Raw genomic sequence first — 57,671 nt, 5'->3', positions numbered from 1 at the left:
CCATGGCCGATGGCCCCGTGATTCAGCAGGCCACAGCACGCGCCATTGCTCGGGGCGTGGGCTTGCGCGATGTGCTGGACATGGTCGCCGTGTTTCGCAAGATGGACCAAAGCACGCCAGTCGTCTTAATGGGCTATGCCAATCCGATTGAAGCCATGGGTCAGCAACAGTTTGCAGCCCAGGCAGGCAAATCGGGCGTGGACGGGATATTGATTGTAGACTGTCCGCCAGAAGAATATGATGATTTTGCCGGCGATCTTCGCGCCCAGGGGATTTCGCCTATTTTTCTACTGTCGCCCACCTCTACGGAGGCGCGGATCCAGGCAGTGGCAAAACGGGCCGAAGGGTATCTTTACTACGTGTCCCTCAAAGGCACTACCGGGTCATCGGCCATTGATATCAGCCAGGTGCGCGAACGAGTCGCAAGCATCAAAAAACATGTATCCATTCCGGTTGGTGTCGGTTTCGGCATTCGCGATGCAGCCAGTGCTGTGCAGGTTGCCGAAGCCGCCGACGCAGTCGTTATCGGCAGTCGCCTGATCGAAACCATGACACAAGCGATCGCCCAACATCCATCGGCCAACCCGTCCGACGTGGCAGTAACCGCTGCCGGGGACTGGCTGCGCGAGATCCGGCAGGCGCTGGATCAGAACAGAAAATAAGCATTCAGAAATAAGGATTGACAATGAGTTGGCTAGACAAGATTCTTCCACCGCGCATCAACAAAAAGACAGAGCAGCAGGGGCGACGTGTGCCCGAGGGCCTGTGGGTCAAATGCCCGTCCTGCGAGTCGGTGCTGTATAACGACGACCTGGTCGAGACGGTCCATGTATGTCCAAAATGCAGCCACCATATGCGATTGAACGCGCGTGCGCGGATTGACGCGCTGCTGGACACAGACGGTCGTGTAGAAATCGGCGAAGGCATTCGCTCTACTGACCCCCTCAAGTTCAAGGATAGCCGCAAGTATCCCGAAAGGCTGGCCGAAGCCACGCAAAAATCAGGCGAATCTGATGCGCTGGTTGTCATGAGCGGCAGCATCTGTACCGTTCCCGTTGTGCTTGCCTGCTTTGAATTCGATTTTATGGGTGGGTCCATGGGCTCGGTCGTGGGCGAGCGCTTCGTGCGGGGCGTTCGCGCGGCTATCCAGAACAAGACACCGTTTATCTGTGTGGCTGCCTCTGGCGGTGCCCGCATGCAGGAAAGCCTGTTCTCGCTGATGCAAATGGCAAAAACCAATGCCATGCTGACCCGCCTGTCCCAGGAAGGACTGCCGTTTGTCAGTGTGCTGACCGACCCGACAATGGGCGGCGTTTCTGCAAGCTTCGCGTTCATGGGCGATGTCGTCATTGCCGAGCCTAAGGCGCTTATCGGTTTTGCCGGTCCGCGCGTGATCGAGCAGACCGTTCGCGAACAGTTGCCTGAAGGGTTTCAGCGTGCCGAATTCCTGCTTGAAAAAGGCGCGGTGGACATGGTGATTGACAGACGCGAACTGCGTACGGAACTGGCGCGACTGATGGCCCTGCTCACACGCCAATCCAGTGAAGCAGTGTCTGTCTGAGGCAGGAGGCGCCGATGGATTCTGACGCTTTTCGACTCGAAAAAACGCTGACCTACCAGCTGCATCAGTTATCCAAACTGATCGATCGGCGTGTCGACTACTCAGATATTCAGCGCATCGCTCTGAATGCCGGGGAAGGGCGCACGATCGCCGTTCTGGGCTATTACGGGACCTTGTCAGTGATTCAGCTGGCCCGGCTGGCCAACCTGGATAAGAGCCAGGCAAGCAGGGCAGTCGTGTCGCTGGTTGAAAAAGGCATCATAGAAAAACGCAGCGACAGTCGGGACGCAAGAGCATTTGAACTGTTTTTGACCCCGACTGGGCAGCTGGTTTACACCGATATCGTAGACCTGATTGTCCAGCGCAACGAAGTGGCGCTCAAATCCCTCACTCCTCGCGAAAAACAGACGTTGTTCGGGCTGTTTAGCAAAATCCACCAGAATCTGACTGATTAACGGGCATGCGAGCGCCGCGTTTAACCTGCGTGCGCTGCCGCTGTATCACGGGTAAATACCCATATCCAGTTGCTTGAATTTAGTTGATTTTTCAATTAAACTGCCAAAAAATAGTGCCTCAGGGCTTGCGGCACTTCAGGATAACAGCGTCAGGAGACTTCTTATGCACCAGCCCTTGCGGCAACCGCGCGCCTCTCTGTATCACCCTTATACCGTCTATGCCCCATACCACCCCGGCGCAGGGCAAGACGCAACAGCGCCGGTAACTATTGTAGGCGGCGGCCCTATCGGGCTGGTTACCGCGCTTATTCTGGCGCGCCACGGCATCCGCTCGAACGTGCTGATATCGGAATGCCAGGTGACCGAGGGTAGCCGGGCCATTGTTTTTACCAAACGTTCAATGGAAATCCTGGATTTTGCCGGCGTCGCAACGCGCATCTTGACCAAGGCGCTGCCCTGGACCAGTGGCAACTCGTACTATAAAGGTGAACGGGTATTTCGCATGGAAACGCCGGTCGATGATAACGACAGTTTCGCGCCGCTGAATAATCTGCAGCAGAACTGGCTGGAAACCTATTTGGTTCAAGCTGCGCAGGCGCAGCCGCTGATCCGCTTGTGCTGGGGTAATCGGCTCACCTCTTTTGCCCAGGACGAATCGGGCGTTGCCCTGGTCATTGATACGCCTGAAGGCGAATATACCTGCCGCACTCACTGGCTGGTCGCCGCCGACGGCGCCCGCTCCACGGTGCGCCAGCAACTTGGGCTTGCCCTGGAAGGCGACAGCTATGAAGGCCGGTTTGTTATTGTAGATATCCGCATTGATCTGGATCTGCCTACGGAGCGGCTGGCGTTCTTTTCGCCCAACTGGAATCCTGGCAATACGATTTTGATGCATAAAGAGCCGGACAATATCTGGCGTTTTGATTATCAGCTGGGGGCCGACGTCAGCAGCGAAGAAGCGCTCAAACCCGAGAATCTGGCGGCAGCGGTCAATGCGCAACTGCAGATGATGGGCTACCAGGATAAATGCTGGGAAATGGACTGGGCTTCGGTCTATTCGGCGCGTGCGCTCACCTTGCCCGACTATGTGCATAAACGGGTCATGTTTGTGGGGGATGCGGCTCATTTGCTTCCTATTTTTGGCGTAAGAGGCGCCAATACCGGGTTTCAGGATGCGATGGATCTAGGCTGGAAACTGGCGGCGGTCGTCAATGGCCAGGCTGACACTGCGTTGCTGCAAACCTACAGCACTGACCGGGTAAACGCTGCGCGTGAAATCATCGCAGAGGCGGGCAAAAGCACCCGTTTCATGGCACCGCCAACGGAGGGTTTTCGGTTGTTGCGCGATGCCACGCTTGCCTTGTCGCTTAAACATGATTTTGTACGGCCGCTTTTTCACTGGCGTACCTCGCGAGCCCACGCCTACCGGGAATCACCCCTGAACAGTGTGCAGGACGATAATGCGATCATGCCAGCCGCGATTGAAAATGGTAGTGTATTTCCGAACTTGAAGCTGGCCGATGGCAGCCATCTGTACGATCATTTTGGCGAAGGTTTTCAGGTTGTCTATATGGTTGGTGGGGAAGGGCCGCAGGCGGCGTCCGAACCATTGAGGCAGGAAGTGAGTGCCTTGCGTGCCATCGGCAGGCCTGTGACCCTGCATGTGCTCGGATCAGGAGAAGCTGCGGTTGAGCCGCGCACTGATCATGTTGCCTACCAGGTCGCGGCCGATGTGTTGCGGCAGCGCTATGCGGTAAAAGGCGGGGAAGTGTATGTAATCAGGCCGGACCATCACGTGAGCGCGCGCTGGCAGCAGTACGCCTGGGGTTGTCTTAGCCAATATGTCGGACAATTGCCGGGTAGTGCTGGCCATAAGGAGAATTAAGATGAGTATTCAGACCCCTGCACTGGAGCAGGTATATGACCATTTGGCCGAAACCCTGGATTCAATCCCCGAGTCGGGCCGCACCCCGATGCTGACCCGACTTGCGCTGCTGATGAGTGAGCAAATCGGGCAGCAGGATTTGATCTGCAGGCTGATTGATGAGGCGGCGTTCACCGACTAATGGAAATTGCCACTATGCATAAATTGAACACAGTGGCATGATTTATGCTGTATCGGGCACTTGCTTTACAGTTACACTTGGCCTTTGGCAAAGCCGGCGCGCGCATCGGCGCGTCAGTATAAAAACCTATCAGTGGAGATACGAAATGAAGATCAAACAGTGGCTGTCCATGGCTACCCTGAGTCTGGCCGGGATGGCTGCCCATGCTGCATGGCCGGAAGGTCCTGTAACCTGGGTCGTGCCGTATCCGGCAGGGGGAGGCACAGACGTGATTGCCCGAACAGTGGCTGCGTCTCTGGAAAAAACGTTAGGGCAAACCATTGTCATCGAAAACAAGCCTGGCGGAGGCACCGCCATTGGCGCGTCTGCAATTTCCCGCGCCAAGCCGGATGGTTACACCGTTGGCACGGCCGATTCAGGCACATTGGCATTCAATCCGTCGCTATACAAAAGCCTGACGTATGACCCGGCGAAATTTACCTATATCGGCGGGCTGGCCCGGTTCCCATTGGTTCTGGCGGTGCCTGCCAATTCTCCGTTCAAAACAGTGAGTGCATTGATTGAAGCGGCCAAAAAAGAGCCGGGCAAACTGACGGCCAGTTCTGCCGGCGCCGGTTCTCCTCACCATCTGGCGCTTGAGCGCTTCAAGCAGTTGACCAAAACCGATATCGTGCATGTGCCCTATAAGGGCGCGGCGCCGGCGCTGCAGGATCTGATCGGTGGCCAGGTTGATCTTATGTTTGGTGATTTGGGTTCGTCACTGCCCAATATCAAGGCGGGCAAAGCCCGGGTGCTGGCCGTGACCGTGCCAGAGCGTCTGGCTTTGCTGCCTGATGTGCCTACTATGGCCCAGGAAGGGGTGGGCGATTTTGTTGCTTATGCCTGGCAGGGCCTGGTCGGTCCGGCGGGCATGCCCGACGAGGTCGTGAAAAAGCTGGATTCGGATCTGAAAGCCACGCTGGAAAGTGAGACGGTGAGCAAAAAAGTGCAGGCGCTGGGCGTAGAGATCATGCCCATGACCTCATCCGAATTCAAATCCTATTCCGACAAGGAACGCGAAGACTGGGCCAAGATTATCAAGGCGGGGAACATCACGCTGCAATAAAGCTACGCAGCAACAAAACCACGCGTTGCGATAGGGACGCGGTGTTCACGTTTATCGCAGCAGACAAATAAAAAGCCCCTTGTCATTGCACCGTGTTTTAACACAGCGCTACAGACAAGGGGCTTTTTCCATTGTACGGCCTGTTTCCAGTATTGGAGACAGGCCGGCAGTGGTTTACTCGTCGCGGGTTTCCACGATTTCCAATGGTTCCGCCTGAGCCTTGCTACGCGCCTTGCGAGGCCGTCCGGCAGGTTTTGGAGGAGGGGCCATCATCGCGTCTTCCGTGAGTCCGGAGCGGGTCTCTACCCATTCCATACCGACGCCAGAAACGATTTCTTTAAGCGCTTCCTTGTTGGTCTCAACGGCGGGAGCAGAAATGGCAGCCGGTGCTGGAACTGGCGTCGGAGCCGATACAGCAGCTGCAGCCGCCACCGGTTCTTTAGTCGTTTCCGCAGGTTTTGGCTCCGCCTGTTGGTCTGACTGTTCGGCAGGGGCCTGAGCCTGTGTCCCGGCATTTTCCGCGACTTGGACAGGTGTCTCGGTCGCAGCAATGCTGGCGGCTGCTGTCGCGGCAGTGTCAGTCGCAGCAGCTACGGCTGGTTCCACTGGCTCAGCGGGTGCGGCCGGTGTCACTGCGTCAACGGGGGTTGATCGCGCAACGGGCTCGGATGCAGCCGCCGGTTCGGCCAGGGCAGCCACCGGATGATCAGCGGCTGGTGCAGCGGTTGCTGCGGTTTTGGTCGCAGTGGTATCCGACACGGTAGTCGACTGATCGCTTTGCGCCGACGATGCGGTATCGCCAGAAGCCGCATTGTTTTCTGCCGGTGTTGTGACAGCCTTGCTTTCTGCGGCGTCAGCTTGTGCTGTTGTGACGGCATCAGCAGCGGCAGTGGCACCCGCGCCTGTGGCGAGCATAACTTCGTTGGGCACGAAAGACGTTTTTTCGGTTTCTGCCGTCTCTACCGAATCATTCTGACGACGGCCACGACGGCTGCGACGACGACGACGACGCGGTTCAGTATCACCGGTCTGGGTATCTTCGCCTTCCGTTGCACGATCGTTTTCCTCTTCGGAATCGTCATCAATCAGATCCTGTTCGAGTGGCGTCGGACGGGTAGCAGCTTCTGCGCTGGCCTGACGGCTACGGCGTGGTGCCGGTGCTGCTTCGGTCTGCGCGGTCTCCGGCGTCTGTGCCTGCTCGGTATTTTCTGTTGCTACTGCTGTTGTGACTTCGGTCTCATCGCCTGTGTTGCGGCGGTTGCGGCCTCGTCCACGGCGGTTACGACTGCGGCCACCGCTGTCTTCCGTACTTGCGTTCGCCTGGACATTGGCGCTGGCTGGCGCCTTGCCGTCGGCAGCGGTATCCTGAGTGTCGCTATCGTCCTGCTTGCGCTGGCGTCCACGTGGATTGCGGCGGTTTTCGCCTCCTTCCTCGGATTTGGCCGATGTGCGTTTATCACCACGACGATTGCGTCCACCGCGCTCGCCCCGTTCGCCGCTGGCAGCGGTGCGTGAGCCACCGCGTGCATTGCGCCCACCCGGTTTTTCGGTGGTAGATGCGTCTTTTTGCGGTTCTGCAGGTGCGGCCGTTTTTGGACCGGCCAGCCACGACAGGATTTTCTGGAACATGCCGCCGATGCTTGGCGCCGCTGCTGCGCTCACCTGAGGCTGCGCAACGACTTGTGGTTTGATTGCGCTAGGCGCAGGCTGGTCAGGAGAAATCCCTTTAACCAGAGCCTCGGGGCGCTCGTTGTGTTCGGATTTGTCCTTGGTTGATTCCCATGTGACCGTGGTTTCCGGCGCTTCGATCAGGTCAATGCTGGCCTTGGGATCATCCAGACGGGAATCATCGTAGCGGATGCGTTCGATATGATGGTGCGGCGTCTCGAAATGCTTGTTCGGAATCAGTACCAGATTGACTTTCAGGCGAGATTCGAGTTTGACGATATCGGCCCGTTTTTCGTTCATCAGGAACGTTGCCACTTCCACAGGCACCTGTGCGTGCAGGGCAGCGGTATTTTCCTTCATGGCCTCTTCCTGCAACAGGCGCAGCACATTCAGGGCGCTGGATTCGACGTCACGGATGACGCCTGTGCCGTTACAGCGTGGGCAGGTAATATGGGAGCCTTCGTTCAGGGCCGGACGCAGGCGCTGACGCGATAGTTCCATCAGGCCGAAACGGGAGATTTTTCCCATCTGGACCCGGGCGCGATCCACATGCAGGGCATCGCGCAGTTTCTGTTCGACGGCACGCTGGTTTTTGTTGTCTTCCATGTCGATGAAGTCGATCACGATCAGACCACCCAGGTCGCGCAGGCGCAGCTGGCGAGCCACTTCTTCGGCTGCTTCCAGATTGGTGCGCATGGCGGTTTCTTCAATATCGGCACCACGGGTAGAGCGGGCCGAGTTCACGTCAATAGCGACCAGGGCTTCTGTGTGGTCAATAACCACAGAGCCGCCGGAAGGCAACTGGACGGTACGTGAATATGCGGTTTCGATCTGGTGTTCGATCTGGAATCGCGAAAACAGGGGAATATCATCCTGATAGCGTTTGACGCGATTGACGTTGTCAGGCATGACGTCCTGCATGAATGCCGTTGCCTGTTGCGTAATGGCCTCGGTGTCAATCAGGATTTCACTGATGTCCGGCGAGAAATAATCGCGGATGGCGCGAATAACCAGGCTTGATTCCTGGTAAATGAGGACAGGAGCAGGGTAGTCTTTGGCGGCGGCATCAATGGCTGTCCAAAGTTGCAGCAGGTATTTCAAGTCCCACTGCAGTTCGGGAACGCTGCGGCCAATACCGGCGGTACGGGCTATGATGCTCATGCCCGAAGGCAAGTCAAGTTGCTCCATGGCATCGCGCAGTTCCTGGCGATCTTCGCCTTCGATGCGACGCGATACGCCACCACCACGCGGGTTGTTGGGCATCAGGACCAGATAGCGGCCTGCCAGGGAAATGAACGTAGTCAGGGCAGCGCCCTTATTGCCGCGCTCTTCCTTTTCTACCTGAATAATGAGTTCCTGGCCTTCGTGCAGGGCGTCCTGGATGCGTGCACTGCGCACATCCACGCCTTCCTTGAAGTAGCTGCGGACCACTTCCTTGAAAGGAAGAAACCCGTGGCGATCGTGACCATAGTTGACAAAGCAGGCTTCCAGGCCGGGTTCAATACGTGTAATGACCCCTTTGTAGATGCTTCCCTTGCGTTGTTCACGGCCGGCGGTTTCGATATCGATGTCGATCAGCTTCTGGCCATCGACAATCGCAACGCGTAATTCTTCTTGATGCGTTGCGTTGAATAACATGCGTTTCATAGAGCAGTTTCTCCGTTAAACGAGAGCAACGAACGCCGTTGCACTCACCACGAATAACTGGTGAAACGTACGAATAGACGACTGACTCGCGCGGATCCCGCGCGAGGTCGGGGCGCTTTATGTGGGACTGTCTGCCGTCGGATGTCGACGTGCAGCAGAGCCAGTCAGAAAATTAACAGAGTAAAGTAATTTCAATTGTTGAATTCTTCTGTGTTTTATCCTGCCGTTTCCTTGCGGTGCCGTCAGGACAAAATAAAAACCAGGGCGCTTCGTTCATTCTGTACGCTATAAACACAATGGCGGTGATATCTGTGGGCAGATGATGTATGGCCTGCCGCGTTGATAACAGATACGACAGGCGCCGCAGTGTTTATAAACCAGTCACTCAAAAGACTGAAATACAGATAGCGGATTGACGTTAGGACGGTACAATGCGTATTTGGCTGACGGGCGGAGACCTGCTTGCAGTTTCTTGGACTACGGGTTTCTCAACGCCGGACGGTTTTAATTCAGTCTTTTTGTGGTCTCCGAATTATAAGGCTCTTTTGAGTATGTGCAAACAAACTTCTGATAAAAAACCAACTTTTTCTGTTCGGCTGGTACGGGCAGACGCCGGATCCGACGGTCAGCGCATCGATAATTTTCTCATCCGCGAGTGCAAAGGGGTGCCCAAAAGCCATCTTTACAAGGCTATCCGCAGCGGCCAGGTTCGCGTCAACAAGGGGCGGGTGCAGGCCGAATATCGGGTAAAAGACGGCGATGAAATCCGGATTCCCCCCTTGCGGGTGGCCACGCCCGATGAAAAGCGGGTGGTGCCGGCAGGCCAGTTTCCGATTGTTTTCGAGGATGATGCGCTGATTGTCATCGATAAACCGTCGGGTGTCGCGGTCCACGGCGGCAGCGGCGTCTCTTTCGGGGTTATCGAGCAGATGCGGGCGGCCCGGCCCGAGGCGCGGTTCCTGGAACTGGCCCATCGTCTGGACAAAGAAACTTCGGGATTGCTGATTATCGCCAAAAAGCGCGCCGCACTGGTCGCGTTGCACGGCATGTTCAAAGAGAGCCGCGGGCGCAAGTGTTATCTTGCCCTGGTCGAGGGTGACTGGGTTAATGACCGGCAACATATACGGCTACCCCTGGAAAAATACCTGACCCGCGATGGCGAGCGGCGGGTGCGGGTTCGTCCCGAAGGCAAGGCGGCCCATACGATAGTGAGCAAGGAAGCGCGTTTTGGCCGCTATACGCTGGTCAAGGCCGAGCTGCGCACCGGACGTACCCATCAGATTCGGGTGCATCTGGCCGCCAGTGGTTTTCCTATCGTGGGCGATGAAAAATATGGCAATGATGAGACTCGCATTGCGTTTGCCCGGCAGGGGTTTGCCCGCATGTTCCTGCATGCGCATACGCTGGAAATCCCGCATCCTGTAACGCAGGAGCCCTTATCGCTGACTGCGCCGCTGCCCGACGTGTGCCGGCAATTGCTCGATCGTTTGGCTGTCCGCCGCTGAGCGCGGACGCCTTTGTGGTTGGCGCAAGCGGCGTCACAGCAGGAACTTCAGCTTATTGTTGTTCAAATGCACCGCTCCCCTCCTAATTTCACCATATGGAAAATAGAATGCGTTATTCACTTGCCATCTTCGATTGGGATGGAACCCTCATGGACTCCACCCATACCATTGTCGCAGCCATCCAGGCCGCCTGTCGTGATATGGGACTGCCTGTGCCCGGCGTGGCGCAGGCCAGTTGGGTCATCGGGCTCTCGCTCGATGAGGCGCTGCATCGCGCGGTGCCTGATCTGACGCCGTCTCAGTTGCCGCGGTTCCTTGAGCGCTATCGCATCCATTACCTGCTCAGGGATCCTGATTTGCGCATGTTCGATGGCATTATCGGTATGCTCGATGCATTGAAGGCCGAGGGGGTGCTGATGGCCGTGGCCACGGGTAAAAGCCGTGTCGGGCTGGACCGGGTATTGACCGGCATGAACCTGGGGCATTATTTTGATGTCTCCCGTACTGCAGATCAGACATTCAGCAAGCCACATCCGAGAATGCTTGAGGAAATTCTGGAGGAACTGGCGGTGCCGGCCGCACAGGCGGTCATGGTGGGCGATACCTCGCATGACATCCAGATGGCTCAGGCTGCTGGTGTGGACAGCATTGCGGTCACGTATGGCGCGCACAGTGAACAAGAGCTGGTTGCCAGCAAGCCAACCCTGATTGCGGAAACGCCGACGCAATTACAATCGTTTTTGCTGGAACATTGTCGAAAAATGGCTGTCTAACTTTCCAAGTTGCAATATTCATCATTATTGCTGTCATTTTTTGCGCCAGCAAGCCACCGGAGCCAACCATGTCCATACGCCCGCGCTATCCCCATATTCCGTCTTCCCAGATTACCCCTGAGCCAGTCTGGCAAGCCAGGCGGCAGTGGATGCAACACATGGCCGGCATCGCTGCCGGAACCGGGCTGGCGGGCCTGGGCGCAACGCTACCGCAGGTGGCTGGCGCGGCAAATACGTTGCCAGCGATTGCCGGCATGCAACCGAACCCGCAATATGCTGCAGCGAAAATCGATCGCAAGCTCACCACGGAAAAAGACATTACGTCTTACAATAATTTTTACGAATTCGGGACTGGCAAGGGCGACCCGCTCGATTATTCGGGAAAAATGCGCACAGAGCCCTGGCAGGTGCAGATAAGTGGTGAGGTGGAAAAGCCGCGAACTTTCGACCTGGATGAGCTGGTCAAGCTGGCGCCGCAGGAAGAGCGGGTGTACCGGCTGCGGTGCGTCGAAGCCTGGTCTATGGTGATTCCGTGGGTGGGCTATCCGCTATCGGCGCTGCTCAAACAGGTGCAGCCCACCAGCAAGGCCAAATTTGTCCAGTTTGTGACCGATACTCAGCCCGAAGCGATGCCTGGGCTGAGCGATCGTATTATCCCGTGGCCCTACCGCGAGGGGCTGCGCATGGACGAAGCCATGAATCCGCTTACCCTGCTGACTTTCGGGCTTTACGGCAAGCGCCTGCCCAACCAGAACGGCGCGCCATTGCGCATTATTGTTCCCTGGAAATACGGTTTCAAGTCGGGCAAGTCCATTGTCAAAATCGTGCTGTCCGAAACCATGCCCGAAACCAGTTGGGTGGCCATTGCCCCCTCTGAGTACGGCTTTTATGCGAATGTGAACCCGGATGTCCCGCACCCACGCTGGAGCCAGTCGCATGAGCGCGTGATCGGCGGCGGCTTCTTTGATCCCAAAGTGCCAACCTTGAAATTTAACGGCTATGGGGAGCAGGTCGCCTCACTTTACAGCGGAATGGATTTGCGTGCCAATTATTGAGCAACAGGGTGTTCTTTATGTCTGAATCTACCAGCGCGGCCCCGCCGGCGGCCAGCGCCAGGGCTGCCTCTCTGATGCGCAGGCGCTGGACGGCCAGCCAGGTGGCGCGCTTTAAACCCGTGCTGTTTTTGCTCTGCCTGATCCCTTTTTTGCGCTGGTTCTACCTGGGATATAACGATGGCCTGACGGCCAATCCCGTCGAGTTCATTACCCGTTCCTCAGGTTTCTGGACGCTGGCCATGTTGTTGCTTACGCTTGCGGTCACACCTGTCCGGCAAATACTGGATCAGCCGGCACTGGTCCGTGTGCGGCGCATGCTGGGGCTGTTTGCTTTCTTTTATGTCGTGCTGCATTTGCTGACCTGGATCGTGCTCGATCGCAATATGGACCTGTCGTCCATGATCAAGGATGTGCTGGATCGCACCTTCATTTTTGTCGGCATGGCGGCATTCTTGCTTATGGTGCCCCTGGCGCTAACGTCTACGCAGGGCTGGATGCGCCGATTGGGAATGAAATGGACGCGTTTGCACCGGAGTATTTATGCCATCGGCGTGCTTGGTATCGTGCATTTCTGGCTGATGCGGGCAGGCAAGAATGACTTTGCCGAGCCGATTCTGTATGGTACGCTGCTGGCTCTGTTGCTGCTCTGGCGGATCGTGCGGGCATGGCGAAATCGGCGGCGCTCGGCTGCGGTCTAGGGACGTTTTGCTTCGTCGGGCACTGCTGGGCTGTGGCCTGCGCCAGAGAAGATTTAACGCAAAAAGAGGGCGGGATCATGCAAAGACGGGCCTGGTTGCTACTGGCGGCTGCGGCATTGGGGCTAGGCGCCTGCACCACGGGCTTGCCCATAGATACATCGCTGCGCGCTTCCGGCCAGGATAGCCGGGTTCGCTTTATTGTGCTGCACTATACCTCGGAAAATCGCAGCGACTCCCTGCGCTTGCTTACCCAGGATCGGGTCAGCGCACATTATTTGATCACCGAAGAGCCGGTCAGGATATTTTCGCTGGTCGACGAAAGTCGGCGCGCCTGGCATGCGGGGCTGAGCCAATGGTTTGAATACCCAAACCTGAACGCTATGTCCATTGGTATTGAGATTGTCAATGCCGGGCCTCTGGACGTAGCGCGCACTCGCTGGGCGCCATACACATCATCACAGATCAGAGTGCTGGCGGCGTTACTGCGCGACATCCAGTCGCGTCATCACGTGAGTGCCTGGAATATTGTGGCGCATAGCGATATCGCGCCCTTGCGCAAGAGTGACCCTGGTCCCGCGTTTCCCTGGCGGGAGCTGGCCCTGCAGGGGCTGGGGCGCTGGTATGACGAAGCCGCGGTTGCTCAACGCATCCCGCTGATCAGCGCACGTGCGCTGGCAGATGCCTCGTATATTCAGGGGTTGCTGGCGCGCATCGGTTACCCGATAGTGCAAAGCGGCGTATGGGACTCGCAGACCCGGCGGGTTGTTCGTGCATTCCAGATGCATTATCGGCCGGCAGAGTACAGCGGTCGCCTCGACAGGCAGACCGTGGCCATTGCAGAAGATCTGGCGCGCCAGATGCCTGCGCTGCAACAATAGCGCTTGCGTTCAACGGGCGCAGTGGCAGCGCTAGGCCAGAAACAGGAACAATGTCGGAAATTTGTCCAGATCCGGTTGCGGGCGCCGTTTCCAGCCGGCAATGGTGTCGGTTCTGATCCATTCATCTGCCGTTGTCAGCGCGCGGGCAATGCACAGTCGGGTTGCCGGATTCAGGGTCTCGAGCAGCGTTGCGAACATGGCCATATTGCGGTACGGGGTTTCAATGAACAATTGCGTCTGGTTGTGGCGGGACGATAGCTGTTCCCAGCCTTTGAGCTGCTTACTGCGTTCGGCTGGCGCAATAGGCACATAACCGTGAAACGTAAAGCGCTGTCCATCCAGGCCGCTGGCCATCAGGCCCAGCAGAATGGATGAGGGGCCTACCCACGGCACGACCTGAATACCCAGTTGATGGGCCAGCAGCACGACGCGCGCGCCGGGGTCGGCCACTGCGGGGCAGCCGGCATCCGATACCAGACCGATGTCACCGCGGGTCTCGGTCAGCCAGCGACGGATGTCCGCTTCGGGTGTTTTTGTACCCAATGTGTGAATCGTAATGTCCTGGATTGCGCCTTCGGTGCCGGTTTGCTTCAGATATGCGCGGGCGGTTTTGGCATTTTCGGCAATATAGGTCTTCAGAATGGAAGCCTTCTGTTGCGCGCCGGCAGGCAGCCATTGTTCCAGGGCAGCGCTGCCCAGGCTGACAGGAAGCAGGTGAAGCGTACTGATCATAACGATTGAGCCAGAAGAGTGGGGTTAAGGTCGAAACTGCGCAGCATGCGGGACAGTTCGATCAGGGGCAGCCCGATGATGGCAGTCGGGTCGTCGCTGTGCATCGATTGCATCAGGCTGATGCCCAGGCCTTCGGCCTTGGCGCTGCCTGCGGTGTCAAATGGCTTTTCCACGGCCAGGTAATGCTCGATTTCCTCGTCTGTCAGCTCGCGGAATACGCAGCGCGTCACCACATCGGCAACGGCGCTGCGTGTGCCATTGGTCACAGCCAGCGCACTGTGGAAAGCGACGGTTTTCCCGGACAGCTCGCGTAACTGCGCAAAGGCACGCTCATGTGTTCCTGGTTTTCCTATCGGCTGGCCGTCGTGAGTGGCAACCTGATCGGAGCCGATCACCACGCTGCCCGGATATTGGTCGGCGACATGCTGCGCCTTGGCCAGTGACAGGCGCTGCGACAGGGCTTCGGGTGCCTCGCCAGGCAGGGCAGACTCGTCTATACCGGGGGAAATGGCCTCAAAGGGCAGGCCCAGCCGCTGCAGCATGGTCTTGCGATAGACGGACGATGACGCGAGAATAAGACGCGAAGGGGAAAATGACATGGTTTTCATTGACTTATCGGAGGTGAACAAGTTATTATCTTATGTTTTCCGGGGAATGTGTGGGTGAGCACTGAAAACCCGCAGCGAAATTTCTGGAAAAGACCGAATTTGTTTGCCAGAACCTGGTCGGCGTGTGATCAGGGTTATAAGTCTGAGGTGTATAAATATTTGTTATTTATACACCGTTTGTAATATAACCCATTTGATTAATCCGCTTGAAAATGTTCCGCAGGCAGATATCTGTAATACAATATCTGGCTATTTTATGAAACCCGGTCATCCTGTGATCGACGTACTGGATTTTATCTCCCGCGGTGCAGAGCAAAGCGGCGAGACGCCTCTGTCGGCATTTTCACGGATTAGCGATCTACTGCCAGCGCAGGTGTTGCCTTCGGGCGATGCTGATGGCGCCGGGGCTGATGTAGATGGCCTGGTACGCTGGTCTGTGCGTGGAGAGCGCACCCAACACGGAATACGTTATCTTCATCTGGAAGTCAGCGCCCGGCCGATACTTATCTGCCAGCGTTGCATGCAACCTTTTGTCTATGAAGTCGACAGTGCCGTGCCACTGGAAGTAGTAACCAACCAGGCGTCGCTGGACGACGATACCGAGTTCGATGATCCAGATATGGAAGGCCCGGACCGGATTCTGGCCCAGGCCAGTCAATCGGTGCTGGAATTGGTGGAAGACGAATTAATTCTGAGTCTGCCCTACATACCCAGGCATGATTATGCATGCGTGCAGTATGACAATCAGGAAACGCCCGAAGGGGCAGACAAAAAACCATCGCCGTTTGCGGCGTTGGCAGCTTTAAAGAAGCAGTAACTTAACCTATTTTCTGCATAATTTTCGGGTTGTGCAGTTTTATTTTCGGAGTCATCATGGCCGTTCAACAAAACAAAAAGACACCTTCAAAACGCGGTATGCACCGTTCGCACGATTTTCTGACCGCACCAGCGACAGCGATCGAGCCAACCACAGGTGAACTGCACCTGCGTCACCACATCAGTCCCAACGGCGTATATCGTGGCCGCAAAGTTCTGAAAACTAAAAACGACGAATAATTCTCTGTTTAACCGGTAAGGGAAGAAGCCGTCTGTCGGTGCTGTTGTCCGATACGTTCCTGGCCGTTTCTCGTGTATTACCGTAACGGAAACATTATTTATAGTGATCAGAATTGCAATTGACTGTATGGGAGGCGATCACGGCCTTCCCGTCACCGTTCCGGCGGCCGTTCAGGTCGCCGCAAAGTTTCCTGATACCTGTTTTCTATTGGTGGGTCTACCTGATCAGGTAGCCGCTGCCCTGAAGCAGGCACGTCCGGCCAATCCCGCGCAATTTGAAATTGTCGCCGCGTCCGAAGTGGTTACCATGGACGATCCGGTTGATATGGCGCTGCGCAAGAAAAAAAATTCCTCCATGCGCGTCGCGGTGACCTGCGTCAAGGAGGACCGTGCCGATGCCTGCGTCTCTGCTGGAAATACCGGTGCCTGGATGGCCATTTCCCGCTACGTTCTCAAAACCATGGATGGTATTGATCGTCCTGCCATTGCTGCAGCTATTCCCAATCAGCGAGGCGGCACTACGACCGTGCTTGATCTGGGTGCCAATGTGGATTGTTCGGCAGAGCATCTGCTTGAATTTGCCATCATGGGCACGGCATTGTCGCAATCGGTTGAGCACATCGAGAATCCCAGTATCGGCCTGCTCAATATCGGGCAGGAGGCCATCAAGGGCAATGATGTGGTCAAGGAAGCGGCCGAGTTGCTGCGCGCCAGCAACCTGAACTTTTACGGCAATGTCGAAGGCGACGATATCTTCAAGGGCACCACCAATGTGGTGGTCTGCGACGGTTTTGTCGGCAACGTTGTGCTCAAGTCCGTTGAAGGTTTGTCCAAGATGATCGGCAGCATGATTCGTGATGAGTTCTTGCGCAATCCGTTCACCATGGCCGCTGGTCTGTTCGCAAGGCCTGTTCTGAACCGCTTTCGCAATCGGGTTGATTCGCGTAACCATAACGGTGCGGCCTTGCTTGGTCTGCGTGGCGTTGTCATCAAAAGTCACGGTTCTGCCGATATCTACGCTTACACCATCGCGCTTGAGCGCGCCCGCGAGGCGGTTGCCAGCAAACTGCTGGAAAAAACCTCCAGCTCTGTGCTGCAGATCAGTCAGCTCATTCGCTCAAAAAATACGGAAAGCAGCGCATAATAGTCATAAAAACTATAAAATTGCCTGCTTTACTTATTTAAATTGTCTTCGGAGCCATACATGACTTATTCAACCATCGTGGGTACGGGAAGTTATTTACCCCCCAACTGTGTCACCAACACGATGCTTGCTCAAGATATGGCCCAGCGGGGTCTTGAAACGTCCGACGAATGGATTGTGACCCGTACTGGTATACATCAACGGCATTTGGCCGATCCTGGCGTGACCTCCAGCGAACTGGGCTTTCTGGCCGCTGAAAAGGCGCTTGCCGATGCCGGTATTGCTGCGGCTGACCTTGATCTGATCATTGTCGCGACGTCCACTCCCGATTTCATTTTCCCCAGTACTGCCTGCCTGATTCAGGCAAAACTTGGCAACAAGGGCGGCGCTGCGTTTGATGTCCAGGCCGTCTGCAGTGGTTTTGTATATGCGCTGGCCATCGCCGACAGCTTTATCCGGGCAGGCAACGCGCGTAATGCACTGGTGATTGGTACCGAAGTGTTCTCCCGGATTCTGGACTGGAACGATCGCGGCACCTGCGTTCTTTTCGGCGATGGCGCCGGCGCCATGGTGCTGACGGCGTCCGATGAGCCTGGCATCCTGGCCTCGCAGCTGAATGCCGATGGTTCGCTGCACACGATTTTGAATACTGCCGGGCGGATCGAAAATGGTCAGGTCACCGGCGACCCCTTCCTGCGCATGGATGGGCAGTCCGTGTTCAAGAAAGCTGTCACGGTTCTGGATAAGTCGGCGCGCCAGGTCTGCGAGAAAGCAGGCGTTCAGATCAGCGAACTGGACTGGATGGTGCCGCATCAGGCCAATATCCGCATCATTGATTTCCTGGGACGCAAATTGGGCATCCCCGGCGAAAAAGTGGTTGCAACGGTGGGCGAACACGCCAATACCTCTGCTGCAAGCGTGCCGCTGGCCTTTGATGTGGCGCGTCGCGACGGTCGTATCAAAAAGGGTGATCTGGTTCTCATGCAAGGCGTGGGGGGCGGTTTTACCTGGGGCTCCGTTCTTGCCCGTATCTGAATTTTCACTTCAACACAGAAAACAATGAAACTCGCATTCGTATTTCCAGGACAGGGTTCGCAAACCGTCGGCATGCTTGCCGGATGGGCGGGCAACCCGACCATCGACGCTGCCATGCAGCGCGCATCCACGGCGCTGGGCCAGGATCTGGGCGCCCTTGTCGAGCAGGGACCTGCCGAAGAACTCAATCTGACTGTCAATACGCAGCCGGTCATGCTGGCCTGCAGTGTGGCCATGTATGATGCCTGGCGTCAGGCCGGCGGCTCGCAACCCGAGATCATGGCCGGACACAGTCTGGGCGAATACTCGGCCCTGACCGCGGCGGGCACGTTCTCGCTTGAAGATGCCGTGCGCCTGGTGCGCATTCGCGCCAGTGCAATGCAGGACGCTGTACCGGTGGGTACGGGCGGCATGGCGGCCATTCTGGGGCTGGATGACGAGACCGTACTCGCGGTATGTAGCGAAGCCAGCACAGATACCATTGTCGAAGCGGTCAATTTTAACGCACCGGCCCAGGTAGTGATTGCCGGGCACAAGGACGCGGTGCAGCGCGCCTGCGACCTGGCCAAGGCAAAAGGGGCCAAACGGGCGCTGCTGCTGCCGGTGTCCGCGCCATTTCACTCGCGGCTTCTTGAGCCGGCTGCTGCGGTGCTGCAACAGGCGCTTGGCGAACTGACGCTGAATATGCCCAGGGCAGAGATTATCAACAACGTCGATGTTGCAGTTGCCACCAGTACCCAGGCTATCGCCGATGCGCTGGTGCGTCAGGCCTGGCACCCGGTGCGCTGGGTGGAAACGGTCAGGGCCATGAAGGCTCGCGGCGTTACACACGTGGTGGAATGCGGTCCTGGCAAGGTGCTTGCCGGGCTGATCAAGCGTATCGAACCCGAGCTGGTGACGGTATCTGTCAATGATCAGACATCTCTGGATGCTGCGCTCGCTCAAATCAACGCATAAGGAACAGGCATGTCAGAACAGAAAGAACTTACGGGCCAGATTGCGCTGGTCACCGGGGCCAGCCGTGGCCTGGGCAAGGCAATCGCGCTTGAGCTGGCCAAACGCGGCGCCACCGTTGTGGGTACGGCTACATCTGAAGCAGGCGCGCAGGCCATCAGCGACATGCTTGCGAGCAATCAGGGTCGTGGCGTGGTGCTCAATGTGACAGATGCTGCCGCCTGCGATGCCTTGCTGGCCGAGCTGGGCAAAGAGGGAGGCCCTCATATTCTGGTCAATAATGCAGGTATTACACGCGATGGCCTGGCCATGCGCATGAAAGACGACGACTGGTCTGCTGTGATCGGCACCAATCTGGATTCGGTATTCCGGCTCTCGCGTGGCGTTCTGCGGGTTATGATGAAAGCGCGCGCCGGCCGCATCATCAACGTGACATCGGTGGTGGGATCTGCCGGTAACCCCGGACAGGCCAACTACGCGGCCGCCAAGGCCGGCGTGGCAGGAATGACGCGCGCATTGGCGCGCGAGCTAGGCAGCCGTAATATTACCGTTAACTGCGTGGCGCCTGGTTTTATCGATACCGATATGACGCGTGCCCTGGGCGAGGATCAGACCGCAGCCCTGCTGGGCCAGATTCCCCTGGGCCGCCTGGGCCAACCTGCCGACGTAGCCAATGCTGTTGCTTTTCTGGCAGGGCCTGGAGCAGGGTATATTACGGGTACAACGGTACATGTCAATGGCGGCATGTTCATGCAGTAAATCTGTTTTTCCTGCGGATCGGCTGGCTTGATCGCCCGCTTGTTCGCGCAGGATCCGGGCCTGTCATGCCCTTGAGCACCACTAGTCTGGCGAGCAGGGCAGGTAATTTGAGGCAGTCGGGTTCTTTTTCTTATACAGAGCTGAAATTTTACTAAAATGCAGGATACGTAAAAGAGCAGTTGTTTATTTTTAAACTGTGTTTTAGTTTTACTGTTTTCAGAAACCAGTTTCGCTAAAATATTTTTTTCACATAAAGCCTTTTGCAATCGGTTTGTAGTTGGCTAAAATAGCGGGATTTTCCCCCTTTGGAGATTTACATGGATAGCATCGAACAACGCGTCAAGAAGATCGTCGCAGAACAACTTGGTGTAAATGAAGCAGAAATTAAAAACGAGTCTTCATTTCTTGACGACCTGGGTGCAGATTCACTGGACATGGTTGAGTTGGTCATGGCACTTGAAGACGAGTTCGAAACAGAAATTCCTGACGAAGAAGCTGAAAAAATCACAACCGTTCAGCAGGCAGTCGACTATATCAACTCTCACAAAGGTTAATTTGTGCGAGTCAACCGGCGTGCGCGAGCCGCCGGTTGCAATAAAAAAAGCGGTTTTGGAAAGTGGCTCACGTCAATATCCCTTGCGATATGGGCGGTATAAACCTTTTCCAGACCCTTTTTTTATTTCAGGGTTTTGATTCATATTTACTTCAGTATAGGGTAGGAGCCAACCGTGAAAAGACGCGTTGTCATCACCGGACTGGGAATTGTATCCCCGGTCGGAAATACAGTACCGCAGGCCTGGGATAATATTGTCAACGGACGTTCCGGCATTGACCGTATCACACGCTTTGATGCCTCCGGGTTCAGTGCGCAGATTGCGGGCGAAGTCAAGGATTTCGACGTCACGCAGTATCTGTCGGCCAAAGAAGCCAAACAAATGGATACCTTTATCCATTACGGCATTGCTGCCAGTGTCGACGCCTGGAAAGATGCGGGTCTCACGGTTACTGAAGAGAACGCCGATCGCATTGGCGCCATCGTCAGTTCCGGTATCGGCGGGTTGCAGCGCATTGAAGAAACCCAGACTGAATACCTTGCAAAAGGTCCGCGCCGTATTTCCCCATTTTTTGTTCCTGCTTCCCTGATCAATCTGATTTCCGGCCAGGTTTCCATCATGCTCGGGCTTAAGGGACCAACCTATGCGGTGGTCTCTGCCTGCACAACTGGTCTGCACTCCATTGGCGATGCCTCCAGACTGATCGAATACGGCGATGCCGATGTGATGCTGGCCGGTGGCGCCGAAGCCACGGTGTCACCACTGGGTATTGGTGGTTTTGCTGCCATGCGCGCGCTGTCCACCCGTAACGACGATCCCCAGACGGCCTCTCGTCCCTGGGATGTCGATCGTGATGGCTTTGTGTTGGGTGAAGGGGCAGGGGTGTTGGTGCTTGAAGAATACGAACACGCCAAAGCCCGTGGCGCCCGCATCTATGGTGAATTTGCCGGCTATGGCATGAGTTCCGATGCGCATCATATCACTGCACCGGATCGTGACGGCCCCCGCCGCGGCGTTCTGAATGCCTTGAAGAACGGCAAGTTTAACGCAGACCAGGTTGACTACGTCAATGCCCATGGCACATCAACGCCACTGGGCGACAAGAACGAGACCGAGGCGCTCAAGCTGGCGCTGGGTGACCATGCCTATAAAACGGTCGTTAATTCGACCAAATCCATGACTGGCCATTTGCTGGGCGCTGCAGGCGGCATCGAAGCGGTCTTTACTACGCTGGCGGTGCATCATCAGGTATCGCCGCCCACGATCAACCTGATTAATCAGGACCCCGAGTGCGATCTGGACTACTGTGCCAATGTCGCTCGCGAAATGAAAATTGATGTGGCGCTGTCCAACTCTTTCGGATTTGGCGGCACCAACGGGTCCATGATTGTCAGACGGGTCTGATTTGCAGTACGAACTGAACCGGCACTGGCAGGCTCGACTCCATGTCGGGCAGCCCGGTTACATTACTGTTTGCCATCATGTCGTGGCAACCTTAGCCATGCTCTGTATTGCTGGTCCTCAGGCGGCTGTTCTGCTTGCGCTGCTCGCCCTGGCCGGCCGCAGGCATTTGGCTGGTCGCCGTGCCGGTAACAAACGTTTTGTTCAAATCGGGCCCGACGGTCACTATCGGCTTTTTCGCGGCGTCTCGCCGCCGGGCGCCATCGACGGCGACCTTCGCATCCTGCAACAATACTGGCAGGGACCTTTGTGGTTTACCCTGGTACTGCGCGATCCCTATTTCCCTCATTCTCGTCCTGATATCGTGACGGTCTGGGCATCTGGCCAGCAGCCTGATGCCTGGCGGCGTTTCTGTGTGCTGGTGCACTCTGCCCAATGGGCACATGCGCAGGATGTCGCCGCAAGGATCGCAATATGAGTGAGCGCGACGTTGACTGGGAGCTGGTACAGCGGGTTCAGAAGGGTGACAAAAAGGCCTTTGACCTGTTGGTCCTGAAATATCAGCGCAAGATCATGGGGCTGCTGGCCCGCATGATCGGCAGTCATAGCGAAGTTGAGGACATCGCGCAGGAAACGTTTATCAAGGCCTATCGCGCGATCCCGCAGTTTCGCGGGGAAAGCGCGTTTTATACCTGGTTGTACCGGATTGCCATCAATACCGCCCGTAACTGGCTATCTTCTTCGGACCGCAAGTTGAGCTATCCGGATACGTTGGAAAATAAAGATGGTGAAACTTTTTCTCATTCAGACAATCTTATAGATATTGCCACGCCTGAATCGAGCATGGTAACGCAGGAAATCGTCCAGACTGTCAACGACGCGATCGAAACATTGCCCGAAGACCTGCGCATGGCAATTGTGCTAAGAGAACTGGAAGGCCTGAGTTACGAAGAAATAGCACAGGCTATGGCCTGCCCGGTTGGTACGGTACGCTCCCGTATATTCCGTGCACGGGAAGCCATCGCGGCGAAGCTCAAACCTGTCCTGGGACAGGCCATGGATCGCCGTTGGTAAGGAATATATAATGGAAAACACACGAACTCCTCCTGCGATCGATTGGAATGAATCCATCTCCGAAATGGTGGATGGTGAATGCGATGCCTTTGACGCGTCCAGAATCGATACGCCCTATGGTCGCCAGACCTGGGATGCCTATCATCTGATTGGCGACGTGATGCGCAACGAGCATCTGGCCATCAAGCCCTCCGATCTGTTCAATGCCCGCATAAGCAAGCTGATCGCGGCCGAACCGACCCATCACGCCGCACCGGCGCGTGGCTATCTGCGCTGGGGTGCCTCCGGCATTGCCGCTGCAGCGGCCGTGGCTGCGCTAGTATGGTTCAATGACCCTTTCCAGGGGGACATTGCACCACCTGCGCCGCCAACGCTTGCCGCCAGCCAATCGGCGGCACCGGCCGATATTCCGCAGAACGACTTTGACGATTACGTTGCAGCGCACAGCCAAATGGTAGGCGCCTATCCGGTTCGCCGAATTTCGTATGAAATCGGGGATGTGCAGTGATCGGACAGGACAGGCCGCTTTTTACTTGCAGACGTTCTCATTGCGTCATGCTGGCCGTATGCTGGGCCATCTTCCCCTGTCTGCCGGCGTATGCAGCAACGCCCGTGCAGTTACTTATGCAAATCCAAAAAGCGGCGGAATCCACCGACTACAGCGGTACGTTCCTATATCAGCAGGGCAATGTCATGATTACCTCAAGGGTAACGCATGTCGTTGACGGCGAAGGCGTCAAGGAGCGTCTGGAGGTGCTCGACGGCGATGCGCAGGAATACCTGCGCAACAACAACGTTGTGGAAAGCCTGATACCCGCCCGCAAAATGGTGATTGTGGATAAGCCACGCAAGGATCGTTTTCCTGCGTTATTACTTGGCCCGATCGACAATCTTGAAAAGTATTACGAAATCCGGGCGCAGAACGACAGCACGCGCGTTGCCGGTCGTCCCTGCGATATGATCGAAGTACACCCCCGGGTTCAGGACCGTTATGGCTATCGGTTTTGCGCTGATGAAAAATCCCGGCTGTTGCTCAAGTCGCAGACTGTGAATGAGCAGGGTACCGTGATTGAGCAGGTGACGTTCACGGGTCTGTCGGTGGGCAGCAACGTGGACACTGCTAATCTGAAATCTGCATTTGATTACGCGCAATGGAAGCGTGTGGAGCACAAGCCTGTGGCGGTGGATCTGCCGCTGGAAGGCTGGCGAATCCGGTACCCAGCAGGTTTTGCGCCCATCATGAGCATCGTTCGTCCGAAAGGAACTAAAGAGAACGTAAAGCAACTAATACTTACAGACGGTCTGTCTTCCATCTCGGTATTTATCCAGAAAGTAAAGGATTCTGAAAAAACCTTTAATAATCAAGGAGATGCCAGGGTTGGTTCGATGAATGTATTCCGTCAGCGGGTCGACGATTACTGGCTTACCGCCATCGGCGCGATCCCTCTGGCGACACTTAAAGACCTGGCCGTTTCTACAAAATTCATTCAACCTGTTTCAAAACAGTAAATACTGAAAAGGGCTACTCATGAATAACAAGGTCAAAAAACCGCTACAGACCGCTATCGTCGCGGCAATGATCGGACTGGGCAGTGCGACTGTGTTGCTACCGTATACCGGCATGGCGCAGAATGCGCCTGCGGCGCCCGTGCCGACCTCGACCGCCGTGACTGCGCTGCCTGACTTTACCTCTATTGTGGCGGCAACCGAAAATGCCGTGGTCAACATTCGCACCATGGAAAAGATATCGTCGCGTCCGACACAGGGCTTTGGCCCGGGCGACAGCCCCGAGGATCTGTTCCGCTTTTTCTTTGGCCCTGATTTCATGCCGCCGCGCGATCGTGGCCCACGATCGGACCGCTCGCCTCGCGGCGAAGGTGAAGAGCGCAGCGTACCGCGCGGCGTGGGATCAGGCTTCATTATCTCCAAAGACGGCTACATCATGACCAATAATCACGTGGTCGATGGCGCCTCAAAAATCACGGTGACCATGAACGATGGCCGGGAATATCAGGCCAAAGTGATCGGTACCGACAAACGTACCGATATTGCGCTTATTAAGATTCAGGCAGAGAACCTGCCCTTGCTGAAAATCGGCGACTCCAACACGCTGAAAAAAGGGCAGTGGGTATTGGCTATTGGTTCACCCTTTGGACTGGATTCCACGGTGACTTCCGGTATTGTGAGCGCCATCAACCGTGATACGGGTGAATACCTGCCGTTTATCCAGACCGATGTTGCGGTCAACCCCGGTAATTCCGGTGGACCGCTGATCAATTTGTCCGGCGAAGTGGTGGGCATTAACTCGCAGATCATCTCACAAAGTGGTGGATTCATGGGTATTTCCCTGTCTATCCCGATCGACGAAGCCATGCGTGTGGTTGAGCAACTGAAGACCACCGGCAAGGTTACCCGTGGTCGTATTGGCGTGCAGATTGGCGAAGTAAGCGAAGAGGTTGCCAAGGCCATTGGCCTGCCCAAGGCCGCCGGCGCACTGGTCAGCAATGTCGAGCAGGGTGGCCCCGCTGACAAGGCCGGTGTTCAGGCAGGCGATGTCATCACCAAGTTCAATGGCTCAGAGGTGAAAAAATGGTCCGATCTGCCACGCCTGGTAGGACAGACCAAACCCGAATCAGACTCCTCGCTGGAAGTCTGGCGCCGTGGTAAATACGAGACATTGAAGGTCAGGATCGCGGAAATACCAAGCTCGCCGTCTGACACCGCAAATAGCAACGAGCCCCAGGAGCATGCAGGCAGTGCCGATCGCCTGGGCCTGGTGGTAGAACCCGTTCCGTCTTCGCTGCAAAGCCGCATGCGCATCAGGGGCGGAGTCCTGGTCAAGGACGTCAAGGGTGCCGCGCTGGAAGCCAGCATCCAGCCGGGTGACGTGATTCTTGCGCTGAACAACCAGGATGTGAAGGATGTTCAGCATTTCCGCGAAATCGTGGGCAAGCTTGAAAAAGGCAAGGCAGCGGCCCTGCTGGTACGGCGTGACAATTTAACGCAGTGGGTACCTGTAACACCTGCAAAATAAGGCTACAATACGATATGCAGGCCAAGGGGCGCTTCATGCGCCCCTTTTTTTGAGTCTGAACCGCTGTGACAGGCCAGCTCGCGACATGTCCGAGCCCGACCGCAGTCCGGGTGCAGGCTCTGCAGCCAAACCATTCCCGATGCCGCTGGCATCCTTACTGTGGTGGAACAGGCGTGCGTACTCTTTCGAGTCTGCGCCAGCACTGCACTTTTGCGCTTTTTATGCAACATATACGTAATTTCTCGATTATTGCCCATATTGATCACGGCAAATCCACACTCGCGGACCGCCTTATTCACCGTTGCGGCGGACTGGCAGACCGCGAGATGTCCAAGCAGGTTCTCGACTCCATGGATATCGAACGGGAGCGGGGCATCACGATCAAGGCCCAGACCGCCGCACTGCATTACAAGGCGCGCGATGGCAAAATCTACAACCTGAACCTGATCGATACGCCGGGACATGTGGACTTCTCCTATGAGGTCAGTCGGTCTTTATCCGCCTGTGAAGGCGCATTGCTGGTGGTGGATGCCACCCAGGGGGTAGAGGCGCAAACCGTCGCGAACTGTTATACCGCCATCGAGCTGGGTGTTGAAGTGATACCGGTGCTCAATAAAATGGATCTGCCATCGGCCGAGCCTGAAGAAGCACGCCAGGAAATCGAAGACGTCATCGGTATTGACGCCAGCGACGCCATCAAGGCCAGTGCCAAGACCGGCGTGGGCATTGACGAAATTCTGGAAATGATCGTGGCCAAAGTGCCACCACCGGTCGGTAACGTCGATGAACCTTTGCAGGCCCTGATTATCGATTCCTGGTTCGACAATTACGTCGGCGTGGTCATGCTGGTGCGGATCAAGAACGGGGTCTTGCGGCCCAAGGACAAGGTTCTGTTCATGGCAACCGGTGCAACCCACCTGTGTGAACAGCTAGGTGTGTTTGCCCCCAAATCAGAACCACGCGCGTTGCTCTCAGCAGGCGAAGTCGGCTTTGTCATTGCCGGTATCAAGGAATTGGCCGATGCCAAGGTAGGCGACACCATTACCCTTGCCGGCAAGCGGGCCAGCACGCCGCTGCCGGGTTTCAAGGAAGTCAAGCCGCAGGTGTTTGCCGGCCTGTATCCTGTGGAAAGCAGCGAATATGACCAGTTGCGCGACTCGCTTGAAAAATTGCGCCTGAACGATTCCTCGCTCATGTTCGAACCCGAGGTTTCGCAGGCGCTGGGCTTTGGCTTTCGCTGCGGCTTCCTGGGGCTGTTGCACATGGAAATCGTGCAGGAACGGCTTGAACGTGAGTTCGACATGGACATCATCACCACCGCGCCGACGGTGGTCTATGAGGTTGAACGCAACGATGGCGAAATACTGACCATCGAAAGTCCGTCCCGCATGCCCGAAGTCGGTCAGATTACCGACATCCGCGAGCCTGTTGTTTCGGTGACGCTGTTCATGCCGCAGGAATATGTCGGTGCGGTCATTACATTGTGTATTGCCAAGCGCGGCAACCAGATCAATATGAGCTATCACGGCCGTCAGGTGCATCTGGTTTATGAAATTCCGTTGGCCGAAATCGTGCTCGATTTCTTTGACCGGCTCAAGTCCGTATCGCGCGGCTATGCGTCCATGGACTACGAGTTTCTGGAGTATCGTTCTGCCGACGTGGTGCGGGTCGATCTGCTAATCAATAATGAGCGGGTCGATGCTTTGTCCATGATCGTGCACCGCGCCAATGCCCGCTATCGCGGTCGCGAAGTCGTATCGAAAATGCGCGGCCTGATCCCGCGCCAGATGTTCGACGTTGCGATTCAGGCGGCCATTGGTGCGGAAATTATTGCACGTGAAAACGTGAAGGCGCTGCGCAAGAACGTGCTCGCCAAGTGTTATGGCGGAGATATTTCGCGTAAGAAAAAACTGCTGGAAAAACAAAAAGCAGGCAAGAAGCGGATGAAACAGGTGGGCAGTGTGGAAATTCCACAGGAAGCGTTCCTGGCCATTCTCCAGGTTGAAGATAAATAAGGAAGTAGAAGATGAATTTTGCATTGATCCTGTTTGTATTGCTGGTGATCACAGGCCTGGTAAAGCTGCTGGATGTCCTTGTTTTTCGCAAGCGGCGTGTGGCCGAGTATGGCCAGGACGAGCAGGCACACCGCCCCTGGTGGATCGAGTACTCGCTGAGCTTTTTCCCTGTCATCCTGTTTGTCTTTGTCCTGCGTTCGTTTCTCTTTGAGCCATTCCGGATTCCGTCAGGATCCATGCTGCCGACACTGCAGAACGGCGACATGATTTTGGTGAACAAATTTACTTATGGCATCCGCCTGCCCATCATCGATCAGAAAATTATGTCGATCAATACGCCGCAACGTGGCGACGTGATGGTGTTTCGCTATCCCGTCAATCCCGATATGGATTTCATCAAACGGGTAGTTGGTGTACCGGGCGACGAGGTAGTCTATCAAAACAAACGCCTGAGCATCAACGGGCAAACCGTGCCAATCACCCGTATTGGGCCTTATGTGAATCCATCACAGCAAAGCGGCACGCCAGACGCGCTTGAAGAAAAGCTGGGTGAACATGAACACGCTATTCTGAATATGCCGGGCATGGGCGCGCTGCTTGGTATGACAAAGTTCCCGGGCAGGGAAAACTGCGAATATAAGGGCACGGATTTTCGCTGCAAGGTGCCCGAAGGCCAGTACTTTGTGATGGGTGATAACCGGGACAACAGCGAGGACAGTCGATACTGGGGCTTTGTGCCTGACCGCAATATCGTGGGCAAGGCATTTTTCATATGGATGAACTTTGGCGATCTGAGTCGCATTGGTTCCTTTAAGTGATGAACCTTTCAAGATTGGAACGACTGCTCGGGTATCAATTCAAGGACCAGCGCTTGCTGGTTCAGGCGCTCACGCATCGCAGCCACAGTGCGACGCACAATGAGCGGTTCGAATTCCTGGGCGATTCCATCCTTAATTTCACTGTGGCGGCGATTCTGTTTCATCGATTGCAGCGCGAGGATGAAGGGGATTTGTCCCGGATCCGTGCCAGTCTGGTTAAGCAGGCCACCCTGGCCGATATTGCACACCGACTTGAACTGCCGCAATTTTTGCGGCTGGGCGAAGGCGAACTCAAGAGTGGGGGATTTCGTCGTCCTTCGATACTGGCTGATGCACTGGAGGCGATTTTTGCCGCGGTCTATCTGGACAGCGATGTACCATCGGTGCAGGCAGTGATTGAGGGGCTGTATACGCCGTTGCTCGACTCGGTTGACTTCAATACCCTGGGTAAAGACGCCAAAACCCTGTTGCAGGAAGTGTTGCAGGGCCGCAAGTTTGCTCTGCCTGTGTATAACGTTGTCGCCACCAGTGGTGCGGCTCATGACCAGCAGTTCGAGGTCGAATGCTTTATTGCTGAGCTGGATATGCGTAGTCAGGCCAGCGGCAGCAGCCGTCGTGCAGCCGAACAGGCCGCTGCGCGCAAAATGCTGGATGCCCTGGAAAAGGTATTGCCCAAAGGCAGCGCCAAAAAGCGAGTGCGCAAGGTCGCGCAACTGACCTTGCCGGTCGCGGTCGAACAGGAGAAAAAATGAGTCAGGAACCTATTGCGCCAATCGAAGGTGACGGTACGCAAGGCAGCCCGTCAAAAACCGGCTTTGTCGCGGTCGTCGGACGTCCCAACGTGGGCAAGTCCACGCTGACCAACGCGCTGATCGGCAGCAAGATCTCTATTGTATCGCGCAAGGCGCAAACCACCCGGCACCGGATTCATGGCGTGCTCACGCGTGACAACACCCAGTTTGTATTTGTTGACACGCCAGGCTTTCAGACCCGCCATGGCGGGACGATGAACCGCATGATGAACCGGGTTGTCACACAGGCGCTGGGCGATGTGGATGTGATCGTTCATGTGGTCGAGGCGGGCAAATGGTCTGCCGGCGACGAGCAGATTGTGCCTTTGTTGCCGGTATCGAAAAAATGCATTCTGGCCGTCAGTAAAATCGATACGCTCAAGAACAAGAATGACCTGTTCGATTTCGTCGGTCGTATCATGGGCAAGTTCGCCTACGACGCCGTGGTGCCGGTCAGTTCAGTCAAAGGCGTGCAGCTCGATACCTTGCTGGCCGAGATTGAACAGCGTCTGCCCGAAGGCGAGTTCATGTTTGAAGAAGACGCGCTTACTGACAGGCCAATCCGGTTTATCGCGGCTGAACTGATTCGCGAGAAAATCTTCCGCCTGGTAGGCGATGAGTTGCCCTACGCATGTACCGTGGTCATTGAGCAATGGGACGAGGATGAGAATGCGGCGCGCATTGCCGCATGTGTAGTGGTGGAGCGCGACAGCCACAAGCCGATTTTGCTGGGCGCCAAAGGCACCCATATGAAACGCATCGCCACTGAGGCCCGCCAGGATATTTCTGCCTTGCTGGATAAGCCGGTATTTCTTGAAATTTACATCAAAGTGCGCAAAGGCTGGTCGGAAAAGGAAAGTGCCCTGCGCGATCTGGGCTATGAGTAAGCGTGGCAGCCGAGTACAGGATGCCAGTGCCTATCTGTTGCAGGCCACTGCCTGGAGCGAGTCCTCACTGATTGCCCGGCTGTTTGCACGCGATTACGGTGTCGTGACTGTGGTCGCCAAAGGGGCCAAGCGGCCGTATTCGGTGCTGCGCCCGGTCCTGTCGGCATTCGAGCCATTGCTGGTGTCCTGGTCGGGGCAGGGCGAGGTCAAAACACTTACCCGCGCCGAGCTGGCCGGCCTGCATGGCCTGACCGGCAAATCCCTGATGTCGGCCTGGTATATGAATGAGCTGTTGATTCGTATGCTGCCCGGTGAAGACGCGCATCCCCAGTTGTTTGATGCCTACTGTGAGGCTTTGCAGCAACTTGCCATCGGCGAACGTGCTTCAGGCTCATTGCGACGTTTTGAATGGACTTTGCTGCAGGAAACCGGCTATGGCGTTGCGGGTGGCCGTCCGGACTTTGACGAGCCTGCCGCCGAACCTGGCTTGCGCCGCATGCTGCGCGAACGCATTGACGAACACCTCGAAAAAAAACCGCTGATGACGCGAAACGTATTGTTGTCGCTTAAACAGTATTAAATCTTGGCGCGCTTCGATCAAGCCAATCAAATCGCCACGCCAGCCTCATGATGATGCGTCGTTGCCTTTTGTGCATATTCTCTACGTTTTCTTATCTTCCTTTCCTGCTCTCGTCATATAGCCCATTCTTCGGCTTCCGACTTCTCGTTCTCCTGATCTTCCCAATCTCCGGGCCTTCAATGGCGCTCGCTCTGGTGTCTTCCCTGCCACGACATTCGGCATTGGCAATAGCCTGTAAACCTTGCTTATCGTCGGCGGCACAAGGGGATGATGACTCAATTACATATGCGATTTGGCTGCGGCTTGACCGCGATTGGCGTTAACCTCGGTTATTATTTCAAATAAGACTTCGGGAGAGCATTTATGAGCGAACAACCTTTTCAGTGGAACCGCCCACGTGAACGTAACACCGGTCGCGCAGCCTGTCCGGATTACGAGCTGCGCAAGCAGATCGTTGCCGGCACGCTGCTGCTGACGATGTATTTGCCGCTCGCGTTTGCCGACACACTCGATGCCGAGTCTCGCATTGAAAAAGTGACGGTATACCCGGATCGCGCGCTGGTATATCGTGTGGCAAGCCAGGACATTTCGGCCGGCGAACATGAATTGGTCTTTGCCAATCTCCCGGCTGAGGTAGATGAAAATTCGCTGCAGTTCAATGCCAATGCATCAGGTGCTGGCGTGCAGATTATGCGTGTTTCCAGCACACCGGATATCCGTCAAACAAGTGCACCGGCCGGGGTCAATGAAATGGCCGATCAGATTGATGCACTGGAGCAGCAGATTGCCCGGCTGGAGGATCAGATCAAGGTAGACGACAACCAGATCAGTTTCATCCGCAATTACCAGAACGGGCACAGCGTGCAGATCCGGGACGTTCCGCCGCTGTCGCAGGATGCATTTGTCGGCCTGATGTCATTTACCGGTGAGCACCTGGTCAAGGCTATGCAAACGCGGCGTGGCCATATGCAGGAAAAGGAGCAGTTGCTGGCCCGCCTCAAAGTGCTGGCGCAACGCAAAGAGCAACTGACTCAAAGCGCTGACAACGAAACGCGTAAAGTTGTGGTGACGCTGCGCGCTGCCGAGCCCGCGACCATCAATAGTGTTCTGAGTTATGTGGTTGCCGGCGCTGCCTGGTCGCCTGTATATGATGCACGATATGACTCCAATACAGGAAAACTCTCCCTGAATTACTTTGGTCAGATCAGCCAGAATACCTCCGAAGACTGGTCGAATGTAGCCATTACGCTATCTACCGCGCAGCCGGTAACCGGTGTTTCATTGCCGCAGTTGCAGCCGTGGCGGGTGGATGTTGCAGCGCCGCCTGTACCGGCCCCGGTCGCGCGAATGAGAGCCCGTCAATCAGAATTAGCAGCCGGCGCAGCGCCGGCGATGGAGATGGCGGATGCGGCAAGCTATGTGCCGGCAAATGCCCAGACCAGCGCAACCAACACGACCTTCGAGGTGCCTGGCAAGCAGACAGTCAAAACGGGCGGTCAGCAACAGCGTGTGCCACTGGCCTCTTTGACGGAAACGGCCGAGCTGTCCTATGAACTCGTTCCATCCGAAGCGCCCGCAGTATTTGCCACAGTAAAAATAAACAACGAAAAAGACTTTCCTTTGCTGGCTGGTAACGTCAATGCCTTTTTTGATAATGAATTCATTGCGGCATCTGACATGGAGACCGTTTTTCCCAAAGAGCAACTGGAACTGGCAATGGGCGCGGATCAGGCCATTTCGGTCAAGCGTGAGCCGCTGCAGCGGTTTACCGAGTCCACCGGCCTGACCGGCAGCGGTACTCGCCTGACTTACGAGTACAAAACCATCATTCGTAATAACCGTAAGCAGCCCGTTCAGTTGATATTACATGACCGGTTTCCGGTCTCAGGCGATGAGAAAATTGATATCAAGCGGCTCGAACCGAGCGGCAGTGGTATCGCGCTCAAGGGTGATGGCCGTTATGAGCAGAAGCTGGCTCTGGAGGCCGGAGAGGAGCGCACAGTACTCTTGAAATTCTCCGTCCAGTATCCGAAGAGCCTGGATGTGAGCGGACTGCCATGACGGCTATTGTCGGCGGTCATGATTGGATCCGATCATTTATCGCACGAGGTTATAACAGCTTTTGCAGTGAACCCTGGCGCTACCACGAAGGTCATTGCGAGCACCTCGGTTCGCAAGCGCTGTTGTAGATAAAAAAAGCCGGAGATCAGACTCCGGCTTTGTCGGAAGCGGGGCAGATCCCGCTTCTACAGTGCAACCGTACTAGCCTTGAGCGCAACGCGACGGTTGCGTGTGCCGGGCCAGCCTGCATGGACCTTTATTGAGGCTTGACGCCTGCTTTCTTGAAGAGCTCGGCCCAGACGGGCATTTGCTCTTTCACTTTGGCGTCCAGCGCCTCTGGGGTTGCCTGTTCTGTTAGGATCGTGGCGCCCAGTGCATCCATGCGTTCCTTGAATTTCGGGCTGGCCAAGCCGTCTTTCAGTGCAGACTGCAATTTGGCAACAATGTCATCCGGTGTTTTGGCGGGTACCCACATACCGTGCCAGATACCAACGTTGAAATCCTTGAAGCCTTCTTCCTGCATGGTTGGCAGATCGGGCAACTGGGCATTGCGTTTTTCGCTGGTAATGGCATAAGCCTTGACCGTTTTGGCCTTGATATGCTGGGTCGTGTTGGTGGTCTGGTCGCATAGCAGATCAACTTGTTTGCCCAGCAGATCATTCATTGCCGGAGCAGCGCCTTTATATGGCACGGTCAGCAGTTTTACGCCAAGGGCGTCCATCAACATGGTGCCGCAAAGGTGGCTGGCGGCCCCTACACCCGCATTGGCCAAGGTGACCTTGTCCTGATTGGCTTTCAGATACTCAATCAGTTCTTTCATATTGTTTGCCGGAAAGTCGGCGCGGGCCACTAGTGTCATCGGTACGTCGACCACCAGGCCAACAGGTCGGAAACTTTTTTCGGGATCGTAACCGAGTCGCTTGTACAAAGATGGCGCTGTAGAAAAGCCGATGTGCATGAGCAGGATGTCGTAACCGTCAGGTTTGGCATTGGCGACCTGCGTTGTACCGATAGTGCCGCCGGCGCCGGCCTTGTTTTCGATCACAACCGTTTGCCCAAGGGATTTTTGCATTGCTTCACCTAGAGAACGGGCGACGTTATCGGTTGGACCGCCCGCGGTAAACGGAATAATCATGGAGACGGGATGATCAGGATAATCGGCAGCCATGGCGGTGCCTGCGGATAAGGCGAAGGCGAGTGCAATATGGCCGAACAGGCGGGCATTTTTCAGAGTGTGTAACATTTGGTTCCTGTATTTTGTTTATTGATTTGAAATCGCTGCGGACGAGCTACCGCTCGAGTCTATTCAGGTTATTGGAAGCCGTCACTACATAATTACCCTTAAATCGCTGAAAGTAGCGCGAAAATGACGATTCGATGTCTTGTCGACACACCGCCAGCCACGCGGGAAGACGCGTTATCAGGCTCTTTCTGCGCCTCTTATAGGTGTGAGGTGATAAGAGACTGGACAGTTGGCTCAGAATGTCAATAACTGTTAAGACAAAATGATTATTAAAACAATAAAGTCCCGGGTGGGCATTTACGCTAGCCGGGGAGGCCAGCCCGCACATTGCCTGCCTCATGAGAAATAATGCACGCGCATCCTGTTCTATGAGCGCATCTCTATGTACAAGGCTTGCAGTACAGAGCGGTTCACTGCAAGAGCATCTCACCATATAGAGCGCATCAGACCGTACATGGAGTATCTCGCTGCAGCACATCTCATAGAAGCTCGCTGCACCAACAAGTGCCCCAGCACCAGTACATTTTGACAGGCAAGGAAAAACCGCTATCACGGTTGCGCGTGGTAGCGGTTTTTGTTGCTTTGCCCGGTTGCCCGGGACCGGCGGCCTTTATGGATGGGTAATACCTACGCCTTGCTGATCGCAGGCCTGGCAATTATTCGCGGCTGCCGCCGAATATGCCCAGCAGGGCCAGCAGATTGGCGAACACGTTATAGATGTCCAGGTAAATGGCCAGCGTTGCTGAAATATAGTTGGTTTCGCCGCCATTGACAACGCGCTGTACATCCACCAGCATGAAGGCCGAGAAGATCACCACAGCCAGGATGGAAATGGTCAGGACCAGTGCCGGAATCTGCAGGAAGATATTGGCTACGGCTGCCAGCAGCAGTACGATCGCGCCAATGAACAGCGTTTTCTGCATGCCAGTGAAGTCGCGCTTGCTGGTAGTGGCAATGGTCGCCATCGCACCGAAGATGACTGCGGTACCGCCGAAGGCGAGCATGATCAATTGCGCGCCGTTACGGAAATCGAGGACGTAACCGATCAGGCGCGATAGCATCATGCCCATGAAAAATGTAAACAACAGCAGCAGACCAACGCCCAGCGAACTGTTCTTGTTTTTTTCTATGGCGAACATCAAGCCGAAGGCGCCTACCAGAAAGACAATAGTGGAAATGCCCGGGGCGAGCATCGCATTCAGATTCAGTTGCAATGCGAGGGCTGCGCCCAGCACGGTGGGAATAAGGGAAGCGGCAAGCAACCAGTAAGTATTGCGCAATACACGATTGCGCACCACCTGGCCGGGTGCGTAGCCTTCCTGGGGTAGAGTCTGGCGCAAGTCAGTCATGGTCTCTCCAATAACAAGTCAATTTTTATGAATTTCAGTATACATCAGACTGCAATTTAATCTGACAGTTCCCTGAATTTTACCTGAAATGCGAAAAATTCAACAGCCGTTGTCAGTCGTTATCAATGGTCGTGCCGATACTTGGCGATAATTTCCGGGATCTCTTCCAACAGACGCCGCTTCAGATACTCATGGGATTCGTCCAGCAGTTCTGTTACCAGCGCGTCAATTTCCGCCTGCATGTCTGCTGCCGGATCCGACAGCCGGGGCACTGCGGGTGCCGCCGTGGCGGCCAGGGCGTCGGGACGGGATGGCGCCCGAAACAGCGACGCATCAAATGAGGGCCGACCGGCTGTTGGCTGGATTCTGTTCAGCGTAAAATCGGCCTGTGCCGCCTGGCTAAATGCGTCGTTTTCGTCATCTGACCAGACATACAATTCCGGTTTGCTGTGATGGCCCTGGGCACCGCGGGCCGTATTCAGAAACGGCGCATAATCGTCTGGTGTTGGGTGTCCCGGGAACGCGGATGGCGATGCGGGCGTGCCGCCTGCACCGGATAGGGGCGAAGACGAAAGTGAGGTGGCGGCGAAGGCGGGTGCTGCGTCTGATTGGCCTGCTGCTCGCGCTGTGGATGCAATGCTGCCTTGTGGTGAACTGCCTATAGCCGATTGGTCGCCCTCGGGTTGCCATCGGTAAGGCGCGCCGGGAACCTGCGTGCCTAAATAGGGTTGTTCGGCAGGCTGGGTGTTCAGACCACGATCAGGCGGCAGCGGCGTGCTGGCAGCGGACGATGGGTCTGCTGCTTGGGCCACTGCCTGTGCTGAGGCCGGTCTCGCATGGCGCGATTCATCCTGCCGCCCGAGGTTGATCCCGCCGCCCGCCGCAGACTGGCTTACCGGATGTGGCGCTGGTGTGGGCCGGGGTGACGTTGAAGATCCAAATGGAGGCACTTGCGCAGGGCGTTGCGCAGGCATCAGGACCGGCATGTCATCGGCCTCATCCTGCCACGCTGGCGTGCTCTGCGCAGGCGATTGGCGCCGCACTCCCACCGGCGGAGGGGGAATATGGACGGCGCCGGTATCTTGCGGTTGTCGAACGGGCGCGGCGCTATCGATTCGGCCAGGTGTGGCACCGACCGTTGGGCTGGTCGCCGTATGAGCGGATGTGGGCGGCTCAGGCAGCAGGACCGGGATATCATCGTCAACCGGCGCCTGATCGGCTCGGGCGTCGATTGAATGCAGATCCAGGTGCGGTTCCTTCGCCTCGGGCGGGGTCGACAGCGTATGGTCTGGGCGTTTTCTGAAGGTAATGGACATAAATAGAGACTCCTTGCAACGAGTCGGCCAGCGTGTTAGTGGCTCGATATATTATGAGCCCGAACATCATGGCCGGCAGCCGTATATTGTTTGTAGCGCAACCGGGCAGCGGCCTTGTCCTGTTCGTGATTGGAGACAATTTCCAGCAATCGTGTAAATCCTTCGGTATCCGGTGGGCAGGCCAGATCCAGATTCAGCAGCCACGGGACGGGAGCGCCGTCCTGCAGCGCCTGCGCCGGGCTGACGCGTGTTACCCGTACCGGACTGTTTGCCGGCGTGTCCGGGCCTACTTCATCATGCGGGATAAAGAGCGTGTCTTCCAGCGCCCAAAGCTTGCGCGAGAATACGGCCAGCCGTTTTGGATCTGTGCAATAGATCAGGACCGGCTGGCCGGCCTGATATTGCTTGCGCACGACGTCGCAGGCCATGCCAAGCCGGTCTGCCGCGCCGAAGGCAAAATCAATGCGCATTCGCTTGAGCCTGCCGTTCAATCAAAAACTGACACAGCATGGGGACCGGACGTCCGGAGGCGCCTTTGTCCTTGCCGCCCTTGAGCCAAGCGGTTCCGGCAATATCCAAATGCGCCCAGCGATAGGCTTTGGTATAGCGCGCCAGAAAACATGCTGCGGTAACCGAGCCGGCAGCGGGACCGCCAATATTGGCCATATCGGCGAAGTTGGATTTGAGCAGGTCCTGGTATTCGTCATCCAGCGGCATGCGCCATGCGGTATCCAGTGCACGCTTGCCTGCGCTCAGCAGGTTATCGGCAAGGGCGTCATCGCTGGCGTACAGCCCGCTATGGAAATTGCCCAACGCCACGATGCAGGCGCCGGTCAGCGTTGCGATATCCACAACGACGGCTGGCTCAAAGCGCTCGGCGTAAGTGAGGGCGTCACACAGAATAAGCCGGCCTTCGGCATCGGTATTGAGAATCTCGATCGTCTGCCCAGACATGCTGGTGACCACGTCGCCCGGTTTGGTGGCACGTCCGTTGGGCATGTTTTCCGTTGCCGGAATCAGACCAATGACTTCAGTGTCCAGTTCCATATGCGCAAGTGCCTTGAACACGCCCAGCACCGAAGCGGCGCCGCACATATCAAATTTCATTTCATCCATGCCCAGTCCGGGCTTCAGGGAAATGCCGCCTGTGTCAAAAGTCACGCCCTTGCCGACCAGGACAACCGGTCCGTCGGACTTCTGTTTTTTCTTGCTGTTGGCACGTTCAGGCGAGTACTTGAGCACGATAAAGCGCGGTGGCTGCTCCGAGCCTGCCGCCACCGACAGGAATGCATTCATTTTCAAGGCTTCCAGCTGCTTGCGTTCCAGCACCTCTGCCGTAATGGATTTATGATCCTTGGCCAGTTGTTTGGCCTGGTTGCCAAGATAGGCAGGGGTACACACATTGGCGGGCAGATTGCCTAGTTCGCGTGTCAGCCGTAATCCCCTGGCGATCGCTTCGCCATGCCCAATGCCTTCCTCGACCTGTTTCTGATCGGGCTTGTCGACAGTGAATACGAGTTTCTTGAAGGATGATGTGGCGGGCCGTCTTTCCTTGCTGAATGTAGCGGTATATTTGTAGACGGCGTTGCCGGCGGCGGTTGCTGCCAATTGCGCGCTCTGGCGCAGCGTAGTGGCCGGGCAGGGCTCTTCGAGCAGCGTGGAAACCGCTTCGGTCAACGAGCCGTCGCTGCAATAACCGGCAATGGCCACGTGTGCTTTGGACATCACGTTGCTGTTGAATTTTTCCCTGGCGCCAAGCCCCACCAGCACCACGCGTTCGGCGCGCACGCCGGGCAGGGTGCGCAGGTCGAACAACGTGCCCGCGGCCGCCTTGAACTCTCGTTTGAGTACGGCATCGATGGCACCGTCAGAGGCGTGGTTGATGAGCTTAGCAGTCTCTCCAAGCACGCCCTCGGTGTACACCCCGACGAATAAGACGGTGGTTTTGATTTGTTGAATCGAGCGGCTTGTTTGTGTGTTAAATTCCATGTTGTTTCTACCTTGAGGCGTCGGAAAGATGCCCTCATTATCCCCCATCTTTACTTATGTCGCTATTCAAACGGTCCGTTGTTGCAGAAATCACCAGTCACGGTGGCGTTGTCTTTTCAACGCTGATCATCGTATGGCTTAGCGTGCTGCTGGTGCGTCTGCTCGGTCAGGCGGCCGAAGGACAGATCGGTGCGGACATTGTATTGGGTATAGCCGCACTGTCGAGCATCACAGCCTTGCCCACCATTTTGTCGGTGGCGCTGTTCATTGCAACCATCACAACCATTTCACGCAATTACAGAGAGTCTGAAATGGTGGTCTGGTTCGCTAGTGGCGTCTCGCTCAAAGACTGGATTTCGCCGGTATTGCGTGTGGCGCTTCCTGTCTGTGTACTGATCGCCATCCTGACGCTGGAAGTGACGCCCTGGGCTTATCGCCAGATCGAAGAATATCGTCAGCGTTACGAGCAGCGCTCCGACCTGTCCAAGATTACTGCCGGGCAGTTCATCGAATCGGCTGGCGGCGCGCGCGTGTTTTTCACCGAAGCGCCCACGAACCCGCAAGACGAGATTGGCGCCGTGTTTGCCCGCGTCCTGGACAACGATTGGTATACGATTGTGACCTCGAAAAACGCCCGGATCCGTCGCGAGGACAACGGTGATCGCTATGTGGTGCTGGGACCCGGCAACCGCTATGACATGAAGGCTGACAGTGCCGAATTCCGGATGGTCAGTTTCGATTCCTACACGTTGCGCCTGGAAAATTCATCAGGCACCAGCGCCGATGAAATCGCCCGGCAGAATGCGCTGAACCAGATGAAATCGCGCCCAACAACCAACCTTATCCAGGACCGCAAGGCGGAAAGCCAGGCCCAGATTATGTGGCGGGTTTCCTTGCCGCTGGCCGCCCTGAATCTGGCATTGCTTGCCATTCCACTGGGCGCGGTCAACCCCCGCCTGGGGCGCTCGGGAGACTTGTTGCTGGCCGGTCTGACTGGGTTGCTCTATATGAATATGATCAATCTGATGCGCGGCTGGATCAGCAATGGAAAAATAGACTTTCTGACCGGGACCCTGTCGCTGCATGTTATTGTCCTGGCGCTGTGCCTGTATGCGTTCTATACCCGAATGCGTTTGAAAACCCCAAAAAAATCAGCGGCTTAGTACGCGCGCATATATTCATGTGGTATTTCAGTTGAAATAGACTATATGTATATACTTAATAATTATATAAATACGGTTCGTTATAACTTATAATCCAATGATGCGTATTGCCGCTAGTGGCTGCACGCTGTCATCACCAGCGGGTTCCGCGACGGTCTTGGGCTATCTATGGCCCTCTGTGCTGTTGTTACTGTTCCGGCATCTCGGCTGCAGCGGTCAGGTGGATCAAAAAGGCAAGGATAATGAATCTACAGCAATTTCGTTTTATACGTGAAACCATCAGACGTAACTACAACCTGACTGAGGCTTCCAGAGTTCTGTTCACCTCGCAGCCCGGTGTATCCAAGGCGATCATCGAGTTTGAAGATGAACTGGGCGTCAAGGTTTTCGAACGCCACGGCAAACGCATCAAAGGTCTGACCAAACCAGGGCAGGCGGTGGCCAGCATTATCGAGCGCATCATGATCGAGGTCGATAATTTGAAAAAAGTCAGCGATGAATTTGCGCGTCGCGACGAGGGCAGTCTGGTCATTGCATGTACGCATACGCAGGCGCGCTATTTTCTGCCCCGGTTCATACCGGAATTTAGGCGCCGCTTTCCCAAGGTTCATGTTTCCCTGGCTGAAGGCAGCCCGTTGCAACTGGCGCAAATGGTGTTGCAGGAACAGGCCGACATCGCACTGGCCACAGAATCCCTGTCTGAAGTGAGCGGGCTGGCGACACTGCCTTGCTACAGCTGGGAGCATACCCTGGTGGTCAAGCCGGATCACCCGCTGACAGAACTGACTTCCTCGCAGGCAAAAAACCTGTCGCTTGAACAGATTGCCCAATTTCCCATCATCACTTACGATCGGGCTTTTTCGGGCCGCACGTCGATTGATCAGGCTTTTGCCAATAAAGGACTCAAGCCGGACATCGTTCTGGAAGCCATTGACGCCGATGTGATCAAAACCTATGTCGATGTGGAAATGGGTATTGGCATCATTGCCGGCGTGGCTTTTGACCCCCGGCGCGACTCGGGTTTTGTGGGGATTCCGGTAGGACATCTTTTTGGCACGCATATTACCCGTATCGGCCTCAAAAGTGGGGTATTCCTGCGTGATTACGTGTACGATTTTCTGGCCATGCTGACACCGCAATTAAGTCGCGATGCGGTCGAGGCAGCAGTCAATTCCAACGGCTCGGGCGATACAGACAACGACTTTGCACCGCCGCTACGCCGGGTATCTTAAAGTTAAAGCTGGGAAATACGGTAGGCGTCCTGGTGGCCACCGGCCGGCATGACAAGGTCCCCGGCGGCCCCGCCCAAAGAAGCCCGTAGACTGATTGGTTTGTCTTCGGGCTTCTTTTATGCACCAGTCAGGGAGCGGGCGTCTGGCCGTTTTCAAGCCTTTCTCAAAAACGCACCTTCTTTATTTTCAGTCCCTGTTTTCAGTCCTTTTCAGGCGCCTGTTTTAACTCGCGCTTGAGAATCTTGCCCACCGCAGACTTGGGCAATTCATCACGGAACTCAACAATCTTCGGCACTTTATAGCCCGTCAGCTCGTTTCTGCAAAAATCGATCAGTGCTTTTTCGGTAAGCGAGGTATCCTTGCGCACGACCACTATCTTGACCACTTCACCTGATGCACCGTTCTCAGCGCCGATTGCGGCTACCTCGCTGACACCAGGGTGAGAAGCCACCACTTCTTCGATTTCAGACGGGTACACATTGAATCCGGAGACAATGATCAGTTCTTTTTTGCGATCGACCAGGAAAATATAGCCGTCCTCGTTGATATACCCCATGTCGCCGGTGCGCAAAAAGCCATCAGGCTCAAAGGCCTTCTGGGTTTCGGCTTCATTGTGCCAGTACTGCTGCATGACCTGCGGTCCCTTGACGCACAGTTCCCCGGTTTCATTGACGGCCAGCTCCTTGCCCTGGTCGTCGCGAATCGAAATCTCGGTAGAAGGAACCGGCAAGCCGATCGATCCATTGAATTCAGTCAGGTCCAATGGATTGATGGTGACCGCCGGCGAAGTCTCGGTCAGGCCGTAAGCCTGCGTCAGCGGTCTGCCGGTCACTTGTTTCCAGCGCTCGGCTACGGGGCGCTGCACGGCCATGCCGCCGCCGAGCGTCAGCTTCAGATGTTCAAAAGACACCGATTTGAAATCGGCGTTGTTCATCAGCGCATTAAACAGCGTGTTGACGCCGGTGAATGCGGTAAACGGATATTTGCGCAATTCTTTGATAAAGCCGGGGATATCGCGTGGGTTCAGAATCAGCAGATTGGTTGCGCCCAGCCGGATGAAAGTTAGGCAATTGGCAGTGAGCGCGAAGATATGATAAAGCGGCAGGGCAGTGATCACAAAATCGTTATTATTGCCCTTTGCATAGGGTTTGACCCAGGCGTAGGCCTGGCACAAATTGGCCACCAGGTTGCCGTGGCTCAGCACTGCGCCTTTGGCCACACCGGTCGTGCCCCCGGTATATTGCAGGAACGCCATGTCTGAATGATCCAGGCTGACCGGTCTGAAGTCGTTGGGGGTAGTGCGCTTCATGATATCGGCAAAGCGAATATGACCTGGCAGGGACCAGGCAGGAACCATCTTCTTCACATGCCGTACGATCAGATTCAGAAGCAGCCCCTTAACCGCGCTCAGCATGTCCCCCAGCGTAGTCACGACCACATGCTTCAGGTCTGGCAGTGCCGGTCTGGCCGCTTCAAGCGTATGCGCAAAGTTTTCCACGACGACGACGAACTCTGCCTGGGCGTCTTTGAGCTGATGTTCCAGTTCGCGGGCCGTATATAAGGGATTGCAGTTGACCACAGTGCATCCGGCCAACAGTGTGCCAAACAGCGCTACCGGATATTGCAGGATATTGGGCATCATGAGGGCGACGCGTGTGCCCCGCGTAGCGCCTTGTTCCTGCAGCCAGGCAGCAAAGCGGCGGGCTGCCTCATGCAACTGCGCATAGCTCAGGGACTGTCCCATGGAGATATACGCGGTCGAGCTGGCATAGCGTTTGCAGCTTTCATTGAACAGTTCCGCCAGCGAGGCATAGTCGTCTATATTGATTTGCGCCGGAACGCCTTTTGGATAATTTTTTAGCCAGATTTTTTCCATGTCTTATCCTAGGAGTAAAAGGACTATAAACTAACGCCGGACCGCAGCGTCAACCCGCACCAAGCAACGCCTGCTTCAGCGACGATTGGGCGGGGTCTTTGCCCAGCCATACTGCAAGCAGTGCCTGTGCAAAGCCCGCGTCATCGACCGCGCCTTGCTGTCCTCCTAGCGCCGAAACCGACACCCGCGAGCCGGAAAAAATGAGGTCAATCACACTGCCTCGTTTAAGGCTTTTCTGTTTGAGCAGCAGGCCGGCAAACTGTTGGGCAGACGGCTGTATTGCTTGCCACTGACTTGTATTGGTATTGTCTCGCAATCCTTCATTTAATGCATCGGCCAGGTCAGTGCTGTCAATGTCGCGTAACAGCACCAACCGCATGGCACGCGGCGCGGTACTGCTGATAAGCGCTTGCGCCTGGTCGGTTTTTTTACCAGTGTACAACGCCGCCAGATATACGTCGAATACCACCTTCTTGCGAATACCGGCGCCATTGAGGACCAGCTGTGTGTTGCCGACCTGCAGGGTGTCAGGTACGGTGTGCCCGTCCACGGTCCTGGCGTTGGCGTCCAGCACCAGGGTCGACAGAATGACAAGCGCGGTGGCCAGAAAAGATGCATTGAATTTCATTGTTTGCCTCCGAATAAAATTCTTGTTGCGGTGCAGTCCATCGAGCATGGCTCGGAATGGATCCGAACCATGCACGATGCATCCTACAGCCGGGACAGCCGGTGCTTTGTCAGAAGCGGTGCGAGACCTGCAGGCCGAAAATATGGCCATGGGACTTGTAGCTGCCGCTTAGACGACCGTATTGGGCAAGGTTGCCGTCATTGGTGTTGTCTACATGCGATTTTTTCAGATACATATAGCTGTAGCCGACATCGATTGCGGTATTTTCCGAAGGCTTATATTGCGCACCCACGGAGAGCCAATAGCGGTCATTGTCCGGTAACGAGGCCGGGCGGTGCTCCGCGGAGCGTACCGGAGACTGGTCCCAGGCAACGCCGGCCTTCAGCTTCCATTGTGGCGCCACTTGATACATGGCACCCACAGCAATGCGCCAAGAGTCCTTGAACTTCAGATCCAGACCGGCGTCGGGCAGGGTGTCGCTCTTGATGGTCAGCTTCGGCAGGCTGCTCCAGCCGGTCCACTGGATGTCACCCAGCAGTTCCCAGCGCGGGCTGATGCGTTGATACACGCTGAGTAGTGCCGTATCGGGAAGCGTCACGCTGGCGCTGGATGAGGTGGTCAGCGATGCCGGCACGAGGCTGTAGATTTCCTGCAACTGTGCGGGCATGGCGCCAATCATGGCGGCCGATGGGCGGTGAATGTCAACGTCGGTGTCACCCGTGGCTTTGTACTTGATGCGGGACCGGTAGGACAGGCCGATGCGCGTGTCTTCGCTGGGGTGGAACATGACGCCGATATTCCAGCCCAGGGCCGTATCATTCATTTTTACCTTGGCCTCGCCATCCAGGATGGGACCATACTGATCGCCCACAGCCTTGCCCATGGCCGCGGCCTGTTGTGCAGGAACGCCCGCTGCTATGTATTTCTGCGTGACTGCGCCGGCTACCTGGCTGCGCATGTCAACCACGGTGCTCTTTTCGTATTCAGCCTTGATGCGCTGGATATTGATCCCTGCGCCAATCGACCAGTTACTGTTCAGCTTGTAGGCGAGCGATGGGTTGAAATTGATGGTTTCAATTTCAAATTTCTTGGAATGGTAGCGGCCCATGAAGCCATCACCATAATCGGTCGCTAGACCAAATGGCGCGCCGATGCCCAGGCCGGCGAACAAACGATCTGAGACCTGCCATGAGACATAGGCATTGGGGACAAAAGCGCCGCCGCCCGCGTTATCGCCCTCGCTGCCCAGCCGAGCGCCGGAGAACTGGGCGTTGGCTGTGCCGAAAGCGGCAGGCAGCGAGCTGCGATCATTGCTGAACTTGAATGAAGGGATAATGTAGTTGCCACCCACGGATATGTTCAGGCCGGGCAAGTTGGTCATGCCGGCCGGGTTGTAGTAAATGGTGGAAGCGTTTTCTGCCACGGCACCACTGCCCGCGTAGGCCACGCCCAGTCCGCTGGCATTCTGTTCCAGCAAATTGAAGCCAGCGGCATGCACCGCTGTGACGTTTGATATTCCCAGCCCGAGCAATGTTGCGCTCAGAAGCGTCTGCTGGAGTTTATGTGTATGTCTCTTCATACGTCCATCCTAAGTGTAAAACCGGTGATTGCTTGTTTAATAGCTCTGGTATTGCTCCAGGCTGTCAAGTCTTATCACATTTGTAATATAAGGGGGTCATTCTTACTGCCCCGCTGCGTCTTGTCATTGTCCTCCGTTGCTGCGTTTGTAATGAAGGGGGCCTCCTGTAAAAGGTGCAAACCCAGTGCCAAATATCACGCCGGCATCAGCAAGATCTGCATCCTGCACGATGTTGTGCGCAAGTTGTTTTTCGGTCTGCTCTATCAGTGGCTTGATCAGGCGTTGCGCCAGGCCCTGCGGAATGGTTTTGCTGCTGCGTTGATCATGCTTGCGGTCTTTCCACACGTAAAACCCTTCACCGCTTTTGACACCCAGCTTGCCTTGTGTAATTTTGTCCTGCAAGCAGCGCGGCGGCTCCTGGCCTTCGGACAACTGTTTGCCGGCGGCCATGGCAATATCCAGGCCAACCGTATCGGCTAGCGCGATCGGCCCCATGGGCATGCCGAACTCCAGCATGGCGGTATCGATAACTTCGGGATCGATGCCTTCGTCAATGCACCGCATGGCTTGCAGCATGTAGGGGGCGAGTACGGCGTTGACAAGAAAGCCCGGCGTGTCCTGGACCGGTAGCGGCAGCTTGCCGATTTTGCTGACAAAGGCGGTGGCGGTGTCCACTGTTTCCTGGGCGATGCCATCGGCGTGCACCACTTCTACCAGTGGCATGCGTGACACCGGATTGAAAAAATGGATACCGACAAAACGTTCGGGGCGGACCAGTACGCTGCGCAGTTCCCCAATGGACAGGCTGGATGTGTTGGTGGCCAGAATGGCCCCTTCTTTCATTTTTGGTTCGATCTGCTGGTAGAGCGATTGCTTGGCTTGCGGATTTTCACTGATCGCTTCAATCACCAGATCAGCTGTCGCTATACCGTGGCCTTCCAGATCCGGAATCAGGCGATCACGCGCTGCCTGTGCGGTATACCGATCCTTGCGGGCATAAATGGATACGGCATTTTTGAACGCGCCGGCAATGCGCTGGGCGTCGGTATCCTGTAAGGTGGTTTTGATGCCCTGCAGCGCGCACCAGGCAGCGATGCCGCCGCCCATCACGCCGGCCCCGATCACGTGAACATGGTTGACTGCTTTGGCATTGTCTTTTTTGCCGAAAGCCTTGAGTCGCTCCTGCAGGTGAAACACGCGAATCAGGTTGCGGGTCACATCCGATTGCAGCAGCCGGGTCAGTGCTTGTGGGTCGGCCAGGGGATCGCCATCGTGTTTTTCCCACAGCTCCAGCATGGTCAGGGTCGCAGGGTAATGGCCATAAGGATCTTTCTGCTTGACGCTTTTGCGTGCCTGGGCAGCGACCAGTGACTTGAACGGCGCGCGATTGAGCAGGCGGGCCAGACCCCGGGCCTGACGTGTCGGTTTGCCAGAGGTGACCAGATCGACCGCAGATTTCTGAGCGACCCGGGGGGCAACAAGCAAGTCCACCAAGCCGGCAGACCTGGCCTTGCGGCCATCCAGCGTGCGACCGGTCAGCATCATGTTCAGGGCCGTTTGCGGGCCGATCAGGCGGGGTAGTCGCATCAGGCCGCCCCAGGCCGGGAAGATGCCCAGTTTGACTTCAGGCAGCCCGATCACCGGTTTGGGCGAGTCGACCGCGATGCGATAGCGGCAGGCCAGCGCCAGTTCCAGTCCACCACCCAGGCAGGGTCCGTGCATGAGCGTGAGCGTAGGAAAGGGCAGCTTTTCGATACGGTTGAATAAATGCCAGCCACGTTCAATCAGCTTGCGACCATTGTCAACGTTGTCGACATTTTGAAACTCCTTGACGTCGGCGCCTGCAATGAAACCGTTGCGTTTTCCCGAGCGGATGATCAGGGCTTTGGGCGGTGCCGATTCCAGGCTGCCGATGATGTCGGTCAGCTCTTCCATGACGTCGCTGGCCAGCGCGTTCATGCTGCGATCCGGGCAGTCGATGGTCAGCCATGCGATATTTTGCGCATCGTTCTGCAGGGTCCAGTTCTGGTATGTTTTCTCAGTTGTCATGATTGATCCTTACTGCATGGTTTCGACGAGCATGGCGCCACCCTGGCCGCCACCGATGCAAATAGACGCCATGCCGCGCTTGAGATTGCGTGCGCGCAGCGCCTGTAGCAGATGCAATACGATGCGAGCCCCCGAGGCGCCGACCGGATGACCTAATGCAATGGCGCCGCCATCAACATTCAATTTGTCCTGATCAAGCGTGCCCAGCGCCGGGACGCCAAAATGGGTCTGGCAATATCTTTCGCTTTCAAAGGCACGGACGCAGCCCAGCACCTGCGCGGCAAAGGCTTCGTTGATTTCCCACAGATCCAGGTCGTTCAAACCAAGGTTATGGCGCTGCAGGATAGGCACACTGGCGTGGACCGGACCCAGACCCATTTGTGCCGGGTCAAGAGCAGCCCACTGGGCGTCTACGATACGGCCCAGCGGTTGCAGATTCCATTTGTTTACCGCTTCTTCAGAAGCCAGCAGTAGTGCGGCGGCGCCATCAGTTACCTGGGAGCTGTTGCCCGCCGTCACGTTGCCGCTGGGTTTATCAAATACCGGTTTGAGCGTACCCAGTTTGTCTATGGTAGAGTCGCGGCGGATACCGTCGTCTTCGGTATAGGCATTGCCTTTGGCGTCGATGATTGCGGTAATTTCCGCGAACGCATGACGGTTCTGGCCCGAGAGGGCGCGTTCGTGGCTGCGGACACTGAACGCATCCATTTCATGGCGTGTAATGCCAAATTCCCAGGCCAGGTTTTCAGCGGTCTGTCCCATGGAAATGCCAATAACCGGATCTGTCAGGCCCTTGAGCAGGCCGATGACGGGGGCCAGATTGCTCAGTCTGAACTGACGCAACAGGCCCAGTTTCTGGCCGGTGGATTTTGCACTATTCCACTTGGCCAGCCAGCTGACCATCGCATCGGAAAACAGCAAGGGGGCGCGTGACAATGCGTCGGTGCCGCAGGCGAGTACCAGATCGGAACGGCCCGTTTGAATATTGGCGCAGGCTGAATCGAGCGCTTGCATGCCGGAGGCGCAGTTGCGCATGACGGTCCAGGCCGGCACGTGATGCCCGGTGCCCACTCGCAGGCCGACCACGCGGCCGATATTGGTCTCATCGGGCGTTGGGGCTGCGCAGCCTACAATGACTTCTGACAAAGCGGTTGCGTCGACGGGCTGGCGCAGCAGCAGGGCGCGGCTCGCCTGCACGGCCAGATCGCTTGCAGAAAAGGGCCCGGGGCCGCTGCGCACTTTCAGAAAGGGTGTTCTGGCACCATCGACGACATAAACAGGTTTGAATGTCATGGTCAGGATTCCTTGGTGGTGTTTGATGTTGAAGAACCGGATGCGGCCTGCATTTTTGCCAGACCCAGATCAAACGGGAAATCATCGACGTGAATAACCTTGTCTCGCAGTCGGTCGCGTTCGCGCAACAAGGCATATTCTTCGTCGCTGACCTGGTTCAATTGATACGCCAGTTCAGTGATGTCCCGCACGTTGCCGGCCGGATGACCGTCGAACACGCCGCGTTTTTCAGCGTCGCGGATTTTCGCATCTACCGGTTCGGCGCGTATGGTGGCCAGCAGGGCCTTTTCAATGACGCCAATCGGGTCCTGGTCGCTGTCCGGTATATAGCAATTTGCCGTCAGGCGATCCCTGGCGGCGCCCGGTTGCATCAGTTGCTCGCAAATGGCGCGATCAAGCCGGTCATTGGGCCGTCGGAATACGCCACCCCATGGAAAGACGATCAGGCGCAGCGTTGCACCGATCCAGCGATTAGGAAAATTACGATACACATTGAGCAATGCCGTTTGCGCCTTTTCCAGCGCATCCTGAACCGACCAGTGTACAAAAGCGGCCTCGTCGGCTTGCGCGCCATGGTCTTCGAATTGCTTCAAGGCGGCGCAAGCCAGATAAAGCTGGGACAGCACATCGCCCAGGCGCGCAGAAATTTTTTCGCGCTTTTTCAAACTGCCACCCAGTACCAGCATGGCAACGTCGGCGCTGAGTGCCAACGCAGACGACAGGCGGGTGATCTGGCCGTAATAGGGGCGCATCGGTAGTGCTGTGCCGGCCTTGACGCCCAGCACAGCCGAGCCGAACAGCCCGCTCAAGAGCGAGCGCAAGCCGTTTTTGCAAGCAAAGCCAATATGACCGAACAGGGCATCGTCGAACTTGTCGAGCGCGATCTTCGGATCCGTTTCCTGCACGGCTGCCATTTCCTTGAGAACGTACGGGTGGCAGCGAATGGCCCCCTGTCCGAAAATAATCAGGCTGCGTGTGAGAATGTTGGCGCCTTCCACAGTGATGCCGACCGGGATCTGTTGATAGGCACGGCCCAGAAAATTCGATGGGCCAAGACAAATACCCTTGCCGCCGATGATGTCCATGCCGTCATTGACGATGACGCGGGCGCGCTCGGTCACATGGTATTTGGCAATGGATGAAACCACTGAGGGTTTTTCGCCCAGATCCACCGCGCCGGCAGTCATGACCCTGACGGCGTTGGTCATATAGGTATAGGCACCCATGCGCGCCAGCACTTCTTCGATGCCTTCGAATTTACCGATGGACAGATTGAACTGCTTGCGTATGCGTGAATAAGCGCCGACGGCGCGAACGGTCATCTGTGACATACCGACGTTGGAAGAGGGCAGTGAAATCGAGCGTCCGGCGGCCAGGCATTCCATCAGCATGCGCCAGCCTTGGCCGGCCATTTGCGGGCCGCCAATGATGAAATCCAGCGGCATGAAGACATTCTTACCTTCGGTCGGGCCATTCATGAACATGGCATTCAACGGAAAGTGACGACGCCCGATCTGTACGCCGGGGTGATCATGCGGCACCAACGCGCAGGTAATACCGATATCTTTTTTGTTCCCGAGCAGGCCGTCGGGATCGAACAGGCGAAATGCCAGACCCAGCAAGGTGCAGACCGGCGCCAGCGTGATGTAGCGCTTGTTCCACGATACGGACATGCCGAGCACCTGCTGGCCATTCCATTCGCCCATGCACACGACACCGCTATCGGGAATGGCTGCGGCATCGGAACCGGCCCAGGGGCTGGTCAGCGCGAAGGCGGGAATGTCTTCACCTCGCGCAAGGCGGGGTAGGTAGTGATTTTTCTGTTCTTCGGTCCCATAGTGCACCAGCAGTTCGCCGGGGCCCAGCGAGTTTGGGACCATGACAGAAACGGCCAGCGCCGAGTTGCGCGTCGATAGCCGTGTCATCACTTCAGAATGGGCAAAGGCGGAAAAGCCCAGGCCCCCATATTGCTCGGGGATGATCATGCCCAGGAAGCGCTTGGATTTGATGTAATGCCAGGCCTGGGCCGGCAGGTCAAAATCTTCGGTTGTGATTTTCCAGTCATCGACCAATGAGCACGCCTGGACAACTTCATTGTCCAGGAATGATTGTTCGGCTGCAGTCAGTGTTGGTTTCGGAAACTGTTGCCACATGGTCCAGTCGGGCTTGCCGCTGAACAGCTGCGCATCCCACCACACGGTGCCGGCTTCGATGGCATCCCTTTCGGTGTCCGACATGGATGGCAGCACCTTCTTGAATTTGCTCAGCAGGGGGCGGCTGATGTGACGTTTGCGAAACGCTTTAATTTGTTGGAAGAGGGGCACGCAGTCCTCCTAAAAGAAAACTCATTAATCGGGGCAGGAGCTGTTCGTCGTACACATTTTCGTCAACCATCGACGACGTCATATCCGGTAGAACACCTTGCAGAATATTGATGCCGGCAATCGCGTAGGAGGTTGCACCAAGCATGAAATGGAATCGCCAGATGATCTCTGCCTCGGGTACATCGGGCATGGCGCGCACAAACGCCGCTTTGTATCGGGACACCACTTCAATGTATTCCTGGGCAAACAGGGTCTTGATGAAATTGGAAGGGTCGGTCATGGTGCGCTCAAGCAGGCGCATGAAAATGTTTGCATCATGTTCCGGATCGGACGCATGGCGCAGCAGGGTGCCGAAGAACGCATCGACCAGCAGGGACGGTTTGACCGAATTGGGCGCGGCGGCTTTTTCAAGTTCATCGAGCAAGCGGATGCGTTCGCGATTGATCCATTCAAGGCGCCGTTTTAGCACAGCCCGTACCAGCTCTTCCTTGCTGCCGAAATGGTAGTTGATGGACGCAAGATTGACACTGGCAGCCGATGTAATCTGGCGCAATGACGTTGCATCGTAGCCTGCCTTCACAAACAGGGTTTCGGCTGCATTCAGAATCGATTTGCGGGTTACTTCGCTGCGACTGGTGGCCATAATTAAACATTTGATTTAAACAAGTGTTTTAATTTTATGCCTCTTCATTGTAAATATCTATTGAGGATTAACCCTAGCGCGTGCGAGGGTGCAACAGCGTCAACGCCGTGCCGACAAGGCAGGGTGTCAATGGCGTTGAGTGCGTTGGCTGTCTAGGCCGTTAGCGAGGCCTGCGAATGAGGCCACTTGCCTGCATACCGGGAAAGCAGAATAAAACGCGTCGCTAAAGAATGCATTGTGAAGGGGCTCCCAGGCCGTTCCATTGATCTGCGATAAATTTATGAAAAATAACATTGCTAATAATAATGATTCTCATTTATAATAAATTCAGTTTCTTTGGAGAAGACTATGATTGGAAACATGAGTGCAGTAGTGGTTGGCGCAGATCGTCTGGGCAATATCCCGGTGCTTCTAAAAGATCATAATATTGAAATCAAGCAGCACATCAGCGGGCGCGATCCGTCCCATCAGAAGAAAACCTATCAATTGCCCACCGGAACGCAAATGGTTATTTTGCTGACCGACTTTCTTGGTCACAACGTCATGAAGTCATTTCGGTCTGCGGCGCAAAAGGCAGGTGTGCCAGTTGTCGCTTGTCGTCGCTCGCTATGCAGCATGCAACAGGCTTTGACGCAATCGGGTTTTCGTTGTGCCGATTGTCCACAACGCGAACAGGCAGGCAAGGGCAACTAGTTTTGCTCCCGGCTGGCTCCGGGTCGTCTTGAGGTATCAAGGCATGAGTGGCCTGTGTGGGCTTGCCGTGTTGCTCAACGGCAAGCCCGGCTATTGGCATCCATCCTGTCTTTGCGGACAGTAGTGGTTAATGCTCAAGCCGGTGTGGGCGCCATTGCAACTTGAGTGTGATGCAGCGTTAAGTCTCATATCGTTGGGCCTACGCGTTGTACCAGGCCTTTTATGCGAGGCCTTGTTTTTTATCGGGCACGCTTTATTGGGTTATACACGCATCGCAAAAGATAGGGTTGCTGCGTACGTTGTCGATTCTCCGGGTAAAGGTACCTGATGGTCGATGCAGTCGATGGTCATCGGCTAACCAATAATCAACAGCTAAGCGATGGTCAACAGATAGCCGATAGTCCAAGTTCAATACACTGAAAATGAAAAAAGCCGGGCGTTCTCCATAGAAAACGTCCGGCTTTTTATCGTACTCATTTGACCGTGTCATTGCTCAGTCGCCTGCGGCCGATACTTGCTGCAGGCGGTTGAATGCCCGGGTTGCAGGTCAGCGAGAAGCGACGCGCTGTCCTTCAAGACGGCGTGCGCCGTTATAACGTTTGTTCCAGTAAACATTGTCCATCTTGTCTACGCGAACGACAGAGCCAGTACGTGGCGAATGAACAAATTTGTTCTCGCCCACATATATACCGACATGCGAGTAACGTTTGCCCCGGGTATTGAAAAAGACCAGATCGCCAGGTTTGAGTTCGTCACGGCTGACAGATTCGCCTATTTTCGCCATGGACGCAGCCACGCGCGGCAGGTTGACGCCCATGTATTTGCTGGCGGTATAGTAAATCAGACCTGAGCAGTCAAAGCCGGCTTTGGGTGTGGTGCCGCCAAAACGATAGCGTACGCCGAGATAATTCAGTGCGGCTTCAGCCAGTTCGCTGGAGGCCGACACCGGCGAATCGATGGCTGCGTCCTTGTTGTTGCGACGTACCTTGGCCTGGGCGATCAAATCACCGATAGGGTCTGAAATTCGGGGATCCCATTCTGATACAGGTTTATCAGTCGTTGCATCGACCACGCCATTTTGGGTGATGATGAGCTTCTGGGATTGTTCCTGATCGAGGTCGTCGGCAATGGCGACTTGGGAGAAAGTGAAACTACTGAGGGAAATGCAGAGGAGGGAGAGCAATGACCGTCGAATACGGATACGGAAATTGCCGAAACTGACAAGGGTATGTGGGGGCATAGTCGTTACATATCGTAAATTATAGGGTGTCCGAACTAGCTTTTCCAAAAGCTGGGCAAATTTTACATAAAAATCAATGCAGTCACAACTGATTTATAAAGATTTTCTAGAAAGAAATTAAGAAAAATTTACATTGTTGGGCAGATATTGACCATTTGATTGTTCAAATCAAATCGATCTCGGAGATGCGGGAAGTTGGATGAATTTGGCCGCTTCTTACGTCAACTTACGTGATTATTTCAGTTCAGTGTTATGTCAGTGTTGCGCGCGGTAAATGTAAAAATAAAATTCAATTGTGACTTATTGGTGCGGATAGAACAAATGGCCAGGCGAGCCCGCCAAAAATTGGGTTGTCATCGCAATGAAGTCATGCGATCTTGTTGTCATGCGTAGATAAAGCGAAGTTTAATATTATTTAATTTTATTGACGGGCAATGTGATTTGAGTCAAATGAAGTTAAATGGATTCGTTATATCTTCAGACAGCACGAATCGGAGGGTCAGGTTCGACCGGCGCGGGTGTTTGATCACCACCCGAGGGTGCCTCAGTTTTTGCGGCTATGCCGGGGTGCAGTCGGCACCAGCCAAACGCCTTGCCTGCCATACGAGCCTGTTGTTCATCCAGATTGCCCGCCCATATTGTCGGATACGCCGACCAGGCACGCCTATCGGCAAATGCCTGGGTTGCTGTGCTCCAGCCAGGCAGCAGATCGTGTCGGGATTTGGCAGCGGGCCTGCGTCGTGTTCTATACAGGTTGTTGCGGATTACCTTTTGATTTAATCTCGGCTAATATATATAGAACACGGCTGACGCGCACTGCGTGGTCAGGCCAGCACGAAATATCAGCCTTAACTAAATATCAGCCTTAACTATTTCACACTATACGTACAGGAGACCGCTTATATGTCCACTTCAATTGAGTCCGTACTCGTCGAAAATCGCGTATTTCCGCCCAATGACGATTTTGTCCGGAATGCTGTGGTATCGGGTATGGATGCTTATAAAGCACTCTATAAGGAAGCTGAAGATGACTTCGAGGGATTCTGGAAGCGTCAGGCAAACGAAAATCTTCGCTGGATCAGGCCGTTCACTCAGGTTCTGGATACTTCAGGGGCGCCGTTTTACAAGTGGTTCGCCGATGGCGAACTGAATGTTTCGTATAACTGCCTGGATAAGCATGTAGTCGAAGGGCGTGGTGATCAGACTGCCATCATTTTCGAAGCGGACGATGGGGCGGTCACGCCGGTCACCTTTAACGAATTGCTGGCCCGGGTCAGTCGCTTTGCCAACGGGCTCAAGCAGGCAGGGTACAAGAAGGGCGACACCGCCATTATCTATCTGCCCATGTCCATTGAAGCTGTCGTGGCCATGCAGGCTTGTGCGCGTCTTGGCATCATTCACTCCGTGGTGTTTGGCGGATTCTCGGCCAAGAGCCTGCATGAACGGATTGTCGATGTTGGCGCATCACTGGTCATTACCGCAGATGGCCAATATCGCGGAGGCAAGGCACTGGCGCTGAAGCCTGCCGTTGATGAAGCGCTGGCGCAGAGCAATACCGAGAAGGTGCGCTCGGTCATCGTCTATCGCCGCACCGGCGCCGAAACCGGCTGGACTGAAGGCCGCGACATTTGGTGGAGTGACTTTGAAGACAAGCAGTCTGATGTCTGCGAGCCGGTCGCCATGAATTCTGAAGACCCGCTATTCATTCTCTATACATCGGGCTCCACCGGCAAACCAAAAGGCGTGCAACACTCCTGCGCTGGCTATCTGCTATGGGCGCAGCTTACCGTAAAGTGGACATTCGATCAGAAGCCGGGCGACGTTTTCTGGTGCACTGCCGACGTCGGCTGGATCACTGGCCACACGTATGTCACTTATGGTCCGCTGGCTGCTGGCCTGACCCAGGTGGTATTCGAAGGCGTGCCAACGTACCCGAATGCCGGCCGCTTCTGGGACATGATTGCTCGTCACAAGGTTACCACCTTTTACACGGCGCCTACCGCAATCCGTTCGCTGATCAAGGCTGCCGAGGCGGACGCCAAGGTGCATCCGGATAGCTTCGATTTATCCAGCCTGCGTATCATCGGTTCTGTGGGCGAACCCATCAATCCCGAAGCCTGGGTTTGGTATTATAAAAATGTGGGTAAAGAGCGCTGCCCCATTGTTGATACCTGGTGGCAAACAGAGACCGGTGGCCAGATGATTACGCCATTGCCCGGGGCGACGCCGCTCAAGCCCGGGTCGTGCACATTACCGCTACCTGGCATCTTTGCTGCCATCGTCGATGAAACCGGTGAAGACGTGCCGGACGGCAAGGGCGGTTTCCTGGTCATCAAAAAGCCGTGGCCCGCCATGATCCGGAACGTGTGGGGTGATCAGGAACGTTATAAGAACAGTTATTTCCCGCCGGAATTCCGAGGATACTATCTGGCTGGTGACGGCGCACAACGTGATGTGGACGGCTATTTCTGGATTATGGGGCGCATTGATGATGTGCTGAACGTCTCTGGTCACCGCCTGGGCACCATGGAAGTGGAGTCGGCATTGGTATCGCACGAACTGGTTGCCGAAGCGGCTGTCGTAGGCCGGCCTGACGCCACAACCGGTGAAGCCGTGGTCGCCTTTGTGGTGCTCAAGCGCGAGCGTCCTCATGGCGACGAAGCCAAAGAGATCGCCAAACAGCTGCGGGACTGGGTTGCCAAAGAAATTGGCCCGATTGCCAAGCCCAAGGACATCCGTTTTGGTGATAATCTTCCCAAAACACGTTCAGGTAAAATCATGCGCCGTTTGCTGCGTGTGGTGGCCAAGGGTGAAGAGGTCACGCAGGATGTCTCCACGCTTGAAAACCCGGCTATTCTTGAGCAGTTGACCGAGTCCGTCTGAACCGGTCGAAGTCTTTGACCGCATGGAGCCTGGCTTGAGTCACGTTCAATAAATGCCGGCAATGAACAGGGCTGAAATTCGTGAGCACGGGTTTCAGCCTTTTTTGTGCGCGTCAGCCGGGCTTCTGGCTATTGGCATGCAGCGATAGGGTATCGGCGCGCAAAAATCGTGTTGTATCTCATTGCTGGTGTTCGTTCTTTGCGGTTGTTGTGTTCTTTATTATCGGCCGCCAGCACAGCACTCAGGCAAAAAAAACCTGCCAGCAGTGTTCACTGCGCTGGCAGGTTTTTTTGAGCTGGTCTACAGATTTGCAATGGTCGAAGTGTACTTGTCAGGTTGGTCAGACAGAGCGCAAATTACAGACCGTTATATACGGGACCTTCTCCGCCCTGAGGTGCAACCCACACGATGTTCTGCGTGGGGTCCTTGATATCACAGGTCTTGCAGTGTACACAGTTTTGCGCATTGATTTGCAGGCGATCCTGGTCCTGGTCATCCTTGACGAACTCATAGACGCCGGCCGGGCAGTAGCGCTGCTCGGGACCGGCATAGACGCGCAGATTGGTGTCAACCGGAATCGAGGCATCTTTCAGTGTCAGGTGCACCGGCTCATTTTCTTCATGGTTGGTGTTCGAAATAAACACCGAAGTCAACCGATCAAAGGTAAGCTTTCCATCCGGTTTGGGATAGTCTATCTTTGCGCACTCGGCAGCCGGTTTAAGGCATTCGTGATCGGCTTTGGTGCGATGAATCGTCCACGGCATTTTGCCCTTGAAGATCAGTTGCTCGATACCGGTCATGAGGGTGGCGATCAGCCGTCCTTTTTTGAACCACTGCTTGAAGTTGCGAGCCTTGTTCAGCTCTTCATACAACCAGCTCTGTTCAAAGGCAATGGGGTAAGCCGACAGGATGTCCTGGCTGCGTTCTGCGGTGAGTGCCTCGAAGGCCGCCTCGGCTGCCAGCGATCCAGTCTTGATGGCGGCATGGCTGCCCTTGATGCGGCTGGCATTCAGAAAACCGGCTTCGCAGCCGATAAGCGCGCCGCCCGGGAACACCAGTTTAGGCAGTGACAGTAGACCGCCGGCGGTAATGGCACGAGCGCCATAAGCGATGCGCTTGCCGTTTTCAAAATACGGCCGGATACTTGGATGGGTTTTATAACGCTGGAATTCGTCAAAGGGCGACAGCCAGGGGTTGGCGTAGTCCAGGCCAACCACCATCCCGACCATGACAAGATTGTCTTCCAGGTGATACAGG

The 57,671-nt window shown here is 55.7% G+C and carries 51 protein-coding genes (2 of these 51 only partly in view); 34 read left to right on the top strand and 17 right to left on the bottom strand.

Annotated elements, in window-relative coordinates:
• From trpA to INT32_RS02575, 6 genes are all read left to right on the top strand, one after another.
• On the top strand, positions 1–662 hold the 3' portion of the coding sequence (trpA, locus tag INT32_RS02600; protein WP_193087147.1) for a tryptophan synthase subunit alpha. 169 nt of this gene lie to the left of the window's left edge; the window shows 662 of its 831 coding nt (coding positions 170–831); its start codon lies beyond the left edge, outside the window; its stop codon occupies positions 660–662.
• 23 nt (positions 663–685) lie between these two features.
• Positions 686–1,561 (top strand): acetyl-CoA carboxylase, carboxyltransferase subunit beta, encoded by an 876-nt coding sequence (accD, locus tag INT32_RS02595; protein WP_193087146.1) that lies wholly within the window; start codon positions 686–688, stop codon positions 1,559–1,561.
• A gap of 14 nt (positions 1,562–1,575) precedes the next feature.
• Positions 1,576–2,016 carry a MarR family winged helix-turn-helix transcriptional regulator gene (locus tag INT32_RS02590; protein WP_193087145.1) on the top strand — a complete coding sequence of 147 codons (441 nt, stop codon included), beginning with the start codon at positions 1,576–1,578 and terminating at the stop codon, positions 2,014–2,016.
• A 163-nt stretch (positions 2,017–2,179) separates the two neighbouring features.
• The gene (locus INT32_RS02585; RefSeq protein WP_193087144.1) at positions 2,180–3,901 is read left to right on the top strand and encodes an FAD-dependent monooxygenase; all 1,722 of its coding nucleotides are present in this window, start codon (positions 2,180–2,182) and stop codon (positions 3,899–3,901) included.
• Between the two features lies 1 nt (position 3,902).
• Positions 3,903–4,082: a hypothetical protein gene (locus INT32_RS02580; RefSeq protein ID WP_193087143.1), complete on the top strand. Its 180-nt coding sequence runs from the start codon at positions 3,903–3,905 to the stop codon at positions 4,080–4,082.
• Between the two features lie 145 nt (positions 4,083–4,227).
• Positions 4,228–5,187: a tripartite tricarboxylate transporter substrate binding protein gene (locus INT32_RS02575; RefSeq protein WP_193087142.1), complete on the top strand. Its 960-nt coding sequence runs from the start codon at positions 4,228–4,230 to the stop codon at positions 5,185–5,187.
• 174 nt (positions 5,188–5,361) lie between these two features.
• Here the strand turns inward: INT32_RS02575 and INT32_RS02570 are convergent, their stop codons facing one another.
• Complete coding sequence (locus tag INT32_RS02570) at positions 5,362–8,502, bottom strand: Rne/Rng family ribonuclease (RefSeq protein ID WP_193087141.1); 3,141 nt, start codon at positions 8,500–8,502, stop codon at positions 5,362–5,364.
• A 551-nt stretch (positions 8,503–9,053) separates the two neighbouring features.
• Here INT32_RS02570 and INT32_RS02565 point away from each other — a divergent pair.
• The 5 genes from INT32_RS02565 to INT32_RS02545 all read left to right on the top strand — a co-directional run bounded on the left by INT32_RS02565 (position 9,054) and on the right by INT32_RS02545 (position 13,411).
• Complete coding sequence (locus tag INT32_RS02565; RefSeq protein ID WP_193087140.1) at positions 9,054–10,007, top strand: RluA family pseudouridine synthase; 954 nt, start codon at positions 9,054–9,056, stop codon at positions 10,005–10,007.
• A gap of 107 nt (positions 10,008–10,114) precedes the next feature.
• Positions 10,115–10,780, top strand: a complete 666-nt coding sequence (locus tag INT32_RS02560) for an HAD-IA family hydrolase (protein ID WP_193087139.1) — start codon at positions 10,115–10,117, stop codon at positions 10,778–10,780.
• 68 nt (positions 10,781–10,848) lie between these two features.
• Positions 10,849–11,835, top strand: a complete 987-nt coding sequence (gene msrP, locus INT32_RS02555) for a protein-methionine-sulfoxide reductase catalytic subunit MsrP (protein ID WP_193087138.1) — start codon at positions 10,849–10,851, stop codon at positions 11,833–11,835.
• Positions 11,836–11,852: 17 nt separating this feature from the next.
• Positions 11,853–12,533, top strand: a complete 681-nt coding sequence (locus INT32_RS02550) for a sulfite oxidase heme-binding subunit YedZ (RefSeq protein ID WP_370540152.1) — start codon at positions 11,853–11,855, stop codon at positions 12,531–12,533.
• A gap of 77 nt (positions 12,534–12,610) precedes the next feature.
• Complete coding sequence (locus INT32_RS02545) at positions 12,611–13,411, top strand: N-acetylmuramoyl-L-alanine amidase (protein WP_193087137.1); 801 nt, start codon at positions 12,611–12,613, stop codon at positions 13,409–13,411.
• A 30-nt stretch (positions 13,412–13,441) separates the two neighbouring features.
• On the opposite strand, the gene INT32_RS02540 is transcribed toward INT32_RS02545, so the two are convergent.
• Together INT32_RS02540 and INT32_RS02535 are read right to left on the bottom strand one after the other, a co-directional pair.
• Positions 13,442–14,143: an SAM-dependent methyltransferase gene (locus INT32_RS02540; protein WP_193087136.1), complete on the bottom strand. Its 702-nt coding sequence runs from the start codon at positions 14,141–14,143 to the stop codon at positions 13,442–13,444.
• Positions 14,140–14,742, bottom strand: coding sequence for a Maf family nucleotide pyrophosphatase (locus INT32_RS02535; protein WP_193087135.1), 603 nt, complete (start codon positions 14,740–14,742; stop codon positions 14,140–14,142). Before INT32_RS02535 ends, INT32_RS02540 begins: the two co-directional genes overlap by 4 nt.
• A gap of 265 nt (positions 14,743–15,007) precedes the next feature.
• Between INT32_RS02535 and INT32_RS02530 the strand changes: the two genes are divergently transcribed.
• The 19 genes from INT32_RS02530 to INT32_RS02440 all read left to right on the top strand — a co-directional run bounded on the left by INT32_RS02530 (position 15,008) and on the right by INT32_RS02440 (position 32,914).
• Positions 15,008–15,568: a DUF177 domain-containing protein gene (locus tag INT32_RS02530; protein ID WP_193087134.1), complete on the top strand. Its 561-nt coding sequence runs from the start codon at positions 15,008–15,010 to the stop codon at positions 15,566–15,568.
• A 56-nt stretch (positions 15,569–15,624) separates the two neighbouring features.
• Positions 15,625–15,807, top strand: coding sequence for a 50S ribosomal protein L32 (gene rpmF, locus INT32_RS02525; RefSeq protein ID WP_014750352.1), 183 nt, complete (start codon positions 15,625–15,627; stop codon positions 15,805–15,807).
• A gap of 103 nt (positions 15,808–15,910) precedes the next feature.
• A complete protein-coding gene (plsX, locus tag INT32_RS02520) occupies positions 15,911–16,951 on the top strand; it encodes a phosphate acyltransferase PlsX (RefSeq protein WP_193087133.1) in 1,041 nt (346 codons plus the stop codon).
• Positions 16,952–17,011: 60 nt separating this feature from the next.
• Positions 17,012–17,986: a beta-ketoacyl-ACP synthase III gene (locus INT32_RS02515; RefSeq protein ID WP_193087132.1), complete on the top strand. Its 975-nt coding sequence runs from the start codon at positions 17,012–17,014 to the stop codon at positions 17,984–17,986.
• Between the two features lie 24 nt (positions 17,987–18,010).
• Positions 18,011–18,943, top strand: coding sequence for an ACP S-malonyltransferase (fabD, locus tag INT32_RS02510; protein ID WP_193087131.1), 933 nt, complete (start codon positions 18,011–18,013; stop codon positions 18,941–18,943).
• A gap of 9 nt (positions 18,944–18,952) precedes the next feature.
• On the top strand, positions 18,953–19,699 hold the full coding sequence (gene fabG / locus INT32_RS02505) for a 3-oxoacyl-ACP reductase FabG (RefSeq protein ID WP_193087130.1): 747 nt from the start codon (positions 18,953–18,955) through the stop codon (positions 19,697–19,699).
• A gap of 317 nt (positions 19,700–20,016) precedes the next feature.
• Positions 20,017–20,253: an acyl carrier protein gene (gene acpP / locus INT32_RS02500; protein ID WP_014750355.1), complete on the top strand. Its 237-nt coding sequence runs from the start codon at positions 20,017–20,019 to the stop codon at positions 20,251–20,253.
• Between the two features lie 174 nt (positions 20,254–20,427).
• The gene (gene fabF / locus INT32_RS02495; RefSeq protein WP_193087129.1) at positions 20,428–21,657 is read left to right on the top strand and encodes a beta-ketoacyl-ACP synthase II; all 1,230 of its coding nucleotides are present in this window, start codon (positions 20,428–20,430) and stop codon (positions 21,655–21,657) included.
• A 97-nt stretch (positions 21,658–21,754) separates the two neighbouring features.
• Positions 21,755–22,132: a hypothetical protein gene (locus INT32_RS02490; protein WP_193087128.1), complete on the top strand. Its 378-nt coding sequence runs from the start codon at positions 21,755–21,757 to the stop codon at positions 22,130–22,132.
• Positions 22,129–22,728 carry an RNA polymerase sigma factor RpoE gene (gene rpoE / locus INT32_RS02485; protein WP_128394475.1) on the top strand — a complete coding sequence of 200 codons (600 nt, stop codon included), beginning with the start codon at positions 22,129–22,131 and terminating at the stop codon, positions 22,726–22,728. Before INT32_RS02490 ends, rpoE begins: the two co-directional genes overlap by 4 nt.
• Before the next feature lie 10 nt (positions 22,729–22,738).
• A complete protein-coding gene (locus tag INT32_RS02480) occupies positions 22,739–23,236 on the top strand; it encodes a sigma-E factor negative regulatory protein (RefSeq protein WP_193087127.1) in 498 nt (165 codons plus the stop codon).
• Positions 23,237–23,283: 47 nt separating this feature from the next.
• A complete protein-coding gene (locus tag INT32_RS02475) occupies positions 23,284–24,237 on the top strand; it encodes a MucB/RseB C-terminal domain-containing protein (protein ID WP_226816382.1) in 954 nt (317 codons plus the stop codon).
• 19 nt (positions 24,238–24,256) lie between these two features.
• The gene (locus INT32_RS02470; RefSeq protein WP_193087125.1) at positions 24,257–25,762 is read left to right on the top strand and encodes a DegQ family serine endoprotease; all 1,506 of its coding nucleotides are present in this window, start codon (positions 24,257–24,259) and stop codon (positions 25,760–25,762) included.
• Between the two features lie 221 nt (positions 25,763–25,983).
• On the top strand, positions 25,984–27,777 hold the full coding sequence (lepA, locus tag INT32_RS02465; RefSeq protein WP_193087124.1) for a translation elongation factor 4: 1,794 nt from the start codon (positions 25,984–25,986) through the stop codon (positions 27,775–27,777).
• Between the two features lie 11 nt (positions 27,778–27,788).
• Positions 27,789–28,595: a signal peptidase I gene (gene lepB, locus INT32_RS02460; RefSeq protein ID WP_193087123.1), complete on the top strand. Its 807-nt coding sequence runs from the start codon at positions 27,789–27,791 to the stop codon at positions 28,593–28,595.
• Positions 28,595–29,347: a ribonuclease III gene (gene rnc / locus INT32_RS02455; RefSeq protein WP_014750365.1), complete on the top strand. Its 753-nt coding sequence runs from the start codon at positions 28,595–28,597 to the stop codon at positions 29,345–29,347. Before lepB ends, rnc begins: the two co-directional genes overlap by 1 nt.
• Positions 29,344–30,273, top strand: coding sequence for a GTPase Era (gene era, locus INT32_RS02450; protein ID WP_193087122.1), 930 nt, complete (start codon positions 29,344–29,346; stop codon positions 30,271–30,273). The genes rnc and era overlap by 4 nt, the downstream gene beginning before the upstream one ends.
• The gene (gene recO / locus INT32_RS02445) at positions 30,266–30,853 is read left to right on the top strand and encodes a DNA repair protein RecO (RefSeq protein ID WP_193087121.1); all 588 of its coding nucleotides are present in this window, start codon (positions 30,266–30,268) and stop codon (positions 30,851–30,853) included. The genes era and recO overlap by 8 nt, the downstream gene beginning before the upstream one ends.
• A gap of 363 nt (positions 30,854–31,216) precedes the next feature.
• A complete protein-coding gene (locus INT32_RS02440) occupies positions 31,217–32,914 on the top strand; it encodes a mucoidy inhibitor MuiA family protein (RefSeq protein ID WP_193087120.1) in 1,698 nt (565 codons plus the stop codon).
• Between the two features lie 256 nt (positions 32,915–33,170).
• Here INT32_RS02440 and INT32_RS02435 read toward each other — a convergent pair whose 3' ends face one another.
• The 5 genes from INT32_RS02435 to INT32_RS02415 form a co-directional block, all read right to left on the bottom strand.
• Positions 33,171–34,157 carry a tripartite tricarboxylate transporter substrate binding protein BugD gene (locus INT32_RS02435; protein WP_193087119.1) on the bottom strand — a complete coding sequence of 329 codons (987 nt, stop codon included), beginning with the start codon at positions 34,155–34,157 and terminating at the stop codon, positions 33,171–33,173.
• A gap of 656 nt (positions 34,158–34,813) precedes the next feature.
• Entirely contained in the window at positions 34,814–35,506 is a 693-nt protein-coding gene (locus INT32_RS02430; RefSeq protein WP_193087118.1) for a Bax inhibitor-1/YccA family protein, read from the bottom strand.
• A 122-nt stretch (positions 35,507–35,628) separates the two neighbouring features.
• A complete protein-coding gene (locus INT32_RS02425) occupies positions 35,629–36,822 on the bottom strand; it encodes a hypothetical protein (protein WP_193087117.1) in 1,194 nt (397 codons plus the stop codon).
• Between the two features lie 35 nt (positions 36,823–36,857).
• Positions 36,858–37,292, bottom strand: coding sequence for a DNA polymerase III subunit chi (locus tag INT32_RS02420; RefSeq protein ID WP_193087116.1), 435 nt, complete (start codon positions 37,290–37,292; stop codon positions 36,858–36,860).
• Positions 37,282–38,811, bottom strand: a complete 1,530-nt coding sequence (locus INT32_RS02415) for a leucyl aminopeptidase (RefSeq protein ID WP_193087115.1) — start codon at positions 38,809–38,811, stop codon at positions 37,282–37,284. The genes INT32_RS02420 and INT32_RS02415 overlap by 11 nt, the downstream gene beginning before the upstream one ends.
• A gap of 56 nt (positions 38,812–38,867) precedes the next feature.
• On the opposite strand from INT32_RS02415, the gene lptF reads away from it, so the two are divergent.
• Together lptF and INT32_RS02405 are read left to right on the top strand one after the other, a co-directional pair.
• Positions 38,868–39,974 (top strand): LPS export ABC transporter permease LptF, encoded by a 1,107-nt coding sequence (gene lptF / locus INT32_RS02410; RefSeq protein ID WP_193087114.1) that lies wholly within the window; start codon positions 38,868–38,870, stop codon positions 39,972–39,974.
• A 242-nt stretch (positions 39,975–40,216) separates the two neighbouring features.
• Complete coding sequence (locus tag INT32_RS02405) at positions 40,217–41,206, top strand: CysB family HTH-type transcriptional regulator (RefSeq protein WP_193087113.1); 990 nt, start codon at positions 40,217–40,219, stop codon at positions 41,204–41,206.
• A 199-nt stretch (positions 41,207–41,405) separates the two neighbouring features.
• Here INT32_RS02405 and INT32_RS02400 read toward each other — a convergent pair whose 3' ends face one another.
• The 7 genes from INT32_RS02400 to INT32_RS02370 all read right to left on the bottom strand — a co-directional run bounded on the left by INT32_RS02400 (position 41,406) and on the right by INT32_RS02370 (position 51,598).
• Entirely contained in the window at positions 41,406–43,082 is a 1,677-nt protein-coding gene (locus tag INT32_RS02400) for an AMP-binding protein (RefSeq protein ID WP_193087112.1), read from the bottom strand.
• A gap of 49 nt (positions 43,083–43,131) precedes the next feature.
• A complete protein-coding gene (locus tag INT32_RS02395) occupies positions 43,132–43,710 on the bottom strand; it encodes a chalcone isomerase family protein (protein WP_193087111.1) in 579 nt (192 codons plus the stop codon).
• A gap of 109 nt (positions 43,711–43,819) precedes the next feature.
• The gene (locus INT32_RS02390; protein ID WP_193087110.1) at positions 43,820–45,289 is read right to left on the bottom strand and encodes an OmpP1/FadL family transporter; all 1,470 of its coding nucleotides are present in this window, start codon (positions 45,287–45,289) and stop codon (positions 43,820–43,822) included.
• Between the two features lie 123 nt (positions 45,290–45,412).
• A complete protein-coding gene (locus INT32_RS02385) occupies positions 45,413–47,338 on the bottom strand; it encodes a 3-hydroxyacyl-CoA dehydrogenase NAD-binding domain-containing protein (protein WP_193087109.1) in 1,926 nt (641 codons plus the stop codon).
• Between the two features lie 9 nt (positions 47,339–47,347).
• Positions 47,348–48,631 carry an acetyl-CoA C-acetyltransferase gene (locus INT32_RS02380; RefSeq protein WP_193087108.1) on the bottom strand — a complete coding sequence of 428 codons (1,284 nt, stop codon included), beginning with the start codon at positions 48,629–48,631 and terminating at the stop codon, positions 47,348–47,350.
• Positions 48,632–48,633: 2 nt separating this feature from the next.
• The gene (locus INT32_RS02375) at positions 48,634–50,955 is read right to left on the bottom strand and encodes an acyl-CoA dehydrogenase (protein ID WP_193087107.1); all 2,322 of its coding nucleotides are present in this window, start codon (positions 50,953–50,955) and stop codon (positions 48,634–48,636) included.
• Positions 50,933–51,598, bottom strand: coding sequence for a TetR/AcrR family transcriptional regulator (locus tag INT32_RS02370; RefSeq protein ID WP_193087106.1), 666 nt, complete (start codon positions 51,596–51,598; stop codon positions 50,933–50,935). Before INT32_RS02370 ends, INT32_RS02375 begins: the two co-directional genes overlap by 23 nt.
• Before the next feature lie 348 nt (positions 51,599–51,946).
• Here INT32_RS02370 and INT32_RS02365 point away from each other — a divergent pair, with 348 nt between their 5' ends.
• Complete coding sequence (locus INT32_RS02365; RefSeq protein WP_193087105.1) at positions 51,947–52,291, top strand: DUF2325 domain-containing protein; 345 nt, start codon at positions 51,947–51,949, stop codon at positions 52,289–52,291.
• A 547-nt stretch (positions 52,292–52,838) separates the two neighbouring features.
• On the opposite strand, the gene INT32_RS02360 is transcribed toward INT32_RS02365, so the two are convergent.
• Entirely contained in the window at positions 52,839–53,531 is a 693-nt protein-coding gene (locus tag INT32_RS02360; protein WP_193087104.1) for a C40 family peptidase, read from the bottom strand.
• 903 nt (positions 53,532–54,434) lie between these two features.
• On the opposite strand from INT32_RS02360, the gene acs reads away from it, so the two are divergent.
• Complete coding sequence (acs, locus tag INT32_RS02355) at positions 54,435–56,414, top strand: acetate--CoA ligase (protein ID WP_193087103.1); 1,980 nt, start codon at positions 54,435–54,437, stop codon at positions 56,412–56,414.
• A gap of 356 nt (positions 56,415–56,770) precedes the next feature.
• Here acs and INT32_RS02350 read toward each other — a convergent pair whose 3' ends face one another.
• Positions 56,771–57,671: the 3' portion of an electron transfer flavoprotein-ubiquinone oxidoreductase gene (locus INT32_RS02350; RefSeq protein ID WP_193087102.1), read on the bottom strand. It continues 746 nt past the right edge of the window; only the last 901 of its 1,647 coding nucleotides appear in the window; its start codon lies beyond the right edge, outside the window — the gene reads right to left on this strand; its stop codon occupies positions 56,771–56,773.

The organism is Advenella sp. FME57 (assembly GCF_014897675.1).
Lineage (GTDB): Bacteria > Pseudomonadota > Gammaproteobacteria > Burkholderiales > Burkholderiaceae_B > Advenella.
This window is presented reverse-complemented; position numbering and strand designations above follow the sequence as displayed.

Excerpts from the sequence above, each read along its gene's own strand:
- INT32_RS02490 (WP_193087128.1), top strand. The coding sequence starts at position 21,755 with ATGCTCTGTATTGCTGGTCCTCAGGCGGCTGTTCTGCTTGCGCTGCTC.
- INT32_RS02480 (WP_193087127.1), top strand. The coding sequence starts at position 22,739 with ATGGAAAACACACGAACTCCTCCTGCGATCGATTGGAATGAATCCATC.
- rpoE (WP_128394475.1), top strand. The coding sequence starts at position 22,129 with ATGAGTGAGCGCGACGTTGACTGGGAGCTGGTACAGCGGGTTCAGAAG.
- INT32_RS02430 (WP_193087118.1), bottom strand. The coding sequence starts at position 35,506 with ATGACTGACTTGCGCCAGACTCTACCCCAGGAAGGCTACGCACCCGGC.
- INT32_RS02365 (WP_193087105.1), top strand. The coding sequence starts at position 51,947 with ATGATTGGAAACATGAGTGCAGTAGTGGTTGGCGCAGATCGTCTGGGC.
- fabG (WP_193087130.1), top strand. The coding sequence starts at position 18,953 with ATGTCAGAACAGAAAGAACTTACGGGCCAGATTGCGCTGGTCACCGGG.
- INT32_RS02395 (WP_193087111.1), bottom strand. The coding sequence starts at position 43,710 with ATGAAATTCAATGCATCTTTTCTGGCCACCGCGCTTGTCATTCTGTCG.
- INT32_RS02515 (WP_193087132.1), top strand. The coding sequence starts at position 17,012 with ATGACTTATTCAACCATCGTGGGTACGGGAAGTTATTTACCCCCCAAC.
- rnc (WP_014750365.1), top strand. The coding sequence starts at position 28,595 with ATGAACCTTTCAAGATTGGAACGACTGCTCGGGTATCAATTCAAGGAC.
- recO (WP_193087121.1), top strand. The coding sequence starts at position 30,266 with ATGAGTAAGCGTGGCAGCCGAGTACAGGATGCCAGTGCCTATCTGTTG.
- INT32_RS02360 (WP_193087104.1), bottom strand. The coding sequence starts at position 53,531 with ATGCCCCCACATACCCTTGTCAGTTTCGGCAATTTCCGTATCCGTATT.
- INT32_RS02420 (WP_193087116.1), bottom strand. The coding sequence starts at position 37,292 with ATGCGCATTGATTTTGCCTTCGGCGCGGCAGACCGGCTTGGCATGGCC.
- INT32_RS02560 (WP_193087139.1), top strand. The coding sequence starts at position 10,115 with ATGCGTTATTCACTTGCCATCTTCGATTGGGATGGAACCCTCATGGAC.
- INT32_RS02590 (WP_193087145.1), top strand. The coding sequence starts at position 1,576 with ATGGATTCTGACGCTTTTCGACTCGAAAAAACGCTGACCTACCAGCTG.
- INT32_RS02535 (WP_193087135.1), bottom strand. The coding sequence starts at position 14,742 with ATGTCATTTTCCCCTTCGCGTCTTATTCTCGCGTCATCGTCCGTCTAT.
- INT32_RS02370 (WP_193087106.1), bottom strand. The coding sequence starts at position 51,598 with ATGGCCACCAGTCGCAGCGAAGTAACCCGCAAATCGATTCTGAATGCA.
- INT32_RS02440 (WP_193087120.1), top strand. The coding sequence starts at position 31,217 with ATGAGCGAACAACCTTTTCAGTGGAACCGCCCACGTGAACGTAACACC.
- accD (WP_193087146.1), top strand. The coding sequence starts at position 686 with ATGAGTTGGCTAGACAAGATTCTTCCACCGCGCATCAACAAAAAGACA.
- INT32_RS02540 (WP_193087136.1), bottom strand. The coding sequence starts at position 14,143 with ATGATCAGTACGCTTCACCTGCTTCCTGTCAGCCTGGGCAGCGCTGCC.
- INT32_RS02545 (WP_193087137.1), top strand. The coding sequence starts at position 12,611 with ATGCAAAGACGGGCCTGGTTGCTACTGGCGGCTGCGGCATTGGGGCTA.
- INT32_RS02385 (WP_193087109.1), bottom strand. The coding sequence starts at position 47,338 with ATGACAACTGAGAAAACATACCAGAACTGGACCCTGCAGAACGATGCG.
- INT32_RS02405 (WP_193087113.1), top strand. The coding sequence starts at position 40,217 with ATGAATCTACAGCAATTTCGTTTTATACGTGAAACCATCAGACGTAAC.
- INT32_RS02380 (WP_193087108.1), bottom strand. The coding sequence starts at position 48,631 with ATGACATTCAAACCTGTTTATGTCGTCGATGGTGCCAGAACACCCTTT.
- INT32_RS02575 (WP_193087142.1), top strand. The coding sequence starts at position 4,228 with ATGAAGATCAAACAGTGGCTGTCCATGGCTACCCTGAGTCTGGCCGGG.
- INT32_RS02400 (WP_193087112.1), bottom strand. The coding sequence starts at position 43,082 with ATGGAAAAAATCTGGCTAAAAAATTATCCAAAAGGCGTTCCGGCGCAA.
- INT32_RS02585 (WP_193087144.1), top strand. The coding sequence starts at position 2,180 with ATGCACCAGCCCTTGCGGCAACCGCGCGCCTCTCTGTATCACCCTTAT.
- INT32_RS02570 (WP_193087141.1), bottom strand. The coding sequence starts at position 8,502 with ATGAAACGCATGTTATTCAACGCAACGCATCAAGAAGAATTACGCGTT.
- INT32_RS02470 (WP_193087125.1), top strand. The coding sequence starts at position 24,257 with ATGAATAACAAGGTCAAAAAACCGCTACAGACCGCTATCGTCGCGGCA.
- lepA (WP_193087124.1), top strand. The coding sequence starts at position 25,984 with ATGCAACATATACGTAATTTCTCGATTATTGCCCATATTGATCACGGC.
- acs (WP_193087103.1), top strand. The coding sequence starts at position 54,435 with ATGTCCACTTCAATTGAGTCCGTACTCGTCGAAAATCGCGTATTTCCG.
- INT32_RS02550 (WP_370540152.1), top strand. The coding sequence starts at position 11,853 with ATGTCTGAATCTACCAGCGCGGCCCCGCCGGCGGCCAGCGCCAGGGCT.
- lepB (WP_193087123.1), top strand. The coding sequence starts at position 27,789 with ATGAATTTTGCATTGATCCTGTTTGTATTGCTGGTGATCACAGGCCTG.
- INT32_RS02435 (WP_193087119.1), bottom strand. The coding sequence starts at position 34,157 with ATGTTACACACTCTGAAAAATGCCCGCCTGTTCGGCCATATTGCACTC.
- INT32_RS02475 (WP_226816382.1), top strand. The coding sequence starts at position 23,284 with ATGCTGGCCGTATGCTGGGCCATCTTCCCCTGTCTGCCGGCGTATGCA.
- msrP (WP_193087138.1), top strand. The coding sequence starts at position 10,849 with ATGTCCATACGCCCGCGCTATCCCCATATTCCGTCTTCCCAGATTACC.
- INT32_RS02530 (WP_193087134.1), top strand. The coding sequence starts at position 15,008 with ATGAAACCCGGTCATCCTGTGATCGACGTACTGGATTTTATCTCCCGC.
- INT32_RS02565 (WP_193087140.1), top strand. The coding sequence starts at position 9,054 with ATGTGCAAACAAACTTCTGATAAAAAACCAACTTTTTCTGTTCGGCTG.
- INT32_RS02415 (WP_193087115.1), bottom strand. The coding sequence starts at position 38,811 with ATGGAATTTAACACACAAACAAGCCGCTCGATTCAACAAATCAAAACC.
- INT32_RS02390 (WP_193087110.1), bottom strand. The coding sequence starts at position 45,289 with ATGAAGAGACATACACATAAACTCCAGCAGACGCTTCTGAGCGCAACA.
- lptF (WP_193087114.1), top strand. The coding sequence starts at position 38,868 with ATGTCGCTATTCAAACGGTCCGTTGTTGCAGAAATCACCAGTCACGGT.
- fabD (WP_193087131.1), top strand. The coding sequence starts at position 18,011 with ATGAAACTCGCATTCGTATTTCCAGGACAGGGTTCGCAAACCGTCGGC.
- rpmF (WP_014750352.1), top strand. The coding sequence starts at position 15,625 with ATGGCCGTTCAACAAAACAAAAAGACACCTTCAAAACGCGGTATGCAC.
- INT32_RS02425 (WP_193087117.1), bottom strand. The coding sequence starts at position 36,822 with ATGTCCATTACCTTCAGAAAACGCCCAGACCATACGCTGTCGACCCCG.
- era (WP_193087122.1), top strand. The coding sequence starts at position 29,344 with ATGAGTCAGGAACCTATTGCGCCAATCGAAGGTGACGGTACGCAAGGC.
- INT32_RS02580 (WP_193087143.1), top strand. The coding sequence starts at position 3,903 with ATGAGTATTCAGACCCCTGCACTGGAGCAGGTATATGACCATTTGGCC.
- acpP (WP_014750355.1), top strand. The coding sequence starts at position 20,017 with ATGGATAGCATCGAACAACGCGTCAAGAAGATCGTCGCAGAACAACTT.